Raw genomic sequence first — 55,646 nt, forward strand, 5'->3', positions numbered from 1 at the left:
CTCGGCCCGCAGGTCGGCCAGCTCCTTGCGCAGCTCGTCGAGGCGCGCCTTGCTCGCTCCGTCGGTCTCTTTGGACAGCGCGGCATCTTCGATCTCGAGCCGGGTCACCTTCCGGGTGAGTTCGTCGAGTTCGGCCGGCATCGAATCGATTTCGGTGCGCAACCGAGCGCACGCCTCGTCGACCAGATCGATGGCCTTGTCCGGGAGAAAGCGGTCGGTGATGTAGCGGTGCGAGAGGGTGACGGCAGCGACGAGAGCGCCGTCCTGAATCTTCACGCCGTGAAACACCTCGAGGCGTTCGCGGAGTCCGCGCAGGATCGAGATGGCATCCTCGGCGCTCGGCTCGTCGACGAGGACGGTTTGGAACCGTCGCTCCAATGCCGCATCGGATTCGATGTGCTTGCGATACTCGTCGAGCGTGGTGGCACCGATCATGTGCAGCTCGCCTCGGGCGAGCATCGGCTTGAGCATGTTGCCGGCGTCGAGGGACCCCTCACCGCCTGCTGATCCGGCACCGACCACGGTATGCAACTCGTCGACGAACAACAGAATCCGCCCGTCGGCTGCCTTCACCTCGGCCAGTACCGCCTGCAGACGCTCCTCGAATTCCCCGCGGTACTTCGCACCGGCCACCAGGGAACCCATGTCGAGTGAGAAGATCGTTCTGTCGCGCAGGCCTTCCGGAACGTCGCCGCGGACGATCCGCTGGGCAAGGCCCTCGACGATCGCGGTCTTCCCGACGCCTGGATCGCCGATGAGAACCGGATTGTTCTTGGTCTTGCGGCTCAGGATCTGCGTGACCCTGCGGATTTCGGCGTCTCGTCCGATCACCGGATCGAGTTTGCCGGCCCGCCCCTCGGCGACGAGGTCGCGTCCGTACTTCTCCAGCGCGTCGTACGCACCTTCCGGGCTGGCCGAGGTGACGCGTTGATTGCCGCGCACCTTCGTCAGCGCTGTGAGGAAGGAGTCCCTGGTGATTCCATGACGGGCGAGAACTCGCCCTGCCGCAGTGGCCGAACCCTCTTCGGCGAGGCCCATCAGGAGATGCTCCACCGACACGTAGGAATCCTTGAGCCGCTTCGCCTCTCGCTCGGCGGCGTCGAGGAGCACGGACAAGCGTCGGGTGATCGTCACCTGACCGGTCCCGGCACCGGGGCCGCTGACCTTGGGCCTTCGCGAGAGTTCACCTTCCAGATCGGATTGCAGGGCATCGACCTCGGCACCGGCCTGCTCGAGCAATCGGGGCACCAACCCATCCTGCTGACCGACCAAGGCGAGCAGCAGGTGCTCTCCGTCGACCTCGGTGTGACCCATTCTGGTCGCAAGGCTCTGGGCCTCCTGCAGCGCTTCGCGCGACTTCTCGGTCAGGTTGCTGATGTCCATGTGGTTGTCCTCCTTCTGCGGGAAGATGCTTCGAGTGTCTCGATTCGTTCCAGCAGGTCGAGCACGAGCCCGATTGCCGAGTAGTTCAGGCCGAGACCGGTCCGCAGTCGTCGAATGCGGGCAGCATGGGCCACTTCGGTTGGTGCGAAGAACATTTCGCCACCTACGACGCGGTCGGCGTCGAGCAGACCGAGGGCCACGAGCTTCCGTGCCAGTTCCGGATGCAGCCCGGTACGTTCGGCGAAGGCGTCGGTCGACAGTTCGGTGCGACGAACCAGTACGTACCGGACCACCGGGTTCGGGTCGCTCATGTCTTTGTCCTCGGATCGAAGTTCGATTCTGCGGCCAACTGCTCGAACAGTGCGCGTTCGCGTGTTGTCGGTTTCGACGGCACCATCACCTTGATCTCGGCATACAGGTTGCCGTTGGTGCCACGTGGATTCGGCATTCCTTCGCCGCGCAGGCGCAGCTTCCTTCCAGTCGACGAGCCCGGAGCCACTTTGACTTTCGCCTCGCCACCCGGGGTGGTGACGGCGACGGTCGCCCCGAGAACCGCCTCCCATGGCGATACCGGGAGGTCGACGTGAATGTCTCGGCCCTGTACTCGGAACCGGGAATGTGGCTCGATCCGCACCACGAGGTACAGATCCCCTGGCGGCGCGCCGCCGTTGCTCCGTCCGCCTTGTCCGGCCAACCGAATTCGCTGGCCGTCCACGACCCCGGCCGGAATGTCGACGTCGTACTGCCGTCCGTCCAGCCCGAGCGTGCGTGTGCCGCCCCGATACGCCTCCTCGACCGTCAAGGCCAGTTCCGCTTCCTGATCGGCACCGGGAATCGGCCCGTACCCGCCACCGCCGCCGAACATCTGCCCGAAGAGGTCGTCGAGATCGACGCCGCCGTCGCCACCGGGACCGAAGTGCACGCGTCTGCCCCCGCGGTCGTATCCTCCGCCGCTGTTCCCGCCACCGCCGTACCCACCCGAGTTGGTGCGGGTCCGTTCGTCGTAATCCTCGGGGACACGCCGAAAGTCGGCACCGAACCGGTCGTAGCGTTTCCGGGTGTCCGGGTCGGACAACACCTGGTAGGCCTCGTTCATCTCCTTGAACGTGTCTTCCGCAGTGGGGTCCTTGTTCACGTCGGGGTGATACTTGCGAGCCAGCTTGCGGTAGGCCTGCTGGATCTCGTCGGTGCTCGCACCCCGCGGGACTCCGAGCGATTCGTAGTGGTCACGCGCCATCGGTGCTCACCCCTCGGGGCGGCTGACGACCACCGACGCCGGCCGCAGTTGCCGTCCGTCCTCTCCGTAACCCGGACGGACGACGTCGATCACGGTCCCGGACGGAAGGTCGGGCCGGACCACCACGCTGACCACTTCGTGCAATTGCGGGGAGAACGGAACTCCGACCTCGTCGTGACGCTCGAAACCGAACCGTGACAGCACCTGCACCGCCTGATCGCGGATCGCCTTGACGCCGTCGACAACGGTCTGCGAATCGCTGTCCGCATGTGCCAACGCAAGTTCCAGATTGTCCAGTACCGGCAGCCACGCCGCGGACACCTTCGTCACCTCCGCGGCCCTTTCTCGCTCCAGGTCCTTGGCATACCGCTTGCGCAGGTTGTCCAGATCGGCAAGGGCTCTGCGCCAGCGGTCGTCGAGTCGAGCCGCCTCGGCGCTCGTGTCGGCATGATCCGGTACCGTCTCGGTTCGATCTCCCTCCGTGACGTCGGCCGCTGGTTCGGGTGTCGAATGATCTGCAGCCCTTTCCATCTCGTGCCTCAGCTTCGATCGAATTCGGCGTCGATCACGTCGTCGTCATCGGTCGAGGCCGCGTCCGCGCCACCGACCTGACGTCCGTCACCGCCGTCCTGTACCGGCACGAGCCCGTAGAGGAGCTGTTGGAGCTCGGAGGCGAGTGGTTGTACATCTGCAGGCGAAGCGCCGTCCTTCACGGCCTTTCTGGCATCGGCGATCAGCATCTCGGCCCGTGCCCTGTCGTGCGGTGGCGCGCTGTCGCCGAGTTCGGCGAGTCGCCGTTCCACCTGATACGCAACGGAATCGAGTTCGTTGCGCGCGTCGACAGCTTTGCGCAGCGCCTCGTCATCGCCCCGATTCCGTTCGGCCTCGGCCAGCATGCGTTCGACCTCGCTCGGGTCCAGATTGCTCTGCTCACTGATCGTGATGCTCTGTTCCTTGCCGGTGTCCTTGTCCCTGGCCGTGACATTGAGGATGCCGTTGGCGTCGATATCGAACGTGACCTCGACCTGGGCGTCGCCGCGCGGTGCGGGCCGGATGTCTTCCAGACGGAAACGTCCGAGCGAACGGTTGTCGGCGGCCCGCTCGCGTTCGCCCTGCAGCACAACGACATCCACGGCGGACTGCTCGTCCTCCGCGGTGGAGAACACTTCGCTGCGGCGGGCCGGGATGGTCGTGTTGCGCTCGATGATCTTGGTCATCACCCCGCCCTGTGTCTCGACGCCGAGAGACAACGGGGTGACGTCGAGCAGCAGCACGTCGGAGACCTCGCCCTTGAGTACGCCGGCTTGAACCGCCGCGCCGAGAGCCACGACTTCGTCCGGATTGACGCCCATGTGGGGGTCCTTGCCGCCGGTGAGCCGGCGAACCAGGGCTTGCACCGCCGGGATGCGCGTCGAACCACCGACCAGAATCACTTCGTCTATGTCGTTGGCGGTGACCTTGGCATCACTCATTGCCTGCTTCACCGGGTCGAGGCAGCGCTCCACGAGATCCGCCGTCAGATCCTCGAACTTCGATCGCATGACGGTGGTCGTGAGGTGCTTGGGACCGTCCGAATCGGCGGTGACGAACGGCAGGTTGACCTGGGCCTGGGTCACCGAGGACAACTCGACCTTGGCCTTCTCTGCGGCCTCGAAAAGGCGCTGCAATGCCTGTGCGTCCTTGCGTAGATCGATGTTCTCCACCTGCTGGAAGTCGTCGGCGAGGTAGTCCACCAGGCGTCGATCGAAGTCGTCCCCGCCCAGGTGAGAGTCGCCGGCCGTCGACCGAACCTCGACGACACCCTCGCCGACGTCGAGCAAGCTCACATCGAAGGTGCCGCCGCCGAGGTCGAAGACCAGTACGGTTTCGTGGACCTGCTTGTCCATGCCGTACGCCAGCGCCGCAGCGGTCGGCTCGTTGATGATCCGTAGGACTTCGAGGCCCGCGATGCGGCCGGCGTCCTTGGTGGCGTTGCGCTGTGCGTCGTTGAAGTAGGCCGGAACTGTGATCACCGCTTCCTTGACCTTCTCGCCGAGAAACTTGCTCGCGTCGTCGACGAGCTTGCGCAGGACGAGGGCACTGATCTCCTCCGGCGCATACTTCTTGCCCCGCACATCGATTCGGGCCTCGCCGTTGTCACCGGGCGCGATGTCGAAGCTGACCGCTCTTGCCTCATCGGAGATCTCGTCGTAGTGACGTCCGATGAAGCGTTTCGCCGAGTAGATCGTGCCCTTCGGGTTCAAGATCGCCTGCCGTCGGGCAAGCTGACCCACCAGCCGTTCTCCGCTCTCGGTGAAGGCCACCACCGACGGCGTCGTCCGCGCTCCCTCGATATTGGAGATCACCACCGGCTCGCCGCCTTGCCAGCTGGCGATGACGGAGTTGGTGGTGCCCAGGTCTATACCCACAGCTGTCGCCATGACTCGTTCCTTTCGATAGGTCCGGCCGGTGAGCATGTGGACGGCGTCGTCCGTTACCCCGACATCGGCGAAGACTTGGTAGTGAGGTGGTTGTACTGGCTGGTACGAGTCGAGATCGACTCGCCTGTCGGGCAACGCAGGTCGGGAAGGTAGCCGGCAGGACGCAGCGCCGAAATGACTTCTCGAGAACGAATCAAGTTGATAGACAGCACTATTCGACGCGGCGACTAGGTTCACCGACCTGAACTCCTTGGTCGCGATCGTCGTCGTCGGCGAGTGTCGGTCGTTCGATATTTCTGTATCCGTGCGGAATTCGATCGACCTGTCAGTCGATCGAGTAGATCGTGATCTTCGAGCCGATACGCGGTGTGGGCGGTTCGCAGCAGCACACTGAATTGACCGGTAACCCAAAACGTTGGCACATCAACATGTTTCGCGACGTGACCGAAATTCGGCCGGCGCTGCACCTGGCGTGTCTATTCCCTCTACCGGTCGAGTCTCCTCTCTCGGCTGCGAGATTACTAGGGGCAAAACCAAATTCGTTCTTGCTCGGACTGCAGGCCCTTCCCTTTGCCGGTCCGAGGTGTGATGCTTAGCCGTGTCCACCACCTCGAACAGGAGAATCGTCATGGTCACCAAGGCACTGCTGGTCCGACTCGAAGCCAAGCCCGGCAAGGAAGATGCAGTCGAGGAGTTTCTCCGGTCGGCCCAACCGCTCGTCGAACAGGAGCCCGGCACCCGACCCTGGTTGGCGGTACGGTTCGGCCCATCGACGTTCGGCATCGTCGATGCTTTCCCGGACGACGCCGCCCGTGAAACGCATCTGAACGGACCGGTCGGCCAGGCTCTCGGCGAACGGGCGGACGAACTCTTCGCCTCGCCGCCCGAAATAAGCTACCTCGATGTACTCGCCGAGAAGCTCTGACCTGGACTGCACACTTCGCTCACCTGCGAGCCCGACTGTCGTTGTGAATTGTTGGCCCGCTTCGGTTGTCCGCTCGGGTGTGTGCCGACAACATGTCCACGCTGAGTGAGATCGGTTGTCCCAGTTGCATTCCGGTGATTCTGCGAGGTGCGTATCGTTCGTCGATCGGTTCGCGGACACCGGCGCTGTGACGCGCCGATAGGGGTGGGCACGACCGGGTCTCGGCGCGAGTACCGTCGGCTCAGTCTCGGCGGCCGACCACCGGGTTCAGTTCGGAGGCCGCGAGGCCGCCGGGCTCGACACCGGGGAGGAACTCGCGCCACGTGCCACTGATCAGTGTCGGCGATTCCACGACCCGAGCCCCGTCGGCGAAATAGGTGGTGGCCAGTGCTCGGCGCGGCTGTGTCGTCCGGTTCGGCCCGGCGGTGTGGAAGCACAGCGCGGAGTGGAAGGACACGTCGCCCACTTCGAACGGTTCCGATGCCACCGCCACGCTGCGCTCGACGAAGCGCTGGGCGACGGCCTCGTCGTACGACGTGCCGACCTTGTCGAACTCCAGATCTGCGACCTCGTCGAGCACGTCTGCTCCGCGCGCGAACGACAGCGGACCCATGCGGCCGGGGATGGCCGACATCGGCATCCACGCGGTGACCGCCTGGACGGTCTGCAGTGGGAAATGCTCCGCGTCGTGATGCCAGGGCGTGCGTCCACAGCCGGGCTCCTTGGACAGCGCGTTGTCGTGGTAGAGCCGCACGGCCGGTTCGTCCAGCAAGGCTGCGGCCAGGCCGCCGATCCGGGGCGAGAGTGCCACGGCACGCATCAGGTCGTCGTGGAGCCACATCTGCTCCAGTGCGGTGAACCGACCGGCGACGTTCTCGCCGTGCTCGGCGCGCAGTAGCTCCTCGAGGCGCTCGGCGAGGCGTCGTACCACGGCAGGGGAGAACACGGCGGGCAGCCGCACGAAGGCCTCCCGAGCGAAGGACTCGACCGCGGCCGGGTCGAGGTCGTACGGCTCGGCAAGCTCACGCTCGACCTGCTCGTCCGTGGCCGCGTCGACGTCCGGCAGGCCCGGCCCGTCGACCAACTCGGCGGGTGCATGGTCGTTGGCAGCAAGCGTGACGTACCAGTCCCACCAGTCCTGATCGTCGCCGGCCCAGTCCTGATCGATACCGCCATCGCGATTCTGTTCGGGGAGCCTGTCGTTCGTCAGAGCCACAGCAGGGCCGCCTCGTGCGAGAAGGTGTAGGAACCCGACGCGTCGCGACAGGAGGCAAGGTAGTCGCCCAGCACGGGTGCCGCCTCCATCTCCTCCAGCGACACGGAGTCGTCGAAGGCGCAGCGCTGCAGAAAGCCCTCGGCGACAACACGATCGGATGTCCCGGTGGTGTACGTGACGCGCTGGTCACGCACATCCGCGCCGGCTCGAATCAGCGCGTCGCGCACCTGCTCGGCCGTCGTGTACGGGGTCGCGTCACGCACGCCTGCGCGAAAGGCGTCGTAGAACGCCAGGTAGTGGGAGCTCGCCGTGGCCTGCGCGACCAAACCGAGGCCGCCGGGGGCCAGTGCAGCCACGAATCGTTCTGCCGCGGAGTCCAATTCCGCTGGCGGAAGGGCGTACAGCGCGTGGGTGGCCCACACGATGTCGTACCCGGTCCGATCGGCGGGTAGGTCCTGCAGGGTCATCACCAGGTCGTCTCGAGGCACGAACGGTGTGCCGAGCGCTCCGCGCGCCTCGGCCACCGAGAACGCAGACGGGTCGAGCAGGTCGTAGGCCAACTCTGGCACCGTCGACAGATCGGTGTAGCGGCGTAGAGCGGTGGGGAACTTGCCGCTGCCGCAGGCCACGTCGAGCAGCGACCAGCCGTCGCGGCTGTGCTCGGCGAGCAGGGCGGGCCAGTCGGCGGCCAGTGCCAGTTGGTGGTAGTCCTCGGTGGCCAGGGCGTAGAAGGCCTCCATGCCTGTGCGGCCGGCCTCGCTCCAGTGCTCGAGACTGCGCTCGGCTGTGTCTCCGTTGCTCATGGCACTCCTCTCGGGAAGCCAACCGCAACGCATTCCCGGGTGCGTCGTGGTTCACTCGATGTGGTGTCCAACATAGCTCCGTATCAGTCGAGCGACGCCGCAGCCGGGTTCCTCGACGCGTTACGCGCCCTGCGGCGTGACTCCGGGCCTCTGCCCGGTCTCGCGCCCGACTCCTACGCCCGAGACCACGCCGCTTTCGAGCGACTGTCCGACCAGCGCGGTCTTATCGCCGAGCACTTCGCCGCCCGGCTGGCAGCGATGGGGGATGGACCGATCTCGGTGCTGTCGGTGGGCTGCGGTGACGGGTCGCTGGACGTCCGGCTTGCCGCAGGTCTGGTGCAGCGGCTGTCCGGGGAACCGGTGCGGTACGTGGGCATCGACCCCTGGCCCGGGAGCGTGGAGCTGTTCACCGCCAGGATGGCCGCGCTGACGACCGACGAGCTCAGCGTCGATGCGCACGTCGCGTCCTTCGGTGACGCCCCGGTCGACGAGACTTTCGACGTCGTGTTGTTCGTGCACTCGATGTACTACGTCGCCGACGTGGGGGCGACGCTGCGAAGCGCTCTCGACCTGCTGCGGCCCGGCGGTGAGCTGTGGGTGGCCGTTGCACCGTCGGCCGCGCTCAACGCTCTGGTGGGCGTTCTCGCCCCGCCGCTCGAGGGCCACCGGCAGTGGTTCAGTGCCGACGTCGAGAAAGCCTTCGTCGACGGCGGGATCGCAGTGGACGACGTGGCCACTCTGGACGCGTTGGTCGACCTCGCCTCTGCCAGCGACGAGGTACTCGACTTCGCGGTGCAGGCCCGGCTGACTCCCGAGTTGTACGGCACCGTGCGGGCCTATCTCGACGCGGTCTCGGTGCCGGGCACCGACGGCAGACTTCGGGTGCCGCACCCGGTCGACGTGTTCGCCGCAACCCGTCGTTGACCGGTCGCGCTGAGGATCTGTGCCGGCGATGTGCGGCCCGTCGCCGCGAATGAGCTCCTCGGGGGTCGGACAGACGCCCCTCGTCCTGAGCCACAGCGCGCGAACGGGGTGTGGATTGCCACCGGAGGCGAAAATCTTCGATTACATATTGACACGAAGGCGTTCCTAGTTGCATGGTGAACTGAGAACGGTGCCGTTCCTGTTTGGTGCCGATGACGGAATGTGGAGGAATGTCATGGCGTCGAGCGCGGCACTGATGTCTCGGAAGTGGGTGACCGGGCGAGCGGTCGGTCGCCGGATCGAGGAACTCGACCCGGTTGTCGGCAACGAGGAAGCCACGCATCTGAGCCTCGAAGTCCGTTATGGCGACGCCATTTTCGCTCATGCCGCGTACACCGTGGCTTTCGCTCGGCAGGTGGCGATTCCGTCGATCGCGCGAATTCTGTACCGCACCGGTACCGGCGACATGATGCACGACGTGCGCAGACGCAACGACGACACGCTGCTCTTCTTCGGGGAGATGCTCCATCACGGCCACTCGAGTGAATACGGACGATCGTTCATCGACCGCATGGAGCAGATCCACTCACGATTCGGTATCACCGACGACGACAAGCTGTACACACTGGGATCGCTGGCCTTCGAGCCGGACCGCATCGTCGAACACCTCGGGCTCAGCGTCTTCACCGACAACGAGCGCGAAGCTCGTTTTCACTTCTGGCGTCAGGTCGGAGAGTACATGGGCCTCGATGTTCCGCAGACGCGAGAGCGCTTCTTGCGCTGGACCTTCGACTACGAGTCTCGGTACGCGCACACCGACGGTGCCCGCAAGATCGTCGATCAATTGTTCGTCGATTGGCAGGAGCGATGGTTCCCCGGTCGGACGAGGCGCTTCGCCGACGGCATTCTGCTGTCGGTGTTCACCGAGGACCTGCGTGCGATACATCGATTGCCTGAGCCGTCGCGAGGCCATCGGCTTGTCGTACCGCCGGCGATCGGGGCGTACCTGGCATTTCAAGGCGTTCGCCCGCATCGGCCCCACCGATCCTGGTCCGACCACTTCGGAACGCGGCATCCCAAGCCACTGGACATTCCGACGCTCGGCCACCGCAAGCCCATCGCGCGCACGATTCGTCCGACAGGAGAAAGCCATTGATGGACAACAAAGTCACGAGTACTCCGTGGCGTGCACTCGACGCGACCAAGACGCCTCAGCACCGCTGGGTCCTCGATTCGTCTGAATCCACGTCACATGGCAGTGGACGTAAGACGTTGCGCTGACCGATAGTGGTCTGATGGACACGCTGAATCCCGATGTACCCGACGACGTCTTCGCCGACGTGTTGAAGCAGATTTCGCAGTTCGTGCGCTCGCGTGTCGTCCCGCGCGAACTCGAGATCATGAACACCGATGCCATTCCGGAGGATCTGCGCACGCAGGCTGCGGAGATGGGATTGTTCGGCTACGCGCTTCCGCAGGAGTGGGGTGGGCTGGGTCTGAATCTGATTCAGGATGTCGAGTTCGCCATGGAGCTCGGGTACACCTCTCTGGCGCTGCGATCGATGTTCGGTACCAACAACGGAATCGCCGGGCAGGTGCTGGTGGGGTTCGGCACCGAGGAGCAGAAGGCGACGTGGTTGCCGGGCATGGCGTCCGGTGACATCGTTGCGTCCTTTGCACTGACCGAGGACGGGGCCGGATCCAATCCGGCGGGCCTCAAGACCACTGCGACGGTGGACGGCTCGGGCTGGGTGATCAACGGCAGCAAGCGATACATCACCAATGCGCCGATCGCGAACATGTTCGTCGTCTTCGCGAAACTGGATCCGAAACCGGAGAGTGGCAACGGTATTGCGGTATTCCTGGTTCCCGCCGACGCCGCGGGAATCGAGGTCGGCATCAAGGACGCGAAGATGGGGCAGCAAGGTTCGGGCACGTCCGACGTGAACTTCACCGACGTACGTGTCGAGGCCGACGCGTTGGTGGGCGGCAACAGCGATATCGGCTACAAGGCGGCGATGACGTCGCTGGCGCGGGGGCGGGTGCACATTGCTGCGCTGGCCGTCGGTCAGGCGCAGCGGGCATTGGACGAATCGGTTTCGTATGCCGCGGCGTCCACGCAGGGCGGAGAGCCGATCGGGAACTTCCAACTGGTGCAGGCCATGATCGCCGATCAGCAGGTCGGTGTGATGGCGGGCCGGGCCATGGTCCGTGAGGCTGCGCGGGCGTGGGTGCAGGAGACCGATCGGCGTATCGCACCGTCCGCGGTGAAACTCTTCTGCACCGAGATGGTGGGCAAGGTGGCCGATCTCGCCGTCCAGATCCACGGTGGTGCCGGATACATGCGTGAGGTTCCGGTCGAGCGCATCTATCGGGATGTGCGACTGCTGCGCCTGTACGAGGGCACGAGCGAAATTCAGCGACTGATCGTCGGCGGCGGCCTGATCCGGGCCGAACAGAAGCGTAACTCGTAAGCGCGGTTCGGCTCGATGGAAATGCTCGGAGGGATACTGGTTTCCATGACTGACGCCACGTCCTTCAGAATTCTTCGCTCCGACCATGTCGGATTCTCTGTCGGGTCGCTCGATGACGCCCTTCGATTCTGGACCGACGGTCTCGGAGCAACCCTCGAACGGACGGGGGAGATGGGCGGGGAATTTCTGGGAGAGGTCACCGGAGCACACGGAGCGGCAGTTCGGATGGCGGTGGTCACCGTTGCGGGTCAGACGATCGAGCTGCTGGAGTACCGCGATATTCGCGGAGAGTCTGGGTCGTCTCGACCCTACGATCCGGGTTTCGCCCACCTTGCTTTCGAGGTCGACGACCTCGATGCGGTCCTGACGCGCATAGCGGAGTTCGGGTGGACGGCGCAGGGAACTCCACAACCGATTGCCGGCGGCACCAAGGTGGGCACCCGAGTCATGTACGCAGTGGGCCCGAATGGAGAGGCCATCGAATTCATGGAGCCGCCGCGGTGACGATCAGGCAGGTGCGCGCAGGAAGTCAGGTTCCGCAGAAGGTCCGAAAACCGGCACTGAAGTTCTCGGGCGCAGGCAGGGCGTAATCCGCCCGGTCATCGTGTCGGTCGAACGGCGATGTGACGACCTCGAGAAGACGCTCGAAGGGCCCGAGATCGCCGGTAGTCGCAGCCTGGAGCGCAGCGTCGACCAGGTGGTTGCGGGGAATGTATGCCGGGTTGACGCGGTCCATACCGTCGGCGACGGATAAAAAGTCCTGTCCCCGAGCCGAAACCGCAGTCCGCCAACTCTCGAGCCAACTCCTGGAAGCGTCGGGTGGGACGAGGGAGTCGAACGGTGCCGAATTCCCGCGTAGGTTCTCGGCGAGGGCGCGGAAAGTCATGGTCCAGTCGGCTCGGTGGTCCGTGAGCAACCGGTGCAGGTCGTCGACGAGAGCGCCGTCGACTGCACCCTCGTCCAGGCCGAGTTTCGCGGCCATCGCGGCAGAGTAGTGCCGTCGGTAGCGATCCCCGTAGGTGTCCAGGACCGCGGTCAGGGCGGTGATCGCGAGATCGGGAGTCGAATTCACCAATGGCAGCAGTGTTTCGCCGAATCGCGCCAGATTCCACCCGAGAACGGCGGGTTGGTTGCCGTAGGCGTAGCGTCCACCGTGGTCGATGGAGCTGAACACCGTGGCGGGATCGTAGGCGTCCAGGAAGGCACACGGCCCGTAGTCGATGGTCTCGCCGGAAATCGTCGTGTTGTCGGTGTTCATGACACCGTGCACAAATCCGACCGACATCCATTGTGCGACAAGGGACGCCTGAGCCTCGACGACGGCCTCGAAGAATGCGAGGTAGCGATCCTCGGGTGCTCGCTCGACGAATTCGGGGTAGTGGCGGGCGATCGCGTAGTCCGCGAGGGTCTGCGCGAGTCCTTCTCTTCGGGCGGCGAACTCGAAGGTGCCCACCCGCAGATGGCTCGACGCGACCCTGGCCAGTACCGCGCCGGGCTGCGGACCTCCCTCTCGCACCACCTGTTCTCCGGTCGTGACGACGGCGAGTGAGCGGGTGGTGGGGATGTGCAGCGCATGCATCGCCTCGCTGATCAGGTACTCGCGCAGCATGGCTGCCACCACCGCACGCCCGTCACCACCGCGCGAGAACGGCGTGGCACCGGAACCCTTGAGATGCAGATCGATCCGACGGCCCTGATCGTCGCGAAGCTCACCGAGCAGCAGCGCTCGGCCGTCCCCGAGCAGTGGCTGGAAGTTGCCGAACTGATGACCCGCGTAGGCCATGGCCACGGTGGCGGTCTCGGTCGGAGAAATGGACCCCGACAGCACGCCTGCTCCGTCCGGAGTGCGCAGCGACGCAGGGTCGAGCGCGAGCGACCGGGCCAGGCCGTCGTTGAGCATCAGTACGCGAGGATTCGGTGCGTGGGTGCCCTGCCACGGCAGGGTGACGCCGGGAACCTGGTCGGCCAAGGTCGACTCGAACCCGAATGGGGGCAGGCTCGTGGTCGAAACGCCCGGTCCGAAAGATTCGCTCATGGTTCAGGGGTACCACGAATCGTGGCACCCAATCCCCGGGGCAGTGCAGTCCGATCCCGATCAGCGGCGAGAGACTGCCGTCACGCTGGTGTTCTGCTTCCCTTCGACGGTCTCGTACCCGGCCGCCGCATCGAAACGGATGTGCACCCGTCCGCTCTCGCCGTCCACCGACACCCGCGCCCGCACTCGATACACCTCGGCGATGAGTTCTTCGGTCAGCACGTCCGCAGGTGTTCCGCCTGCGACGACCTTGCCGTCCTGGAGCACGAGCACCTCGTCGCAGAACATCGCGGCCAGATTCAGGTCGTGCAGCGCAACGATGCTGGTGATCGGCAGACGAGCGACGAGGGCCAGCAATTCGAGCTGGTGATGGATGTCGAGGTGGTTGGTCGGCTCGTCCAGCAACATCTCGCGAGGCTGCTGGGCGAGTGCGCGTGCAATGTGCGCCCGCTGCTGCTCACCGCCGGACAGCGTGCGCCACAATCGACCCGCCTTGTCGGTGAGTCCGGTCTGCGCGAGTGCGTCGTCCACTGCGTCGTCGTCGAGGTCGCTTCCGCCGAATGCCCCGCGATGGGGGATCCGTCCCAGACGTACGACATCGCCCACCGTCACGTCGACGTCGGTGTGCGCGTGCTGTCCGACGACCGCGACGGCGCGGGCGATGTGTTTGCGTTTGAGCGAACCGAGCTCGGCACCGTCCAGTTCGACGACGCCGGAGGTGGGCGACGCGGCCCCGGCCAGCAGGTGGAGCAGCGAGGACTTACCGGAACCGTTGGGCCCCAACAATCCCACCGTTCGGCCGGGCGCGGGGTGCAGCGTCACTCCGTCGACCACGAGAGCGCCGCCGCGCTTCCATGAGACGTTCGACGCGTGCAGTGTCATCGAATTCCTCTCTTGCGAGCCATGATTGCGATGAAAGCGGGAACGCCCACCAACGCCGTCCCGACGCCGACCGGCAGTGGGGTCGGGGCGAAGGCGACTCGGGAGACGGCGTCGACCCACACCATGAAGATCGCGCCGATGACGGCAGTGGTGGGCACGAGGCGGCTGTGGTTGGGCCCCACCAACAGTCGCGCCGCGTGCGGAAGAATGAGGCCGACGAAGCCGATGGCACCGGCCACGCTGACGAGTGTCGCGGTGATCAGGGCGGTTCCGACGAGCAGTGCCAGGCGCACCTTCTTGACGTCGAAGCCCAACGAGGACGCCACCGAGTTGCCGAATGCGAACGCGTCGAGCACGTATGCGTAGTAGCAACACACCACTGCGCCGATGCCCGCCACCGTCACGCACAGCACGACGTCGTTCCATCGCACTCCCTCGAACGATCCGAGGAGCCAGAACATCACGCCGCGGGTCTCGTCGGAGTCCGCGAACGCGAAGATCACGAACGAGGTGAGAGCAGAGAACAATTGGGTGGTCGCGACACCGGCGAGGATGACGCGGTCGTTTCCGCTGCCGGACATGCGGGCGAGGAAGAGTACGAGCGCGAACGCGACGAGCGCGCCGATGAACGCGCCGCCCGACAGACCGAGTGCGGCACCGCCGACACCGAGAACGCCGACCACGACGGCTCCCGTCGACGCACCCGAGGACACCCCGAGCACGAACGGATCCGCCAACGGATTGCGCAGGAGCGATTGCATGATGACGCCGCAGATCCCGAGCCCGACGCCACTGGCCGCAGCGACGAGTGCTCGGGGGAGCCGCTCCTCCCAGACGATGGCGTTCTTCGACACCTTCACCGGCACGTCGGTGACGCCGAGATGGTTGAGCACCACATCGCGGACGTTGACCAGAGAAATGTTCGCCGGCCCGAGCGTGATTGCGACGAGAACCGACACCACACACAGCGCGACACCGCCCAGCAGGGCCAACACCCAACGCCACAGGTGGCGGGAGGTCTGCGATCGCTTGGCGGTGCGCTGCGGGGTGATGGTCGCGGTCAGGACGACAGTCCCAGGTCGCGCAGTCCGGCCGACACCTTCTCGACGCCGTCGACGGCCCGGATCGACGGGTTCATCTCCGCACCGTGCAGCGAGATGTAGCGCTTGTCGCGGACGGCCGCCATCGTGCTGGTGACGGGGTCGGACTCGAGGAATGCGATCTTGTCGGCGAGTAGATCACCGGGAAAACGGTTGCGCGCCAGGTCGCCCAGTACGAGGACCGTCGGATCTCGATCCACCATGGTCTCCCAGCCGACGGCAGGCCAGTCGTCGTCGGTGTCGGCGAAGACGTTCGTCATTCCGACCGTCCTGGCGAGCAGGTCGGCCGAGCCGCGTCCGCCTGCGATGTACGGGCTCTTGGTGTCCGCGAACCAGAATGCCACGGAGACATCGGATGTCGCATTGGTCGCGGTGGCGTCGGCCATGCGGGTCTTCAGTTCGTCGACGAATTCGGCACCGCGCTCGTTGACGTCGAAAATCGCCGCGAGTTCGGTGATCTCCTGGTACAGCGACTCCATGGTGAGCGACGTCGTCCGGGTGTTGCCCCCGTTGACGCTACGACCGGCGTCGCAGTCGGTGGGTGAAAGATACGTGGCGGCACCGGTTTCGGTGAAGCGCGAACGCTGCGCGACGCCGCCCTGCTCGAAGTGGCGTCCGAACGATGCGGTGACGAAATCGGGTTCGGTATCGACCACGACCTCGTAGGTGGGAGCATTGTCGGCCAGTCGGGGAACCGAGGCGTTCGCGTCGGCGAGGTTCTCACGAACCGGATCGGTCCAGGACGCCGTGCCCACCATACGATCCTGAACACCTAGCGAGAGAAGGATTTCGGTGGAGTTCTGATCGAGTGACACCACTCGCTGCGGGGCGGAGTCGAAGGTGACCGACTCGCCGCAGTTCTCGATCGTCAGCGGATACGACGTCCCGCCGTCGGTGGCTGCCGCCGCCGCGTCGGGTACCTCCTCGGATGCTCCGCAGGCGACGAGCGATCCGACCAGGGCGGCAGCGGCGGCGAGGGTGCCGACGCGGCGACGAACGTTGAGCACGTGGAATGTCCTTCGGGTTCAGACAGCAACGAGCCGCCGGGGATTACCCGACGGCGCAGCGCGCCCGGGGCGCGCATGAGCACAGGCTAACCTTTGCCCGGCTGTGACGGAAATCGTCGGTTTCGATCACGTCCGAAACGACCTGATGCGCGCCATACTCGACCTATGGCCGACTTCGATCAGATGATCATCGACGAGTTCCGGAGCAACGGCGGACACGTGTCGACGGCAGGATTCGGTGATGCGCTCGTCGTGCTCCACTCCATCGGAGCCAAGAGTGGTGAGGTCCGGTTGAACCCGCTCATGGCGATTCCGGAGCACGACAGCTGGCTGATCGTGGGCTCGGCCGCCGGCTCACCGAAACATCCCGCGTGGGTGCACAATCTGCGTGCACACCCCACCATCGACGTCGAGGTTCCCGGCGACGGTGCCGTCCGGACCATCGCGGTGAACGTTACCGAAATTCCCGACGACGAGTGGGACGCGAACTGGCAGAAGTTCTTGGACGCGTCCGAGGGCTTCGCGAAATACGTCGAGACGGCGGAGGGACGGCGGTTCCCGATCTTTCGGTTGACGCCCGCCTGACCTGGCGTAGGCGCTACATCGTTCCGGTTTCAACGAGCATCGCGCCCCCTGGCAGAATGAGGCCGTCGCCACGGGACTCGGGGTCGGCTCGGTGCAGAAGCGTCGGGTCGTGGTGACGTCACTCTCGTACCCGAAGGCCACATCCACATGCATCTGCTTCGACGATGGTGGTCGTTTCCCGCCGATTTCGCCTGGTCGGCTGCCTATCATCGAATGAGTCCGTTGCTGAGCCGCGTCCACGTCGCGGTGGGCGTCTGGTGCGGATTCTTCGCGGCGTTGTGCGTCGCCGCTACACACACTCCTGCAGGGTTCGACTCCGATTCTGCCGAGAGAGCCGGCTATGCGATCGCCGTGGCGAACATGTTCGTCGGAGCCGCGTGGGTGCGCGGACCGTTTCCGACCGAGAAGGTGTCTCGGTTGTTCGTCGCCTACATCGAGGTGGTGATCGCGGCCGTGTTGTTCCTGTTGGCAGATCCGTTCGTCGCGCTCCCCGGCGCGGCGGCCCTCGGAATCATCGGCAGCTACATAGCGGTCTTTCACAGTCCGAAGATGTTCGTGGCTCATCAGACCTTGTCCGTTGCGGTGATCGGAGCCCTGTTGTTCAGGGCTGTCTTGGAGCCATCGGCCGACGTGGTGCTGGCATACGCCTACGTGATTCTCCTGACCCTGATCTTGTTCTCCGCGCCGATACTGACTCAGGCACTTCTGTTGGTGTTGCGCAGCGACGCGGCCACTGCCTTCTACGATCCTCTGACCGGGCTGAGGAACAGACGAGGGTTGGACGCGGCGATCACTGAGCGAGGCAACGCCCCGGACATACACGGTGGTTCGGCGGCGGTGCTCGTCCTGGATCTGGACGGGTTCAAGCTCGTGAACGACCGGTTCGGTCACGCATACGGTGACGTCGTACTTCGAGTGACTGCGGAAGCGATCGACGCGGCATTCCCGCCGCCCGCCATCACTGCGCGTACCGGCGGCGAAGAATTCGTGATCCTCACCTGGGTCGACACAGACGCGGCAATCGAACAGGTCGCCGAGCTACAGACACGACTGGCAGCAGACCCGGAGGTGGGCGTCACGGTCAGCGTCGGCGGTGCTGACCTCGAGGCCACGTCCGTTGCTCGCGATTTCCGCCGGGCATGGAGCCGAGCGGACGTCGCGATGTACGCCGCGAAGCGGGCGGGCGGAAACTCGGTGTCGTTCGACGGGTGAACGGTCGAGGAGTCAGCCCTTCGGAAGTCAACGACACGCTGGAGAAGTACCCGTCGCTCAATCGACTTCCGAGCCGCGAAAGCTCACGGCCGCGTAATTTTTGCCGACTCGCAGGTGAACAACAGAGAACCGGCTGGCGTGATGGACCTCGACACCGGTTGGCGATCTCGATGCCCGACGCGGCACCGCTCAGCAGATCCGCTGCGGCACATGGTCGGAAGGTTCCGAGTCGTTCGCGATAACCGTGAATTCGCGGGTTTCCGATGTCGGTTCAGGGCTTCCGGCCCGAAAGGTGCCAAACGGGTTCTGTTGGGGCACAATGCTCCTCGAACGGCACAACTCGACGACGGGGACGAGATATGCGAATCTTGGCGCGAACCACCGGTGTTGCCGCAGCAGCGGCTCTTCTGCTACTCGTATCACCTGTCTCTGCGTTGGCTGCCGAATCCGGAGATGTCACTTACTCGTTCATTGCCGTCGGTTCGAGTGTCGAGAACACGATCACCAACAGCTCGGGCAGCGTGATCACCTGCGGGACGTCGCTCGCGCCGGCACCCGACGGAGTGCTTCCCCCGGTCGGTGAAGTGATCGGAAACGGTCAATCTCTCTACACGGGCGGGGAGGTGCCGGCAGGTGCCACCACGCAGGTGGTCACCGACGTGCCGGCCGGCACGTACGTCGCCCTGGCGTCGTGTGGTCTGACCGAGGGCGACTCGACGACAGCGTGGATCTCGGACTATCCAGGTCTCGACGAATTCTTGGCGCAGATCCCCTGGACGTCGTACACGGTGGAACAAGCCTCCGCCATCGTCACCGTCCAGTAACGCACAGGGATTCGACGTGGCCGCAACCTCGGAGCAAGCCTCCTATGTCTTTCGTGAATGGCACAAGCGCATCGAGGAACGCGACGCGCCCGCCTTGTCGGAGCTCTACGCGGCAGATGCAGTTCTCGAAAGCCCCCTTGTCCCAGTGCTGTTCGATCTGAGATCCGGAATAGTCGAGGGAAGAATCGCACTCGACAGCTTCCTGCAGGAAACCACGCGAAAACGATTCGACGAGAATGCATCGCCGTCGCCCCACGGCACGGACATCTTCAGGTTCGACGGGCATCGCCTGGTCTGGGAACACCCACGTCAGACGACGAACGGCGACAAACTCGATCTCGTCGAGATCGTGGAACTGGACGGCCCTCTCATCTCGAGGCACAGAATCTACTGGGATTGGCACGGCGTCGGGCGGATCGATCCCGCCGAGCGGCCTCGAACCACTCGAAGGAAGCCAATCGGCCAGGGCTGAGGGTGTTCCTCGTCGCGGTGGCGGTATCCGATTTCGGGGCAGTTCTCCGTACATCAGAGCCCGTGACTCGGGTGCGCGGTTTCCCACGGCTCCGATCGTGCACGACTCTCTGGCCGATCGTGAGCCGGGTCCGTGAAGTGTGGACACCGCCGCCGACGTATTTGCGGATGTGGTCGACGCGTGGCTGCTGCCGCCCAATCGCACTCTGCTCGTCGCCCGCTACACGCTGATTCTCGAGTCCTCACGATCCGACGAATTGGCACCGTTGTCGACCGCCGCGCGCAGTCGCTTCACCGCATTGGCGGAGTTGCTCTGTGCCGCAGCCGGTGTCGGTTCCGGGGAAGCTTCCATGGACCCGGCGATTCGGCTTGTGGCCTGGGCAGACGGTGGCGGTAAGGAGAAACTACGATCGTAGTGTTCCGTCGATTCGACGGACGGGGGATATTCGGCCGAGGGGTGGACGATGATCGAGGAACAGACGACTTTCACGGTGGACGGTTTCGAAGTAGCCGCAGTGTTGACTTTGCCCGAAGGAGAGAACGCCATGCCGTGCCCGGCGGTGTTCACGGCTCCTGGGTTCGCCGGAGTGAAGGAAATGCTCATACCGAACTACAGCGCAGACCTGGCCACAGGTGGGGTGGCATCGCTCGCATTCGACTACCCGGGGTTCGGCGCAAGCGGAGGCGACGTACGCCAGCACATCGACCTACCTCAGCAGTTGCGGTCCTTCCATGCCGCGCTCGACGTACTGGCGCGCGACCCACGGATCGATTCCGACCGAATTGCCGTGTGGGGAACCAGCATGTCGGGAGGGCATGCCATTGCTGTAGCCGCGGACGATCCGCGAGTGAAAGCGGTCGCCGCGATCATCCCGTTCATCCACCTCACTCCCACCGGCAATCTCGAGCTCGCACCGGTCATCGTTCGGGACGCGCTGCGACGTCTGTTCCGCAGGCCGGGACTGACCATTCCGGCGGCGGGACGGCCGGGTGAGGTGGCGACGATGAATTCGGACGGAGCCTACGAATGGTCACAGGAAATGGCGCGCGGAGCGGAGAACTACCGCAACGAGGTGACCGTCGCTTCGCTACCGGCCATGTTGCGGTGGTCGACGCGCAAGGCGGCAGCCCGACTCACCGTTCCGGTTCTCGCGATACTCGCCGAATCCGACACGATCACTCCGCCCTCGCGAGTGCGCACAGCGTTCGCTGACGTCGACACGGTCGAGTACGTGTCCTACCCCGAATCGCACTTCGAGCTGTTCACCGATCACGCTGACGCAGTTCGTAAGTCGACGGTGGAGTGGTTGGTCGACAAGCTCGGGGAATGACTCGCGGCACGTGACGTGATGGGTCTTTCAGTGCGCGAGGGCCTGCTGTCGGCCGGCTACTCGGGCGGCAATGGCAGAAGCGAGATCGGCGACCTCCGCAGCGAGAGCGTCGCTGGTCTTGGTATCGGTTTCGTGCAGGAAAGTCGTCCATCCGACTGTCGCACCGCAGTATTCGACGATGCCCCGTTCGATCTGCGTCCGAAACGCGTCGTACACGCCGTGGCGATCGAAGCTGTCGGCGTCGTCGCCGGCAAGGGAGACCAAGTGGACGGTGAGTCGATCCAGCTTCTTGACGATGCCGTAGTCCGCAGTGAGGTCGTAGGCCCATCCGCTGACGAAGACGCGATCGATCCACCCTTTGAGCAGGGCGGGCATGGACCACCAGTACATCGGGAAGACCAGAACCAGGTGATCGGCGCGGTCGATTCGTTCCTGTTCGGCCCGCACGTCCGCGGGCGTGTTTCCCTTTCCCCGAAACAGGTCGAGGTCGCCACCGGCGAACCGTGGGTCGAAGTTCTCCGCGGCGAGATCGGCCGTCTCGACGGTGCCACCTGCGGTGCGGATCGCGTCCGATACGGCGCGGGCGACGTGGTGGGTCAGGGAATCGGGGTCGGAATGGGAGACTACGACGAGTGCGGTCATGGCTGATTCCTTCGGGTGAGGTGAAAACGGCTATGTACCAACAGTAGGTTACTATTCGTATATAGCGCAAGGAGGTGCCCGATGGCCCGGACGCGACTGTCTCGCTCCGACCGATACGACCAGTTGGTAGCGGTCTCCTGGGCTCTCGTGCGAGCGGAGGGGGCCGACGCTCTGACACTCGGCCGACTCGCCGAACATGCCGGCGTCGCAAAACCCGTGGTGTACAGCCACTTCGCCTCGCGTGCAGAACTCCTGGCCGCCCTGTTCACCGAATTCGACGACCGGCAAACGGTCATGCTCGAGGAATCCCTCCGCTCCGCGCCCACCTCGTTGAACGGACGCGCACAGGCCATCGCCAACTCGTACGTGGGCTGCGCGTTGGCACAGGGGCGTGAGCTGACGGGTGTGTTGGCGGCACTGGAAGGCTCGCCCGAGCTCGAACAGGTCAAGCGATCGGCCGAACGGGCGTACTCCGATCGATGCCGGTCGATTCTCGAGCCGTACAGCGGCTCCGGCGGGATCTCGGCATCGTCGATCACCGCGATCTTCGGTGCAGCGGAAGCGCTGTCACAGGCGGCGGTTTCGGGCGCAATCGCACCCGAGGAGGCGACCGAAGAATTGACCGAGTTGATCGTCGCCGTCGTCGGCAGGGACTGACCGGTAGTCGACAGGCGGGTGCACCGTCAGCCGGAGGTTCGCGGCGTCATCATGGGGAATCGATTTCTCAGCGCATCCAGCTGGCGATGCAGCTCGTAGAGGTCTTGCTTCTGTGTCTGCACTTCGTCGCTGTGCCACACATGGCTTCTGGAATCGCCGACTCTCAACGCCTTGCGGGCCAGCTGCTCGGACGCCTCGACGCGACTCGACGCGGCCGCGATCTCGGCGGTCAGCATGTCGGCGAACACCCGCGCCTGGGCCGCGTCCGAATTCTCTGCCATGTGCGTCCACTCTCGATCTCGCGGCTCGACCGTTGATGGTTCGAGTACCGATGATCAGGATAACCAACCGTAAAAAGACCGGCGGACCGGCTTTCACGAATGGGTGCATCGGTTCTGCGCCACGACTACTACTGGATGTAGTCGGTAGTAGTATCCCGTTCATGTCTGCGACCACGGATGGATTCGCGCCCCTGCGCGGTGCCTCCGTGGGTGCTCTGTCCGCCCTGGTCACAGCTACCGCACACACCTTCGGCGGCGGGATGTTCCCCTCCGACGCGGCGGTGGTGCTGCTGGTGCTCGTGTGCGCGGCGGTCGGATATGCGACGTCGGTGGCACCCAATACGGCGGCACCGCGAACGCAACTTCTGGTCGTGCTGGCCACGGCGCAGTCGATCGGGCACCTGTTGCTCACGGCCGTCGACGGTCACCATCACGGACCGATGCTCACCCAGCAGATGCTCACCGCGCACGCCGTGGCCGTACTGGTCGGTGCGCTGGCCATCCGAGGAGCCGAGCACGGGATACGGCGCGCGATCACGTCACTTCGTACGGCACTGCCCTTGCTGGCCGCCCTCGTCGTCGACGACGAGCGCATCGCCCCGCCACTGCCGGTGTACCGGATTCCGGGATCACCGCGACTTCTCGACCTTTCGGGCTGCGGAAACCGCGGACCACCGGTCCGAACTGCCTGAGCGCAACCCGCCGTCCCACCCGCCCTGCTCGTCAGGCGTCGGGTAGTGGGTTGTTGCCGCAGTCGATTCCGCACATCGCACTCTCGGTGATTCACGCTGCCTCCGCGCGCCTGGTCCCGCGAGCGATGCCACCTCGCGCTTCCGCGCGCCCACTCATGCCTTCACGAAACGAGTCCTCGTGTCCACACCGGAAATGGAACGCGTCGCCGATCCTTCCCCGCCCACCCGTCCGACAAGCCCCCGCAGCTGGCGTCCGCTGATCCTGCGGCTGCACTTCTACGCGGGCATCCTCATCGCACCGTTCATCCTGATTGCCACCATCAGCGGCGGGCTGTACGCCGTCGCACCGACCATCGAACAACTGATGTATCGGGACTACCTCCATGTCGACCCCACCGGCCCGGCCGTACCGGTGGCGGATCAGATCCGAGCTGCGCAGGCAGAACAACCCGACCTCACCGTCGCCACTGTGCGACCGGCCACCGACCCCGGCGACACCACCCGCGTGATGTTCACCGACCCGTCTCTCGGTGAGTCGAAGCGGCTGGCCGTCTTCGTCGATCCCTCGACCGCGACGTCCGTGGGCGAGTCGACGGTGTACGGATCCTCCGGCGCATTGCCTGTGCGCACCTGGATTTCCGAACTCCACCGCCACCTGCACCTGGGCGAGCCCGGTCGCCTCTACAGCGAACTCGCCGCATCGTGGCTGTGGGTGATCGCGCTCGGCGGGCTCTACCTGTGGGTCGAGCGCTACCGTCGCAACCGCGACAAAGCCAGGCTGTTGACCTTCGACCGAAAGTCCAAAGGTCGCAACAGGTCTCTCGGTTGGCATGGAGTGGCGGGAATCTGGATCGCCGTAGGCCTGGTATTCCTCTCCGCCACCGGACTCACGTGGTCCACCTACGCGGGGGAGAACGTCACCGAGCTGCGTTCGGCATTGAGCTGGACCACACCTGCCATCACCGAAACCATCGGCTCTTCCGACGCGGCGACGACCGATCATTCCGGTCACGGTGGACATTCGATGGAGATGGCGGCCGACGCGTCGACGACCGACAACAATGTCGGACGCATCGATTCGGTCCTCGACATCGCGAAGGCCAACGGTATCGACGGGGCGGTGGAGGCGTCGATCCCAGCGTCGGACGACGCAGCGTTCGTCGTGGCCGAAACCCGTCAGCCCTGGGTGATGTCGAACAACTCCATCTCGATCGACGGCAGCACCGGCACGGTCATCGACACCGTGCTCTTCTCCGACTGGCCTCTCGCGGCCAAGCTGGCTGCCTGGGGTATTCAACTGCACATGGGAACGCTGTTCGGTGTGGCCAATCAGCTTGCCCTGCTTGCCCTTGCAATTGCGCTGGCATCGGTCGTCGTCCGCGGCTACATGATGTGGTGGAAGCGCCGCCCCACCAAGGCAACCGGTCTCACTGCGGGCCGGCCGCCCCTGCGCGGCAGTCTTCGCCGCATCTCGCCGATCTCCGTTGCCGTACTGGCGGTCGTCGCGGTCGCCATCGGCTGGTTCGTCCCACTCCTCGGGCTGAGCCTGGTGGCCTTCCTTGCCGTCGATGTCGTGCTCGGCTCGATCCGTCGCGCGCGGACCAGAGCCGCCGATTCCGCTGCTTCCCACAATGAAAGCGAACTCGCATGAATCTCACCCGTCGCACCTCGACTGTGTTGGCCGCACTGTCGGTCACCGGCCTGATGCTCACCGGATGCTCCAGCACCGAACCGGCCGCCGCGGCGAAGGAGTCCGATTCCGTCGTCGTCCGCGAGCAATGGGTCAAAGCCGCCGACTCCGGTATGACAGCAGCGTTCGCCGAATTGCAGAACACCGGCGACTCCAACGTGCACGTGGTCGGTGCATCGTCACCGGCATCGAGCCGAATGGAACTGCACGAGATGGCAACCGGGGCTGACGGCGCGATGGTGATGCGTCCCAAGGAGGGCGGCTTCGTCATTCCGGCGGGCGGTACGCACGTGCTCGCCGCGGGCGGCGATCACCTGATGCTCATGGATGTCACATCGCCGCTGACTCCCGGAGCCGACGCAGAGTTCACCCTCGAGTTCGAGGATGCGTCGAGCACGACGTTCACAGCCCAGGTCCGGGACTTCTCCGGTGCCCAGGAGAACTACGAGCCCAGCACCACGGACATGGACATGGACATGAACATGGACGGGTCGGCGACCCCTGCGCCGACACACGGTGGCTGAGAACGAGAAGCGGTCCCCACGCTCGCTGAGCCGGCGACGCCTCCTCGGTGGAGGCGTCACCGCGCTCGGTGTCGCGGGTGTGGGAGCAGCGACCGGTTACGGAATCATCGGCAACCGAGCGGCCGAGACGACCACCGGAGCCGACACGGTGCCGTGGCGCGGCATTCATCAAGCCGGAATCGATACCGTTCCGCCGCAGGCACACTCGACGTTCGTCGGGTTGAATCTGCAGGATCGCGTCGGGCGCGACGAGCTGATCGGAATCCTGAAGGTCTGGACCGAGGACATCGGACGGCTCACTGCCGGTGCACCCGCGCTGGCCGATACCGAAGCCGAACTGGCGCTTCGGCCCGCGCGGCTGACGGTGACCGTCGGACTCGGCCCCGGTGTGTTCGATGCGATCGGTCTGCCCGATCAGCGGCCGTCGTGGCTGGCACAGCTTCCTGCCTTCGGAATCGACCGTCTGGAACCGGAATTCACCGGTGGAGATCTGCTGCTGCAGGTGTGCTCGGACGATCCTGTCACCGTCGCACACGCCCTGCGAGTACTCACCAAGAACGTTCGCTCGTTGGTGACGATCGCCTGGATTCAGCGTGGATTCCGGCGTTCGCGGGGTACGGAGGAATCCGGCACCACGATGCGCAACCTGATGGGTCAGGTCGACGGCACGGTCAATCCGGAGGCAGGAAGTACGGACTTCGACGGCCTGGTCTGGGATGACGGTAGCGAGCAGCCCTGGATGCAGAACGGAACGTCGATGGTGTTGCGGCGCATCCGAATCGAGATGGATACCTGGGACGAACTGGACCGACCCGGCCGGGAACTGTCGGTGGGTCGAACTCTCGATACCGGTGCCCCGCTGACCGGAACCTCCGAGTTCGACGAGGCCGACTTCGGTGCGACCGATCGATTCGGCATTCCGGTCATCCCTCCGTCCTCGCACATCGCTCGGGCGCGGCACATGCACGACGGTGAGCGAATCTTCCGGCGGGCCTACAACTACGACGATCCACCGGCCCCGGGAACGCTGTCGAACTCGGGCCTGCTGTTCGCTAGCTATCAGCGGGACGTACTCACCCAGTTCCTCCCGATTCAGCAGCGACTCGACGAATTCGATGCGCTCAACGAATGGACGACACCCATCGGGTCCGCGGTGTTCGCCGTACTGCCGGGAGTGGTCGACGACGGCTATCTGGGCCGGACCCTGCTCGAGTGACCGCCCGACACACGGGTGCGCTCAGAACGAGGTTGCCAGCGCGACGCCCAGCGCGGTCAGGGTGTCGACGAACTCCACTTCGGTGAAGTTCAGATCGCCGCGGAGCCACCGGTCGAGTAGCTCGGTCGTTCCTGCCACCATCAGGACGGTCGCTGCCTCGGCCCGTGGGTTCGCGGGATCGGCGTCGAGCACTGCTCGCATCAGCAGTGGTGTGAACGTGTCGACCATCTGTCGGCGTCGGGCCTCGAGTGCGGAGTTCGCCGACGCCGAGGTGTACAGCAGGGACGCCCGCGGATCGGCGGTGAGCGCGCGCACCAGAACGGCCGCAGTCTGCCCGACGCGGTCTGCGGTCGAGCCCTGTTCCTGGACAATGGCTTCGAGAGCAGTTCCCACGGAGTCGATCACGTCGTCGAGGGCGCTCACCAGAATGGCGTCGCGGTCTCCGAAACTTTCGTAGAAGTATCGCTTGGACAGGCCGGCGCGCGCGCAGATGCCGTCGACCGTGACGGCGGCGACGCCGGACTCCGCAACCACGTCGAGGCAGGCGTCGAGCAGTTTCTCGCGGCGCTCGCGGCGACGTTTGTCTGCGGCGACACCTCGGTAGGGACGAACGACCGGCGGCATGACTACATCTTGACACGGGGGTGTGCCCAGTAGTGCCGCGAGCCGAGCAGTGCGGTGAGCCGAGAACGGGGGTGTCGGCGCTAGACCAGCGTCAGAACGTTGTCCACGTTGGACAACGCCAGACCCATGCTGGTGGTCATGCCGATGCCGGTGGTGACGGTGACGATGTGCACCCGGTCGACGGGTTGTTCCAACAGGAATTCCGAACCCGGTGCCGAGCAATACGTTCCCTGCCATCGCTCGACGACGTCGATGCGGTCGACTCCGAACAGCGTTTTCGCTTCGGCGAGCAACACCTCGAAGCCGTCCTCGCTCTGGAACGGCGACGCGGTGATCTCACGAACGTGTGTGTCGCCCAGCAGGATCGACCCGTCCGGTTGTGGGGTGTACATCTGGTGCAGGTCGAGTTCGACGTAGCCGGGATACTCGGCCTGCAGGCGGGCAGCGACGTCTGCAACGGCGGGCAGGTTCTCGAAGCCCGAGTACCTCAGCAGCGACCAGCCGGTGAACAGTGGCGAAGGAAGCGGTGCACGAAGCGGCAGCATGGCGCGCATCATGTGCAGTCGGCACCGCACCAGTCCGCCGCGTTCGGCGCTCTCGGGAAACAGACGATCGATGTCGTGGTTGACGGTGACGAACGTGGCACCGGCGTGCAGGTCGCCGCGGGAGGTACGAACAATTCCCGGCGCGAACGACGTTGCGGCGGTTCGCCAGTGGAAGTCCACCCCGGAGTCGGCGAGCCAGCGTGCGACGGCAGGAGCGGCGGCGCGTGGGTCCACTTGGACGTCCAGCGGCAGGTACATGCCGCCGACGACATCGGTGTCGGCGAGGGGGAGTCGGTTCAGTACCTCGGTGCGGTCCAGCAGTTGTACCTGATCCTTGCCCCGCAGTTCGGCGAACTGCTCGAGCACCGCGAGCTCGTCCTCGTGCCGGGCGACGCAGTGCGTTCCCGACTCCGCTGCCCAGAAATCTGCTGTGCGGGCGAGATCGAGCCAGTGACTGCGACCGGCTCGGGCGTATTCGAGTGCGGCCCCGGATTGCGCTGTGATGCAGGCGTGCCCGAAGTTCTGAACCGAGGCGCCTGCGACACGATCGGCATGATCGACCACAGCCACGGTGAGTCCGCGCCGATGGGCGTGATATGCGTGTGCGAGACCGACGATGCCGGCCCCGACGACCACGACGTCGTATGTCGATGTCATGTGGAAAGTCTTTCTGCTGAGGTCATGTCAGGCGTCCATGACGGCGGTGAAGGTCATTCGGTCTCCGCGGTAGAGCGACCGTCGGTGTTCGATGGGAACCCCATCCGTGTCGTAGGAGACACGGCCGAGCAGAAACATCGGTGTCCGGGTGTCGACGGTGAGCAGTGCGGCTTCCCTGGCATCGGGGAGGACGGTTTCGATGGTGTCGACAACGCGCCCGAAAGCGACTCCCCGTGAAGCTAATTCGGCATACAGCGACGAACGGTGATCGAAACTGTCCTGCAGCCCCGGAATTCGATACGCGGGGATGCGAGTCGTTTCCAGTCCCACTCGGACGTCGCCGGTGGTGAAGACGCGTTCGAGTTGAACCACTTCCGAACCCACCTCGACTGCGAGTAGATCCGCCAGAACTTCGTCTGCTCGGAACGTCTCCCAGCCGACCAGAATTCGGGTGGCGCTCATACCCTTCTCGCGCGCGGCCTCGGTGTACGAACCGATCGCCAACGGCAGCACCACCTTGGGCTCGGCAACCACCGTCGCCCGGCCCCGTCGTTCGATTCGACCGGCCACCAACAGTTCTCGGATGGCCTGACGCAGTGTCTCGCGGGACACGTCGTGTCGATCGGCGAGATCGCGCTCGGAAGGAAACGCGTCGCCCGCCGACATGCCGTCGAGCATCGCGTCGAGGCTTCTGCGCACGATCTGATGCTTGAGTACGCGAGGTTCGGTGTCCACAACCATGGACCAACCATAGCATCAATTGGTCTAGACCTATTTGTCGTTCGACGTTCACGGTCCGTTCACTCGAGTTCCACGTAATGGTCTATACCAAACGGCAGTCTCTTCCCCATGCCGAACTCCACCAGCCCGAACACCAACACCCCCGTCGAGCTCGTCGTCCTCGACATGGCAGGAACCACTGTCACCGACGACGGTCTGGTACTCGAATCGTTCGATGCCGCAGCCACTGCCGTCGGACTCGCCGACGCCGGACCCGAACGCGACGACGCCCGTCGCTACGTCCTGGACACGATGGGGCAGTCCAAGATCGAGGTGTTCCGGGCACTGTTCGGAACGGAGGACCGCGCCCAGGCAGCCAACCGCGCCTTCGAATCGGCCTACGACGCCCGCATCGACGACGGGGTCTCACCCGTACCCGGTGCGGCCCAGGCGATCACGAAGCTTCGCGAATCCGGAGTCACCGTCGTACTGACGACCGGATTCTCGGCACCCACCCAGAATCGCATCATCGACACGCTCGGCTGGCGGGATCTGCCCGACGCATTCCTTGCACCCGGGAGTGCCGGTCGTGGCCGTCCGCACCCCGATCTCGTGCTCTCGGCCGCCCTGCTCGCCGAGGTGACCGACATTTCCGCGGTCGCCGTCGTCGGTGACACGTCGAGCGACATCCTGTCCGGTCGCCGAGCCGGCGCATCGCTGCTGGTCGGCGTCCTCACCGGAGCTCACTCCGAGACCCAGCTGCTGGAAGCAGGTGCCACCCACGTGCTCGACAGCGTCGCCGACCTTCCCCCCATCGTTCTGCCCTGAACAGCTCTGCCCTGAACATCCACCACACCCCGAACGGACATCACGCCATGATCATCACCTCTCGCCGTCGTGCCGGAACCGCCGCGGCCGTGCTCTCTGCCGCGGCTCTCGTCGCCGCCGGTTGTTCGAGCTCATCCGAGGGAGCCACCACCGAGCAGGGATTCCCCGAAACCATCGCGCTCGCAGCAATTCCCGCCGAGAACTCCACAGACCTGAAAGCCAGCTACGACCCCGTCATCGAGCGGCTGGAGAACGAGACCGGAGCGAGCGTCGAGTTCATCCAGGCCTCGGACTACGCCGGTGTGGTCGAGGGTCTGATCGCAGGCAACGTCGACATCGCGTTCTTCGGCCCCTTCGCGTACGTCGTCGCCGGAATCAACGGTGCAGAGATGACACCGCTGGGTGCCGTCGTTCAGGACGAGGGAACTCCTCCCGGCTACCAGTCGTACGGAATAGCGCGTACGGACAATGCATCGGTGAACGGTCTCGCCGACTACGCAGGCAAGAAGGTCTGCTTCGTCGACCCGAGCTCCACCTCCGGATTCCTCTACCCGACAGCGGGACTCATCGAGGACAACGTCATTCCCTCCGGTTCCGAGGCCGACATCTCCGCCGCGATGACCCCGATCTACGCCGGCGGACACGATGCATCGGCGCTGGCCGTCAAAGCGGGAGACTGCGACGCCGGATTCGCGTTCGACACCATGGTCGACCGGACGATGATCGACAACGGCGAGCTGGCACCCGGTGAGCTCAAGACCGTGTGGAAGTCCGAGATGATCGCCGGATCGCTCTTCGCAGCCAACAACGATCTCGGTACCGACGCCATCGCCAAGCTCGAGGACGTCTTCAGCGAGGGTATGAACTCGGATGCCTTCGTCGCCGACGGCATCTGCGCCGAGGAATGCCGCATCACCGACGAGGACGCCTGGGGCGTCGTCCCCGCCCAGGACAGCGACTACGACGGCGTGCGCCACGTATGCGAGGTCACCGGCTCCGAGAAGTGCCAGGGCTGATGATGTCCGCACCGATGGACCGGGGCGATGTGGTGGTCAGCGTTCGCAACGTCACCAAGACGTTCGGATCCACCACTGCGCTCAAGGACGTGAATCTCGATGTGCATCACAGTGAGATGCTGGTTCTGCTCGGGCTTTCGGGCTCCGGGAAGTCGACGCTGTTGCGGTGCATCAACGGCCTGCATCCCGTCACCTCGGGGAGCGTCACTGCACTCGACATTCGCGTCGATCTGGCGAACCGACGCCGGGTGCGCGAACTGCGCCGAGATGTCGGCTTCATCTTTCAGCACTTCAACCTCGTCGGTCGGTTGAGTTGCCTGGAGAACGTACTCGTGGGAGGCATCGGCCGCCTGTCGATTCCGCGTTACGGCGCAGCCACCTACCCGAAAGCGATGCGAGAGGAAGCCCGGGCGTGCCTCGACCGAGTCGGGTTGGCGGACTTCGCCGAACGGCGGGCCGACACGCTGTCCGGTGGGCAGCAACAACGGGTGGCCATCGCACGCACCCTGATGCAGCGTCCACGGATCGTCCTCGCGGACGAACCCGTCGCCTCGCTCGACCCCGAGAACGCGGGCGTGGTGATGGATCTGTTGCAGCGGGTGTGCAGCGAGGAGAAGCTGACCGTGGTGTGCACCCTGCATCAGGTCGATCTCGCCCTCGGCTGGGCCCATCGCCTCGTGGGTCTGCGAGACGGTCGGGTGGTGCTCGATCGACCCGCAGCCGGTCTCGAGCGTGATGACATCATGCCGATCTATCAACGGATCGCGCCCGACCCCGGGAGCATGACCACGGTGGCACCGACATGACCGTCACCGTCGAACCGAAGCCCACGAACACTGCAGTGCAGAAGGATCCGCAGCGGCGTCGATGGCTGTTCCCGGCACTGGGCGTCGCCGCGCTCGTTCTCACCGTGCTCTCGGCGGGCTACATCGACTTCGCGCCGACGACCTTGATCGACGGTCTCGAGGATGTTGGCAACCTGCTCGAGCGGATGCTGCCGCCGCGCGTCGACGACACCGGCAGGATCGTATCCCTCGCACTCGACACCTTGCTCATGGCAGTACTGGGCACCGTGCTCGCCGCGATCGTCTCGGTACCGTTGGCGTTTCTCGCGGCACGGAACACCTCGCCGCACCCGGTCCTGTACAGCATCGCTCGCGCCGTCATCACGTTCTGCCGGGCGATGCCCGATCTGCTGTTCGCGGTGCTGTTCGTCAGGGCGTTGGGAATCGGTGTGCTGCCCGGCATCCTCGCTCTCGCACTGCATTCCATCGGCATGCTCGGCAAACTGTTCGCCGACGCCATCGAAGAGACCGACGTGGGACCGCGAGAAGCGCTCCGTGCCGCTGGAGCCGGCTACTACCGGGAGATGATCAATGCCGTCGTCCCACAGGTCGTTCCGGCGTGGATCGGAGCCTTCGTCTATCGAATCGACATCAACCTGCGCATGTCGGTGGTCCTCGGCTTCGTAGGGGCAGGCGGTATCGGTTTCGCCCTGCAGGATGCCCTTCGCGGACTGATCTACCCGCGTGCTCTCGGAATCGTGCTGGTGATCCTGGTGATCATCGCCGCAATGGAATTGGCAGCGATGGCTCTGCGCCGCATGCTGCTGGTGCCGTCCGCGGCCGGTCCGCAGCGCGATCGACTGATGCGCCTCGGGGCGTCGGCTGTGCTCTTGTTCGCGATCGTGGCGTCGTTCGTGGTTCTCGAATTGGATCCGCGCTCGCTCCTGACCTGGATCGGGCCGTCGATCGAGGTGTTCGGGCGAATGGTCCCACCGGACTTCTCCGCGCTGGGAGCGGACCTGTTCGACGCCGCCGTACAGACCGTCGCCATCGGAATCGTGGCCACCGCAATCGGTATCGTACTGTCCATTCCCGTCGGAATTCTGGCTGCGCGCAACGCAACTCCGCACCCCGCGGTGTACTGGGTTGCGAGATCCTGGATTCTGCTGGTTCGCGCCGTCCCCGAACTCATCCTCGCCGTCGTGTTCGTCGCAGCGCTCGGACTCGGCCCGGTGGCGGGGACCTGCGCACTGGCCATCGGATCCGTCGGATTCCTCGGCAAACTCGTCGCCGACGCGATCGAGGAGATCGATCCCGGTCCCCTCGAAGCGGTGGCGTCGGTCGGTGGCGGCTGGTGGAACCGGACACTGAGTGCTGTTGTTCCTCAGGCTGTTCCGTCGATGGTCGGTTCGAGCCTGTATCTGCTCGACGTGAACATCCGCACCTCGACCATCCTGGGGATCGTCGGTGCAGGCGGCATCGGCTTCCTGCTCTTCGAGTCGATTCGTACCCTCAACTTCGACGTCGCCGGTGCGATCGTTCTCGTCATCTTCGTCGTCGTGTACATCGTGGAAAGGATATCCGGATGGATCAGATCACTGTTGGTCTGACACAGGCCGCCGTCTGGACGGGAAGCGGAATCGAGATGTGGGACATGAAAATTCCCGCCCTCGAATCGGGAGACCTGCTGGTGCGCGTGGATCTCGCCACGGTGTGCGGGAGCGACCTGCACACGGTGTCCGGTCGACGGCACGGTGCGTGCCCGTCGGTACTCGGGCACGAGGCCGTCGGTCGTGTGGTCGCCGTCGGTGAAGCGACCTCGTCTGCGGAGGTGGGGGATCGGATCGTCTGGTCGGTGACCGTGCCGTGTGGCCGGTGCGCCCGGTGCACGTCCGGCTTCACGGCCAAGTGCTCGTCCGTGCGCAAGGTGGGTCACGAGTCTGCCCAGAGCGCATGGGTTCTCAGCGGGTCCTATGCTCGACACATCGTGCTCCCGCACGGAACCGCAGTCGCCCGGGTTCCCGACACCATGCCCGACGCCGTCGCCGCGCCCGCAGCGTGTGCGACGGCGACGGTGATGGCCGCCCTCGACGCCGCGGGGGCGGTCGGCGGTCGACGGGTACTGATCGTCGGGGCAGGGATGCTGGGGGTGACCGCCGCTGCGGCAGCGTTCGAGCGGGGCGCTTCGGTGTCGGTTCTCGATCGAGACCCGGAGCGGCAGAGGCAATCTCGTGCGTTCGGGGCCGCGGAGGACGACGGCGCACGAACGGATGTGGCGATCGACTTCTCCGGATCGTCCTCGGCCGTGCAGGCGGCGTTGGAGCGACTCGACGTCGGTGGGAGGCTCGTGCTCGCCGGATCCGTTTCACCGGGGTCACCGATCACCGTCGACCCCGAAGCAGTGGTCCGGAACTGGCTGACCATCACCGGCATCCACAACTACGAGCCGCGGCACCTCCATCAGGCCGTTGCCTTCCTACGCGACACCGGTGAGAAGTATCCGTGGGCATCTCTCGTCGAGGCACCGGTGCCCCTGGCCGAACTCGCATCGGTGTTGCGGCCGACGCCCGCGGGAATTCTTCGGTCGTCGGTCGCGCCGTGAAGAGCGGAATTGGATTGCGTTTTCCGTAGCCGGGATACCCCCAAGCATGCCCGAAGGTGACACCGTGTTCGTATTGGCCGCGAGGTTGCGTCGGGCATTGGACGGCGCAACGTTGCGGGCCGGAAGGCTGCAGGTGCCCGCGCACGCAGTGGAGAATATGGCCGGGCGAACCGTCGTCGCCCATCGGACCCACGGCAAGCATCTGCTCACCGATTTCGACGACGACACGACGCTGCACACGCACCTGCGGATGAGCGGATCCTGGACGGTCGTGCGGGCCGGTCGTTCGATTCCGCAGCGTGTGCGCCCCGACGTACGTGTCCGGCTTGCCGCGGTCGACGGGCCCACTGCCTACGGCATTCTGCTGCCGGTCGTCGATTACGGATACACGCCGGACATGAACGCGCTGATCGCGCACCTCGGACCGGATCCGCTGCATTCGACGTTCGACGCCGAGCGTGGTGTTGCCAACGTCACCGCCCAGGGAAAGCGGCCGATCATCGCGACATTGCTGGACCAGCGGGTGATCGCCGGGCCGGGAAATCTGTGGGCCAACGAGCTCTGCTTTCTGCGCGGGCTGTGGCCGTGGACGCCGTCGAATGATGTCGACGCGCGTCGGTTGGTTGCGTTGCTCGAGCGAGCGATGCGTCATTCGGCCACAGTTCCGGGTGCGATGCAGGTGACCACCGGAGACACTCGCCGGGGCCGTGCGCATTGGGTCGCCGGTCGAGCCGGGAAGCCGTGCCTGCGGTGCGGCACGTCGATTCGGGTGGTCGCAGAAGTGCCGGGTGACCCGGACAGTCGTCGGACATGGTGGTGTCCGAGCTGTCAACCGGAGCACTAGCGACGAGCGGTCGATCGCTGTTGTCTCAACGACATAACCGCCCGCGGATATCGCGTGTTACCTGCCGACACCACTGACAGCCATTCCTCGCGAGCAGCGAATCGAAACCCCGTCGTCTCGTCAGAAAGTCGAGTTCGTCGGGTGATCGGTCTCCACCAGATCACGTGACACACGGTGCAGAGGGAGATTCTGTTGCTGTGACAGCTTGGCCAACAGCTCGAACGCTTGCACCGCATCGAGTTCGTAGCGTTCCATGATCATGCCCTTGGCCTGACCGATGATGTCTCGACTGGCCAGACCGGTTCGAAACTGCTCGTGGTCGCGGGCGCTGAGCATCGCGATGGCGGCGTGGGCCGACAGAGCTTCGCCGATGGTCACCGCGTCGGCGTGGAATGCGCCTGTCTCGTCGCTGTAGAGCACGAGCGCACCGATGTCGTCGGCATTGCTGAAGAGCTGGAACGCCGCAAGAGATTTGAATCCCTCTTCGACGGCGGTGGCAGCGAATCGAGGCCACCGATTCTCGTCGGTCAGATCATCGGCGACGACGACGTCGAAGTGATGAACCTCGGTAGGAATGGGGCCTTCCCCCAGTTCGTACTGCAGGCGACACAGCTTCTCGGCAACCGGATCGGTCGAGGCGACCACCGTCCGCTCGCCCTTGTTCACGGTTGTGATGCACCCGGTGACTGCACCCGGGATCATCGTGATGGCCGTGCGCAGAATCGCATCGAGCGTCTGCGGCATCGAGCGCCGAGTCTCACGCAGGGCGCGAGCGAATTCGGCCAGGGTCGAGGCGTCCGCCGGTGCGGCTGTGTTGTCTTCGATAGAAGAGTGCGGCATGCACACGGTCCTCTCGCATGGGACCCCTGCCGCCCTTTCGTCGGAGAGATCCACGATCATGCGCCTTCTGCTGGACGCCCTTACCGGCCGACAACGTCGGCTCCGTGCATTTTATACGTTGTCACCGGGAGGTTGTACGTAGAACCGGCGAGCATCGTCAGCGGCACCCGAAAACGCAGCGAGGGCCGTCGATCCGGAGATCGACGGCCCCTCGTGAGCGCGACTTACTTGAAGGTGTCCTTGATGTTCTCGCCGACCTTCTTCACGCCTGCCGAACCCTGGTCCTTCTTGCCCTCGGCCTCGAGGTCCTTGTTGTTGGTGGCGTCGCCCACAACTTCCTTGGCCTTGCCGATGGCGTCTTCTGCTGCGTTCTTGGCCTTGTCGATGAAGCTCATGTGAGTCCCTTTCTCGTTTCGTGCGGTGTCAGTAGTTGGTCGAAGCCCGCATCGGAAAGCGCACGCCGAACCGTTGAGATCCGGGTCACACCGGGTGCGTCTTCGGTCGACGTTTCGAGCGGCGGCGCGGCGGATACATTCGAGCGATGATGGTCGGCAAGGTGGACAGCTTTCAGCGCAGGCACCCGTCGGCGGGTTTCCCGCTCGCGGTTCTGTACAAGTTCCTCGACGATCGAGGTGGATATCTCGCGGCTCTCATCGCGTACTACTCGTTCCTCTCGTTGTTTCCGTTGCTTCTGCTCTTCACCACCGTGTTGGGAATCGTGCTGGCCGGCGACCCGGAACTGCAGACCCGCATCATCGATTCGGCAATGAGTCAGATACCGGTCATCGGTGACCAACTCGGTCAGCCGGACCGACTCAGCGGCGGAACGACCGCCATCGTCATCGGCGTGGTGGGGTCGCTGTACGGCGGACTCGGAGTGTCACTGGCCGCGCAGTACGCGATGAACACTGCGTGGTCGGTACCGCGAAACGAGCAGCCGGATCCGATCAAGGGTCGGCTGCGCGGGCTGCTGCTGCTCAGTACCGTCGGCACCGCCATCATCGGGTTGACCGTTCTCAACGGCGTCGCGTCCTCCGGCGTGTTCGGATTTGCCGGTGGTGTGTTGGCTCTCGTCGGAGCGGTCGTGGTCAACGCCGTGGTCTTCGTCGCTGCATTCCGCATCGGAACCGCTCGCGCCCTGAGTGTGCGCGAGGTTCTGCCCGGTGCTGCGATCGCTGCGGTGATCTGGCAGGCGCTGCAGTCGTTCGGCGGCATCTACATTCGCTATGTCGTCGGCAACGCCAGCGCCAGCAACGGAATCTTCGCGATCGTCCTCGGCCTGCTCGGTTTTCTCTACGTCGCGTCGGTACTGATCGTGCTGTGCATCGAAATCAATGCCGTACGAGTCGATCACCTGCATCCCCGGGCGCTGTTGACGCCGTTCACCGACAACGTCGAACTCACCGAGGGTGACAAGAACTCCTACACCGGACAGGCAGAAGCGCAGCGCAACAAAGGATTCCAGGACATCACCGTCACATACGAGGAACCGGATTCGGTGACGGGGGAGGATGCGCCGACCAAGTGAGCCGAGTGATCGGTTAGCGCAAACGCGCGCGCATTCGTCAGGTGCGCGCGGATTTGCCGGTGGACTGTTCGCTATTTCGCGCGCGGATGACAAGTGCGCGCGCGTTTGCGGGGATCTGGGGCGGAGCCCGCGCCGCGAATTGGGATCGGTCAGGGGGACGGTTGTGGGGGTCGGCCCGTTCGCTGGTTGATCGGTGGTGCAAACGCGCGCGCATTCGTCAGGTGCGCGTGGATTTGCCGGTGGACTGGTCGCTATTTCGCGCGCGGATGACAAGTGCGCGCGCGTTTGCGGGGACTGGGGGCGGGAACCGGGCGCGGCGACGTCGGCTGGGGTCGGGGAGAACCTGGGCAGCGGGGGGACTGGACTCCGAATTCGAGTGACCCCCGTCACGAACCGGTCAGCCGGTCGGTAGAAAAGACTTCTGGTTTGTTTCCGCGAAAGCGCATGCGCAAGCGCTTGTATGCGCTTTAGGCTCCTGCAATCGAGCGACGCGACCCGCGTGGCTAGGGGACAAGGGAGTCCACATGTTCAATCACCGTCGGAAGTCTGCGCTGACGATCGGCACCGCGCTCATGGCCGGTTCGCTCGTGCTCGGTCTGACCGCCTGCAGCAGTTCGGATTCGGACAGCGTCAAGGTCGGGCTCATCACCAAGACGGATTCCAATCCGTACTTCGTGAAGCTGCGCGAGGCAGCGCAGGCGCAGGCGGATTCCAGCGGAGCCGAGCTGGTGGCTCTGGCCGGCGCATTCGACGGTGACAACGAGGGCCAGGTCGCGGCGATCGAGAACCTGGTCGGCCAGGGTGTGAAGGGAATTCTGATCACCCCGAACTCGTCCACCGGAGTCCTGGACGCGATCAAGAAGGCACGTGACGCCGGCGTCGTCGTCATCGCCCTCGACACCGCAACCGACCCCGAGGACGCGGTCGACGCCACGTTCGCCACCGACAACAAGGCTGCCGGAGTGAGCCAAGGTGCCTGGGTCAAGGGCACGCTCGGCACCACCGCACCCCAGGTCATCATGCTCGACGGCACCGCGGGCGGCACGGTCGACACCTTCCGTCACGACGGGTTCCTCGAGGGCATGGGTCTGACCGACGATTCGCCGGAGATCGTGGGCCAGGAGAACACCAACGGCGATCAGACCAAGGCGCAGACCGCCATGGAGAACCTGTTGCAGCGCGCGCCGGGCGTCAATGCGCTCTACACGATCAACGAGCCCGCAGCAGCGGGTGCGTACCAGGCGATTCAATCCGCAGGCCGCGCCGATCAGATCACCATCGGCTCGATCGACGGCAGCTGCACCGGCATCGCGAACGTCAAGTCCGGCGTCATCGGCGCGACGGTGCTGCAGTTCCCGGCGAAGATGGCCGAGCAGGGCGTCGATGCAGTGGTGAAGTTCGCCGAGGACGGCACCAAGCCCAGCGGCTTCAACGACACCGGCTCGCAGCTCGTCACCGACAAGCCCGTTGCCGGCATCGATTCGCAGGACACCGCATGGGGCGAAGAGAATTGCTGGGGCTGATCGCGAAGTACCGGCGTACACCGGGATCTGATTCGTGAGTACCGATACCGCGGCGCCTCCCAAGGCCCCGAGCCGGTTCAACGTGGGGACCATCCTGCGTGAACCGCTGCTCGGGCCGATGGCCGCGCTCCTCATCGCCGTCATCGTCTTCAGCTCGATCTCGAGCTCGTTTCTCAACCCGCAGAACGTTTCTCTGATTCTTCAGCAGTCGGTGGTCGTCGGCATCCTGGCCGTCGGCCAGACGCTGATCATCCTCACCTCCGGTATCGATCTGTCGATCGGCGCGGTGGCGGTGATGGGTTCCATCGTGATGGCGCAGTCGGCCGGTGCGAACGGTCCGGTGGTCGCGCTGGGTTCCACGCTTGCTGTCTGCGTTGCGTTCGGTGCGATCAACGGCGGATTGGTGACGGTTCTGCGACTGCCACCGTTCATCGTCACGCTCGGCACGTTCACCGCGATCCAGGCTGCGACCCGGTTGCTGGCCGGCTCCGAGACCTACCAGGTCCCGAGCGGACCGCTGACGCTGCTGGGTACCTCGTTCAAGATCGGCAGCTTCTCCACGACGTACGGCGTGGTGGTGATGCTGCTGGTGTACGCCGTGATGTGGTACGCGTTGTCCCAAACCTCCTGGGGCAGGCATATTTACGCGGTCGGTGGTAGCCCGCAGGCCTCGGATCGCTCCGGCATCAAGTCCGGTCGCGTGCTGTTCTCGGTGTACATCGTGACGGGAGTCATCGCGGCGATCGCGGCGTGGGCAGCGCTCGGACGAATTCCCAATGCCGACCCGAACGCCTATCAGAACGCCAACCTCGAGTCGATCACCGCGGTGGTCATCGGCGGAACCAGTCTGTTCGGTGGCCGCGGCACCGTCATCGGCACTCTGGTCGGAACACTGATCGTCGGTGTCCTGCGCAACGGACTCACCCAGGCAGGCGTCGACAGTCTGTACCAGAACATCGCGACCGGCATTCTCGTCATCGTCGCGGTGGCCGTCGATCAATTCGCACGTAGGAGGTCACAGTGAATGCCCCCCTCGCTCTCGAAGCGCGTGGTCTGGTCAAGACCTACGGCAGCGTGACGGCCATCAACGGTGCAGATTTCGAGTTGCGGGCCGGTGAGGTGCTGGCGGTGATCGGCGACAACGGTGCCGGAAAGTCGAGTCTCATCAAAGCTCTGGCCGGCGCTGTCATTCCGGATTCGGGAGAGATCCTGATGAACGGATCGCCCGTATCGTTCAAGAACACGCGCGACGCACGCGCAGCCGGCATCGAGACGGTCTATCAGGACCTGGCCGTCATTCCGGCGCTCGACATCGCGTCGAACGTGTATCTCGGTCGAGAGATCAAGCGCAAGGGACTCAGTGGCAGTCTCTTTCGGCGTCTGGACATGCCGAGAATGCGGGAGGAGTCCTCGAAGCACCTGCAGGACCTGAAGATCGGTATCAAGTCGGTCAACCAGGCGGTCGAGACGCTCTCCGGTGGCCAACGCCAGGGTGTGGCCGTGGCTCGGGCAGCAGCGTTCGGACGCGGAGTGATCATCATGGACGAGCCGACTGCCGCGCTGGGTGTGCGGGAGTCGGGCATGGTGATCGATCTGATCCGCACGATCCGCGACCGAGGCATACCAGTGGTGCTCATCAGCCACGACATGCCACACGTGTTCGACGTCGCCGATCGAATTCACATCCATCGGCTCGGGAAGCGGGCGGGCGTCGTCGATCCGAAGAACCGAACCATGTCCGAGGTCGTCGCGCTCATGACCGGCGCGGAGGAGCCGACCGACGATGAACGCGCCGGACGCTGAACCTACGAGTCCGGTCGGTGTTTTCGTCGGACTGGCGACACTCGACGTCATCCATCGAGTGTCGGCAGCGCCGGCACCCAACCAGAAGATCACCTCGAGCGCGCAGTTCGTCGCGGCGGGAGGTCCTGCTGCCAACGCGGCAGTGACGTTCGCCGCGCTGGGCGGGACGGCTGTGCTCGTGACCGCGCTCGGAGACGATCCGGTGGCAGCGTTGGTCAAGGCCGACCTGTCGGCATTCGGTGTGCGGGTGATCGACGCGGCAGAGGGCTCCACCAGGTCGGTGCCCGTCTCGTCGGTGACGGTGATCGAAGCGACCGGCGACCGATCGGTCGTCTCGGCCGACGCCGTGAACTCCGACGCCTCGCCGCCGGAGGACCTGGAGGCCGTTGTTGCCGGTGCCGACGTCGTTCTGGTCGACGGGCACCACCCCCTGATCGCCTGCGCCGCCGCGGAACATGCGGCGGCGCGGGTTACCACGTTGGTCGTGGACGCCGGTCGCTGGAAACCGGTCATGAGCGAGTTGATCCCGCACGCCACGGACATGGTGTGCTCGGCCGACTTTCGGGCTCCGGGTACCTCGGACACGGCCACGACAGCCGCGGCACTCGTTGCATCCGGCGCACGTACCGTAGTCACCACCCACGGCGGCGAGCCTGTCGAATGGTGGTCCGAAGGATCGTCGGGATCGGTCGATGTGGAGCCGGTAGCAGTGGTGGATACCCTGGGTGCCGGGGATGCGTTCCACGGCGCGTATGCCTACTACTCGACGCAGCCGGGCTCGCTCGCCGAGCGCATCGACAGATCGGCTCACGTTGCCGCACTGCGCTGCTCGATTATCGGCCCCAGAGCGTGGCTACACGAACTTTCCATCCGCGGACTCGAAAGCGACAACGGTGAGCATTGACCAGGACGTACAGGAAGCCACCCTCTCCGAACTCGTGGAGCTGGCGCGAACGCTGGCCGTACCCGGTGAGCGGCGCATACTCGGTCTGACCGGCGCGCCCGGTGCCGGAAAGTCCACTGTGGCACAGCAACTCGTCGATGCGCTCGGGCCGGAACTGGCGGTACTGGTTCCCATGGACGGATTTCACCTCGCCAACGAAGTGTTGATCGAACTGGGCCGGCTCGATCGCAAGGGTGCCCACGACACGTTCGACGACGGTGGCTACGCGCGCCTGGTCGCGGCGATCCACGAGCAGCGACCCGGGGACCCCCTGGTGTACGCGCCGAAGTTTCGGCGTGAGATCGAGGAATCCATAGGCTCGGCCGTTCCTGTTCCGTCGAATGTTCCGCTCGTCATCACCGAGGGCAACTATCTGCTGATGGAGTCCGACGCGTGGCCGGCGGCGCGGGCGATGATCGACGAAGTCTGGTTTCTGGCTCCGGACACGAGGGTTCGGCACGAGCGACTGGTGGCCAGGCACGAGGCCTATGGAAAGTCGCACGAGGACGCGGAGTTCTGGGCCCTGGGATCGGACGAACGCAACGCGGAACTGATCGGGTCGACCGCACGCCGCGCCGATCGAATCCTGCGGCTGACATGACGATTCCACAGAGCCGCGAGGCACGACAGTGCTGGGCCGACTGATATGCCCACGATGGACGATGTCGCACGCCTGGCAGGGGTATCGGTATCGACCGTCTCGCACGTGCTCAACGGAACCCGCAACGTCAATCCCGCCACCCGGGAACGCGTCGACGCGGCGATTCTCGAGATCGGATATCGCCGCAACGTCGTTGCTCGATCGCTCGCGGCAGGTCGGACTCACACCGTGGGGCTGTCCATTGCTGCGCTGACCAACCCGTACTTCGGCAGCCTGGTCCATGCCGTCGAGGAGCGGTTGTCCGAGGCCGGCTACGTGTTGATCCTCGGTGATTCGCACGACGAACCTCGGTCCGAGCGCAGGGTGACGGACTCGTTGCTGGACCGTCAGGTCGACGGCATGATTCTCGCGCCCGCGGCAGGCTCCGAATTCTCCACGATCCCCGAGATCGTGCGCAGCGGAACGCCTCTGGTGCTGATCGACCGGATGCTCGACATCTCCTGCGACCAGGTGGGCCCGGAGAACGACGCCTCGGCGTACGAGCTCACGACCCACCTCCTCGACGCCGGACATCGACGCATCGCGATCGTCCGCGGCATCGAAGGAATCTCCTCCACGACAGAGCGATTCGACGGCTACACCCGCGCACTGGCAGATCGAGGAATCGAACTCGATCCGCGACTGATTCTCGACGGTCGGTCCAACGTCGAGGTGGCCGAGTCTCGGGTGCGCGAGCTCATGTCGGGTCCGGATCGGCCGTCGGCGCTGGTGTCGATGAACAATTCGATGACCATCGGATCACTGAAAGCGGTTCGCGGCCTTGGCTTGTCGATTCCCGCCGACCTCGCCTTCGTCTGCTACGACGACTTCGAGTGGTCGGATCTGTTCGAGCCACGGCTCACAGCGGCGGCTCAGGACGTGCAGACGATCGGCCGAACCGCAGCCGACCTGGTTCTCCGGCGCATCGAGGGGCACGAGGACGCGCCCCGATCGATCCGGGTACCGACCACCTTCACCCATCGAAATTCCTGCGGCTGCACTGCACCTCGAGCCGACGTGCCGGCCGCACCCGAAAGATAGGACAGCTCATGCCGATTGCCAGTCCGGACCAGTACGCCGCCATGCTGGATCGCGCCAAGGAGGGCGGGTTCGCCTACCCGTCGATCAATGTCACCGGTTCGCAGACACTGAACGCAGCTCTGCAGGGATTCGCCGAAGCCGAGAGCGACGGGATCATTCAGGTATCGGTCGGTACCGCGCTCTACCTGTCCGGCAATGCGGTGCAGAACCGCTTCGCCGGCTCGAAGGCACTCGCACAGTACGCCCACGAAGTGGCGCAACACTATTCGATCTCGGTGGCGCTGCACACCGACCACTGCCCCGCCGAGAATCTGGACGACTGGGTGCGTCCCCTGCTCGCCGACGCGATCGAACGACGCGGCCGTGGGCTCGACCCGCTGTACCAATCGCACATGTGGGACGGGTCGGCTGTGCCGCTGGACGAGAACCTGCGCATCGCACGCGAATTGCTCGATCTGTCGATGGAGGCGAACACGATCCTGGAAATCGAGGTCGGCGTCATCGGAGGCGAGGAGGACGGGGTCTCGCACGAGATCAACGAACAGCTGTACTCGACGGTCGACGACGCACGCGCCACGATCGCAGCGCTCGGCGCGGGGGAACGCGGTCGGTACATGACGGCCTTGACCTTCGGCAACGTCCACGGCGTCTACAACCCCGATTCGGTGCATCTACGACCCGAGATCCTCGACGAGATCCAGTCCGTCCTCGGTGCCGAGACCGGCAAGGACAAGCCGTTCGATCTGGTGTTCCACGGCGGGTCGGGATCGAGTGCTGCCGACATCGCCTCGGCCGTCGCCAGCGGGGTGATCAAGATGAACATCGACACCGACACCCAGTACGCCTTCACCAGATCCATCGCCGGTCACATGATCGGCAAGTACGACCAGGTGCTCAAGGTCGACGGTGAGTACGGAAACAAGAAGGCGTACGACCCCCGCTCCTGGGGCAAGCCGGCCGAGACGGCGATGGCGGCTCGGGTGGTCGAGGCGACACAGATGCTGGGCTCGGCAGGGCGCAGGATGCGCTGAGAATCTTCTCCGCCGAACGTGTCGAAATCTGCGGACCGGTTCCGTCCCAGGGGCGAATGCGGCAACAATGGCCGCATCGAACGTCAGGAGACACAATGGCCAAGTACCTCATGCTCAAGCACTACCGCGGCGCTCCGGAACCGATCAACAACGTCCCGATGGACCGGTGGACCCCGGCCGAAGTGCACGACCACATCCAGTTCATGGAAGATTTCGCCGCCGAGCTGGAGAAGACCGGCGAGTTCGTCGACGCCCAGGCGCTGGCCCCCGAGGGAACCTGGGTCAGCTCCGGCGGTGAGGGCAAGCCACCGGTCACCGACGGCCCGTTCGCCGAGACCAAGGATCTCATCGCAGGCTGGATGATCATCGACGTCGATTCGTACGATCGCGCGTTGGAACTGGCCGGACAGTTGTCGGCCGCGCCCGGGGCAGGCGGGAAGCCCATTCACGAGTGGCTCGAGCTGCGTCCGTTCATGGAGGCTCCTCCCACGATCGCCGACTGACGATCGCCGTGGACCCCCGGGTGCTGCGGGCCCTGACGCCCGCCGTGATCGGCGTCCTCGTCCACCGCGGAGCAGACTTCGCGGCGGCCGAGGATGCCGCTGCGGAAGCGATGCTAGAGGCGATCTCGACGTGGGTCGCCGAAGCACCGACCGACCCGAAGGGCTGGCTGGTCACCGTTGCCTGGCGGAAATTTCTCGACTCGCAACGCTCCGAGAAGGCGCGACGAGCCCGTGAGGATCGGGTCGCTGCCCAACCGGATCCCGGCAGTGTGGGCGGCGTCGACGACACCTTGCAATTGTTCTTCCTGTGCGCGCATCCTTCGCTCGGTCCGGCAGCGGCGGTGGCACTGACGCTGCGTGCCGTCGGGGGATTGACGACGCGGCAGATCGCGCAGGCGTACCTGGTGCCGGAGAAGACCATGGCGCAACGCATCAGCCGGGCCAAACGCACGGTGCGCGACGTGCGTTTCGACGCCCCCGGTGACGTGGGGACGGTGCGACGGGTGCTGTATCTCGTCTTCAACGAGGGGTACACCGGGGACGTCGATCTGGCGGCCGAGGCGATTCGATTGACCCGGCAGCTGGCCGAGTTGTCCGACGACGAGGAAACGGCCGGACTGTTGGCGCTGATGCTGCTGCACCACGCACGCCGTTCGGCCAGGACGGGGCCCGACGGTCACGTCGTTCCTCTCGCCGAGCAGGACCGATCTCGTTGGGACACAACGCTGATAGCGGAGGGCGTGTGGATACTGCAGGCTGCGCTCGCCCGGGATCGGTTGGGCGAGTTCCAGGCGCAGGCGGCGATCGCGGCACTGCACGCCGATGCGAGCTGCGTGGAGGAGACCGACTGGCCGCAGATCGTCGAGTGGTACGACGAGTTGCTCGCTTTCGCAGACAGTTCCGTGGTGCGACTCAATCGAGCGGTGGCGATCGGGGAGGCCGACGGTCCGGCGGCGGGACTTGCGGCACTGGGCGAGGTCGATTCGGCCGTCCCGCGGCACACGGCGGCGGCCGCCTACCTGCACGAGAAGTCCGGTGATCTGCAGCGTGCCGCCGAGTTGTACGCGCAGGCGGCGGAGAAGGCGTCCTCGATCCCCGAGCGGCACCATCTGACGATGCGGGCCGCGCGGATCCGCTCTACAGGCCAACCAACGGACCGATCGGTTTCGTAATCCGATCGTTAGCGGTAGAAAGCGGAATTCGTGCGACCCTCGTATGGTGCTGATGTTGCGTGTGGGACAGAAGAGAAAAAAGCGAACTCGATCCGCCGCGGTCGTGACGGCAGTAGCAGTGGCGTCGATGCTGATCACCGGAACGTCGGCGCAGGCGCTGCCGGGGAACTCGGGATCGGCCGACGCGGCTGCGGGAGCCGTCGGCATCCATCAGGTGTCGGCGACTCGAGCTGTGCTGAACGTGTTCTCCCCGTCCATGAATCGCGTCATCTCCAATGAGGTGTTGCATTCCCCCGACGACGGACCGGCACCCACTCTCGTGCTGCTCAACGGAGCGCTCGGCAACGAGGACGGCGTCGGGTGGCTCAACAATTCCGGCGTGGAGAAGTTCTTCCTCGACAAGAAGGTCACCGTCGTGGCACCGATCGGTGGCCGCTTCAGCTTCTACACCGACTGGCAGACAACCGATCCGGTGCTCGGCAGCAACATGTGGCAGACCTACCTCACTCGCGAATTGCCTGCCGCTGTCGACGCAGCCTACGGATCGACCGGCAGGCGCGGCGTGGCAGGACTGTCGATGAGCGGTGGGCCCGCACTCGACCTCGCGATCCAGGCCCCGGACGTGTTCGACGCGGCCGCGTCGTTCAGCGGATGTCCGGCACCGTCCAACCCGCTTGCCACCGCCGGCATTTCGGCGATGATCGCCGGCGGACTCAACAACCCCTTCAATATGTGGGGGCTACCGGGAAGCCAGGGATGGCGCGACCACGACCCGTCGCTCAACGTCGAACGGCTACGCGGAACCGCGGTGTACGTCAGCTCGTCTCGCGGACTCCCCGGACCGGTCGATCGCATTCCCGAGGGCGCGATCCCGCCGTTCGGAGGCATGGCGGTCGAAGCGATGGTGAACTACTGCACGTCGATCTTCGTCGACGCTCTGCGCCGGGCCGACGTGCCCGCGACGGTCTCCATGCGCGACGAGGGTGCACACACCTGGCCGCTGTTCGAGGATCAGCTACGCGAGGCGTGGTTCACCACGCTGGCACCGGCTCTGGGAACCAGGTGATTGCGCGGAGACCCGCGCGGGTACGCGTCGGTGGATATCACCGACGAAGGGACGACCCGAACATGTCGAAAGACGAATTGCACAAGGGCGACAAGGTCGAATGGCAGACCCACGGAACGAAAACCGAGGGCGAGGTGGTCGAGAAGATCACCTCCGAGACCGAAGCTGCAGGCCGAACCGTGAAGGCGTCGAAGGACGACCCGCAGTACCGCGTCGAGAGCGACAAGTCGGGTAAGGACGCGGTGCACAAGCCGGAAGCGCTCGACAAGAAGGACTGACGGCACACGCATCTCCCGATGCGCCCCGAGTCCACGGACTCGGGGCGCATCGGAAGATCTCAGGCCTGAGGCACCGAACGCTCTGCGCCCCAACTCCGTTCGATGTAGCCGCGGATCCGTTCGATGTCCTCGTCCGGGATTCTCTCCGGCTCGCCGTGCTCGAGCGGATCGGTGTGGAAGATGTAGAGCCGTGAGGCGAACTGGTCGAACGGAAGCGAACCTTCTCCTGCGCGTTCGCCGTTGCCCGCCGTACCCACCACGACGCCGTCGCCCCAGTCCTGCCCGCTGTCGTTGTTCGGGTTGAAGAAGTACACCCGCATGACACCGTCGGGGTCTGCGGACACGCGCAGAATCGTGATGGCGTGCCACCCCACATATCGTGCGGCACTGTCGGTTACGGCCACACCGGCAGGCTGTGGATGGATCAACGGCTGGTGTCCGTTGTACTCCGGGTGGTACGCCGCGTAGAACTGCCGCAGGAAGGCGTCCAGGTCCACGAGATTTCCCGTCTCGACATCGACGTCGATGTGGAATTCTCGCGCCGACCACCAGCCGTGAAACTCCGGGTTGACCCAGCGGTGCGGATCACCGGGACGATCGGCACAACGCCGGACCATCTCGGCGTAGATGCGATCGAGGTGCGGAACCAGCAACAACGACGCGGGATCGAGGTCGACCGGATCGGACGTGGCGACGCCGCTGACGCTCTCGGTCGACGAGATCGACTGCCCCTCGAAGTGCATGACGATCTCCTCGTCACGTGCCGCCCACACCACCATCTGCAGCAGGTAGTCGGGATCGTTGTAGGCCCACATCGACAACGCCCGCGCCGACTGACACGTCGGGTTGTCGCCCTGGCCGACGCCGAGGGGCTGGCCGAGCATCGAGAGCAGACCCCCGAGCAAGCGTGACTCCGGCGCGGGGACGGGTCCGAACGTGGTGATCAGTCGTTCCCGCACCGCAGGAGCGAGTTTCAGCGACATCTGCCGCCACAGGGACGGCACGATCGGCGGCTGATGCAGAATTCCGCGATCGAGAAGCAGTGCCAGCCCGTAGAGGCACTGCGCGGTCTCGGGGTACACCGTCTCCTCGATGAGGCGATGAACCAATTCCGGATACCGCGTCAGGCAGGTCCGGCCGGTATCGGACAGACCGAGCGCCTCGGGCAGAACGTACGAGTAATGGTCGACGAGATACTGCGTGAGCGTCGCGTGGTACGGCGAGACCAGACCGGTGTCGTGCATGGCACGCGCGAATCCGCGGGCCTCGAACTGCAACGCCTCGACGTCCATCGCTTCGAGCCGAGACCGGTACACCTCGACGCCCGGGTCCTCGCGGCACGCATCGGTGGTACCGAACAGTGCCGTGATCAACCGGTCCAGGCCCTGGCCGGAATTGCCGAGGTCGACGGTCGGATCGTCACGATAGATCGCGATGCGCGTGACCATCGCCTTGATGGTGTCCACCTGAATCGGACGCTGGCGCAGAATCCGCCAGATCTCCTCGACCAACTCGTCGAGCACGCTGTCGTACCCGATCTGCTGCGCGACGTACCCGAACAGATCACGAATCAGATGTGCGGTGCGGCCCAAGCGAACTCGCTCCGACTCCGACGGCGGCGTGAAGAGCACGTCGAGGTTGAGGGCGAGAACCTGCGAGAGAAACCGCCGCGCCTCCTCGGCAGTCACGGCAGGATGGTCGTACTCACCCGCGACGATCGCGATCATGCGCAGTTCGCTGGTTGCCTCGAGCACCACGGTGTCGTCGTTGCCGCTGCGCAGGCTCGGCCCCACGAACGCCGGGACGAGAATGTCCGGCTGGGCCCAGTCCGTACCTGCGAACAGCCCTGCCTGCTCGAGCATGGCTGCGCGTTCGCGAATTGCATCGCAACCGCCGGGCTGCAACAACACTCGATGCAGGCCGTCGAGAACCCGTCGCACCTTCGTGTTCTTGCTGAACTCCGGTGCCCCGGCCAGCGCCTCTGTGGCGTGGTCCAGCTGGGCCAGCCGTGACACCAGAGCCTTGTCGACCGGTGCAGAGTCGTTCATAGTCTGCGTCGTGGGTTCGTGGTCGTTGCCGAGTTGCTGCTTCACACGTAGAAGTCCAGTTCTTCCTGTTGCTTGAGCAGATCGCGCATTCGGTAGGGATCGTCGCCGAAGAAGTACAGCAGGCCCCAGTGGGTTCCGAATGCCGTTCTCTTGGTGACTGTTTCCTCTACCGGAGCCGACAGGTCGTTGGTCTCGTAGTAGTCGTCGTCTGCGGTGACCTCGGGGATGACGAGATCGCTGACTACGCGTCGACGCGGGTAGACGCCGAAGCATCCGGCGTGACCGGTGGCGTCCACCACCTCCTTCGGGAAGAAGGCGTCGATCTCCTCCTCGGTGGTCTTCGGGTCGAACGCCAATGCGAGGCCTTGATATGCGTTGAATCCGTAGGCCCGCTCGAGCAGCTCGAAGACCTTGAAACCCGGTGGGCGGTAAGCAACTTCACCGAAGTACATCTCGCCGTCGCTGGTGACGAAGTACTCGGGGTGAATGAAACCGAACTCGATGTCGAAGGTCTTGATCAGCTTCTCGATCTGCACCGTGATCTGCTCGCGGTACTTCTCCAGCTCGGGTGTCGCAGGAACGAACACCGAGTATCCGAGGGTGACGTACTCCGAGATGTTGAGGAACTTGATCTTGCCGTTGTGAATCCATGCTTCGACAGCGAACTCCCAGCCGTCGAGGTGCGATTCCATCAGCGCCGGAAATTCCTCGTCGGGAATGGAGTCGACCTCGTCAGGGGTACGAATGACGCGGTGGCCGAGGCAACCGGCCTTGTCGAAGGCCTTGACATGAATCGGGTCGTTGGGATCGCCGTCGAGCTTGAGTAGCGTCTGGTTGACACGTTTGAGGAATCGAGTGACGTCCTCACGGTCGTGGGCTTCTTCGAAGATGCCCACCCGAATGCCGCCGAGCTGAGCACGGCGCTTCATCAAGGACTTGTCGCGCAACAGCATTGCCTGACCGAACAGGCGTGGGTTGCCGAGCAGCACCGAGTTGATGGCACCGGCCCACTCGACCGTCTCCTCGTAGAGCGGTATCGCGACGTCGACGCCCTTTGCCTGCAGGGTCTCGGCGATTTCCAGTGAGCGATCGTTGAGTCGCTCGAAGTTCCACGGGAGGTAAGGAATGTCGTGCTCGGTGCAGTACGCCTCGGCCCACTCGGGGGCGACGACGACGTAGCGCCGATCGAACTTGTCCAGTGCTTCCACTGCGGCCAAACTCCAGCCCAGCAGTGCTACGAAGCCTTTGTTCGGGTCTTTCTCCAGCCTGTCTGGCTGAGCCATGAAGTTCCTTCCCCTAGATGATTCATCGGTCGAGGTCCTTCGCTCCACCGTACAGAGGCACGATCGGACACTCGGCACCCCTGTCGGTGGCGGCGGATCGCGAACCCGCCGTACGCAGGGGTTCAGTATTGTTCACGATCGACAGATTTCCGCCGATCGTGCACGATCGTGAACAACGAGGTGCGGTGCGCGCCCACCGGGAACGAGGAGTGCGGAATGACGGTCGACAAAACCGGTGCCGAGGTCGAGATCTCCCAGCAGGCGGACCGTTTCACCGTCTCGGTGGAGGGTGCGCAGGTCGGTTTCACCGAGTTCGCCGACGACGAGCAGGGCAGACGCATCTTCTTCCACACCGAGGTCGACGCAGCCTACGGCGGACGCGGTCTGGCAACGATTCTCGTGCAGCAGGCGCTCGACGCCACCCGTGCAGATGCCAGGCGAATCGTTCCGATCTGTGAACTGGTGGCGGCCTTCGTGGGTAAGCATCGGGAGTACGACGACATCGTCGAACCGGTCACCGACGAGATTCGGCAATGGCTGGCCGACCGTCAGGGCTGACCGCGGGAATACCGTCCGACAACGATGGGTTGTGGTCGATAGAGTAGTTGCAGAGTCAACTACATTGCCGAAAGGGAGCCCATGCCTGCAGTGACGGTCGACAACATCCTCGCGTTGCCCCGAATCCCCATGCCCGACGCCACCGCCGTGCCTCGGCCGGTCCGGTCCGTCACGACGGCACCGACGGGATACGAAGGGGAAGGCTTTCCGGTCCGCCGGGCGTTCGCCGGACTGGACATGTCGTCCCTCGACCCGTTCATCCACATGGATCAGATGGGCGAGGTGAACTACGCGCCCGGTGAGCCGAAGGGGACGCCGTGGCATCCGCATCGCGGGTTCGAGACGGTGACCTACATGATCGATGGGATCATGGAGCACAAGGACTCTCACGGCGGCGGCGGAATCATCAGCGGCGGCGACACCCAGTGGATGACGGCGGGCGGTGGCATTCTGCACATCGAGGCACCGCCCGAGCATCTGGTGATGTCCGGCGGGCTGTTCCACGGTGTTCAGCTCTGGGTCAATCTGCCGCGCGAGAACAAGATGGCGCACCCGCGTTACCAGGACATCACCGGTAGCAAGGTGGCGTTGGCGTCGAGTCCCGACGGTGGTGCACTGGTGCGCGTCATTGCCGGCGAGATCGCGGGTCTGCAGGGACCTGGCTCGACCTACACTCCGATTGCGCTCTCGCACAGCACGATCGCACCGGGCGCGGCGCTGACGCTGCCGTGGAATCGTGAATTCAACGCACTCGTCTACGTTCTCGCGGGCGAGGGCACGGTGGGCGCGGAGAAGCGTCCGATCCGTATGGGGCAGACGGCTCTGTTCGGCCGCGGCGACACGATCGAGATGTCCGCGTCTGCGGTGGGGGAGTCGCTCGAGGTGTTCGTTCTGGGCGGCAAGCCGATTAGGGAACCCGTCGCGATGGCAGGTCCGTTCGTCATGAACACCAAGTCCGAGGTGCTGCAGGCGTTCGAGGACTACCAGGCCGGTCGGCTCGGCGTACCCGTCGAATGATCTCGCCGGCCGTGCAACGATCTCCTGCATGAGCGACGCAGACTCCCGTATTCGCAGAACACGGCTGTATCGCCGATTGGTCACCCGCGCGGACGGCCCGCTCGAGCCCGCGCGGGCGGCCAGGAGGCTGTCCGCCTACGTCTACGGAAACATCCTGGTCCTCGCGGCGGTCGCAGCATCGACGCCCAGCTCGATATTGCACGGAACGGCTGCTGTTCTGGTGTTGGCCACTGCGGTGACGACATTTCTTGCGCATGTGTTCGCGGATTTCGTCGCAAGCAGTCAGATCCCCGAAGCGCACGGTGATGCCACCGACGAGCAACGCAAGTTCAAGGCCGTCGAGGAACTTCGCGATGCCGTACCCATCCTGAGTTCCGGCACCGTCCCTGCGCTGATGCTGGCCCTCGGCTGGTTGTCGGTGCTCCCGGGGCAGTGGTCGGAACTGCTGGCCGGCGGCGTGATCGTGGTGCGCATCGCCACGATTCAGATGGTCACCCAGCGAATTCGCGGGAATCGATTGACCTTTCGGGCCTTTCTGGGTGGCCTGGCGACCGCTGCGATTGCTGCCTCGATCGTGCTGGCGAAGGTGTTCCTGGGGCACTAGCTCCCGAACTCGGCGTACAACTCCGGCAGGAAGCCCGCCAGATGGTTCATCTCCTGTCCGCAGTGCAGCAGCAGGTCTCGGGCGAGATCGAGCCCCAGAACGAGGTCCGTCGGGTCCACCGACGCCCCACGGCGGACGGCGCACGCGGCCTGCTTCACGTCCGGCACGTGCAGCCCTCGTAGGTTCAGGAAGAAGCGGCTACGCATCTCGGCACCGCCGTCCACGGGGCGCACCTGGTGGGCCAGCCAGCCCAGGTCCACCGGTGCGATGGAGCTGCCCACTCGGCCGAAGACGATCGTCTGATCTGCGGGAACGACGAAGCCGTGCGCAATCGGATCGCGAAAGGCAATTCCCAACTGCTGCAACTTCGGACCGACGTACTCGTCCACGAACGTCGTGTTTCCGACGTACTTGGCCTTGTCGGGAATGTCGAGTGACGTTCGATCCTCGGCGAGGTCTGCGTAGAGATGGGCATCGGGATGCCACAGCTTGTATCGCGCGGCCTCGGTGGAATGCCAGCCGAACCACCAGTCCCACATCGCAGCCGTCACCCGAGGCATCACGGTGCGTACCGCCACGAACGTCACCCCGTCGGCTCGCTGCCCGTATCCGGTCTCGACGCTGGAGTATCCGGTGGGCGCGAGATCGGTTGTGATCGAATCGAATCCGGGAATCGAATCGGGCGCGAGGGCAGGGCCCGCGTAGGCATCCGCGACGACGGCCGGAGCCGGCGTCGTTCGCTGAGCCATGTATCGGGCGTACGGCAGATTTCGATCGGCCTCGCGATAGCCCTGATAACGCTCACCGCACTCGTCGGACGAACCGGTCGGCGGGGCCGCTGCCGCCTTGGCTACCGGGCCGACGACGGCGATGGTGGCCGCGGCCGCCGCTCCGATCATGATCTGGCGTCTCGTAGGCCCCCGGCCCGTGTTCCCCACCCTGCTCAACATCTGTTGAGACTAAGTCGCGGAATCGGCGAATGTCAACGGCCCGGCACTACACTGCGCGGTATGAGGTCGGCACACCCCAAGGACGACGAGTCGAGAGTGCGTCGGCGCGACGAGATCGCCACCGCAGCCATCGAGGTGCTCGCCACCCAAGGCCTTCGCGGCTTGACGCACCGGGCGGTGGACGCCGCAGCAGGACTCGGCCCCGGATCGGTGAACTACCACGCGCCCACTCGGAGTCGGCTGCTTCACCTGGCTCTCGGCCAACTGTTCGTCCGTGACTTCGAGGTGGCCGGAGCGACGTTCGGCAGTCTGGTCGACGTCAAACCGCTCACCGCCGACGTCGTGATATCCCACATCGTCGACTTCATCGACGCCATGACGTCGGGAGATGCCGTCAAACGGGTGATCGCACGTCACATCATGCTCGGCGAGGCGCAGCACGACGACGAAATCCGCGAGTTGTTCGACAGTCAACGCGCAGCATTCGTCACCTACACCCAGTGGATAGTCGCCTCGCTGGACTCCGCGGATCCACCGTCCGACGCCGAAACCCTCGTGGTGATGATCGAAGGTCTGGTGCAGCGGCAAGTGCTGATCGGATCACGACTTTCCCCGACGTTCATCGATCAGATGTTGCGCAAGATCATCGTGGCCTCACCTCTGGTCGAGGACTGACCGCGAGAGGTCGGGTCACCCCAGCAGCGTGCGGCGCTCGGTGTGGGTGAAAGTGAAGATCGTCGCGCCGAAGCTGATCAGGGCGGTGAGGAGCAGTACCTGCGGGCCGGTGATCACGACGCCGATGAAGGCGCCGATCGCACCTCCCAGTGCGAAGGATCCGAGAAGGGCTGTGTAGCACAGCCAGTCGTAGCGCGTTCCTCCGCCGAACAGGTGCCGTTCGATACCCTGGCCGAGTTTGACCATGGTTCCCGTGACGTAGCTCAGAGGAATGTAGGTCTCTTCCTTCTTCGTGAACGCGGTGTTGAGTGCGCCTAGTGCGAAGGCCACCAGCAGAATCGGGTAGAAGTTCACGTTCGCCGACGACCATCCCGAGATGGCGATGTCGATGGCTCCCGCTCCGGCGAGCGCGATCGTGGTCAGCACCGTGGCTCCGTGGGGATGGTTCGACCAGTACCGACGGCGGCAGATCGACGAGATCACCACCCCGGCCAGAAAGGAGCCCATGAGCGCGAGAGCCGCTATCGGTGAGGCACCCGGGGTGACCTCCTTGCCCTCGGGGTGCCCGAAGTGCCCGACGACAGCACGTTCGGTGTTGCCGGTCATGAAGGTCACGAAGTAGCCGGCGGAATGCAGGAACGCCACTGCGCCCACCATCCCTGCCAGTCCGGACAGTATCCAGGACAGACGAGCTTCGGCACCGACGGCTGTTTCGCGGCTGATCGTCAATGGGGAAGTCATGACTCGATTCTCCGGGCTACGGGCGAACCGGCAAATCTTTGAGTTGTCGGTCACATAACCGACGGCGATTCACCATTCGCCACCATTCCGCGATGCATCACCCTGTTTCCCACGACTCCGCTATGGTCGGCTCGATGCATCACACATCGGTTGTCCCACATCACCACATCGCCGGGTGCCCACGCGTGTCGCAGCACATTGCTTTCGCGAGTGGAGTGCTCGAACAGGTGTCGCACGGTCTCGTGCGCCT

The 55,646-nt window shown here is 64.8% G+C and carries 61 protein-coding genes (2 of these 61 only partly in view); 38 read left to right on the forward strand and 23 right to left on the reverse strand.

The window, feature by feature from the left end; genetic code table 11:
- The 5 genes in view from clpB to dnaK are tightly spaced (at most 8 nt apart) and all read right to left on the reverse strand, a layout consistent with a single transcriptional unit that may run on beyond the window.
- Positions 1-1,383: the 5' portion of an ATP-dependent chaperone ClpB gene (gene clpB / locus CH251_RS13175; protein ID WP_094613517.1), read on the reverse strand. The gene continues 1,251 nt to the left of window position 1, outside the view; the window shows 1,383 of its 2,634 coding nt (coding positions 1-1,383); the start codon lies at positions 1,381-1,383; the stop codon falls past the left edge of the window.
- Positions 1,365-1,694: a chaperone modulator CbpM gene (locus CH251_RS13180; protein ID WP_094613518.1), complete on the reverse strand. Its 330-nt coding sequence runs from the start codon at positions 1,692-1,694 to the stop codon at positions 1,365-1,367. The genes clpB and CH251_RS13180 overlap by 19 nt, the downstream gene beginning before the upstream one ends.
- On the reverse strand, positions 1,691-2,620 hold the full coding sequence (locus tag CH251_RS13185) for a DnaJ C-terminal domain-containing protein (RefSeq protein WP_094613519.1): 930 nt from the start codon (positions 2,618-2,620) through the stop codon (positions 1,691-1,693). The genes CH251_RS13180 and CH251_RS13185 overlap by 4 nt, the downstream gene beginning before the upstream one ends.
- A 6-nt stretch (positions 2,621-2,626) precedes the next feature.
- A complete protein-coding gene (locus CH251_RS13190) occupies positions 2,627-3,151 on the reverse strand; it encodes a nucleotide exchange factor GrpE (protein WP_094613520.1) in 525 nt (174 codons plus the stop codon).
- Between the two features lie 8 nt (positions 3,152-3,159).
- A complete protein-coding gene (dnaK, locus tag CH251_RS13195; RefSeq protein WP_094613572.1) occupies positions 3,160-5,040 on the reverse strand; it encodes a molecular chaperone DnaK in 1,881 nt (626 codons plus the stop codon).
- Positions 5,041-5,668: 628 nt separating this feature from the next.
- On the opposite strand from dnaK, the gene CH251_RS13200 reads away from it, so the two are divergent.
- Positions 5,669-5,965: a putative quinol monooxygenase gene (locus tag CH251_RS13200; protein ID WP_032376247.1), complete on the forward strand. Its 297-nt coding sequence runs from the start codon at positions 5,669-5,671 to the stop codon at positions 5,963-5,965.
- A gap of 241 nt (positions 5,966-6,206) precedes the next feature.
- Here the strand turns inward: CH251_RS13200 and CH251_RS13205 are convergent, their stop codons facing one another.
- A complete protein-coding gene (locus tag CH251_RS13205) occupies positions 6,207-7,181 on the reverse strand; it encodes a phytanoyl-CoA dioxygenase family protein (RefSeq protein WP_094613521.1) in 975 nt (324 codons plus the stop codon).
- Positions 7,172-7,984 (reverse strand): bifunctional 2-polyprenyl-6-hydroxyphenol methylase/3-demethylubiquinol 3-O-methyltransferase UbiG, encoded by an 813-nt coding sequence (locus CH251_RS13210; protein WP_179273455.1) that lies wholly within the window; start codon positions 7,982-7,984, stop codon positions 7,172-7,174. The genes CH251_RS13205 and CH251_RS13210 overlap by 10 nt, the downstream gene beginning before the upstream one ends.
- Before the next feature lie 63 nt (positions 7,985-8,047).
- Here CH251_RS13210 and CH251_RS13215 point away from each other — a divergent pair, with 63 nt between their 5' ends.
- From CH251_RS13215 to CH251_RS13230, 4 genes are all read left to right on the forward strand, one after another.
- Positions 8,048-8,908, forward strand: coding sequence for a bifunctional 2-polyprenyl-6-hydroxyphenol methylase/3-demethylubiquinol 3-O-methyltransferase UbiG (locus CH251_RS13215; RefSeq protein ID WP_143537848.1), 861 nt, complete (start codon positions 8,048-8,050; stop codon positions 8,906-8,908).
- 235 nt (positions 8,909-9,143) lie between these two features.
- Positions 9,144-10,064 carry an oxygenase MpaB family protein gene (locus CH251_RS13220; RefSeq protein ID WP_179273456.1) on the forward strand — a complete coding sequence of 307 codons (921 nt, stop codon included), beginning with the start codon at positions 9,144-9,146 and terminating at the stop codon, positions 10,062-10,064.
- 139 nt (positions 10,065-10,203) lie between these two features.
- Positions 10,204-11,382 (forward strand): acyl-CoA dehydrogenase family protein, encoded by a 1,179-nt coding sequence (locus tag CH251_RS13225; RefSeq protein WP_094613525.1) that lies wholly within the window; start codon positions 10,204-10,206, stop codon positions 11,380-11,382.
- Between the two features lie 45 nt (positions 11,383-11,427).
- Positions 11,428-11,886, forward strand: a complete 459-nt coding sequence (locus tag CH251_RS13230) for a VOC family protein (RefSeq protein WP_094613573.1) — start codon at positions 11,428-11,430, stop codon at positions 11,884-11,886.
- Between the two features lie 25 nt (positions 11,887-11,911).
- Here CH251_RS13230 and CH251_RS13235 read toward each other — a convergent pair whose 3' ends face one another.
- From CH251_RS13235 to CH251_RS13250, 4 genes are all read right to left on the reverse strand, one after another.
- Positions 11,912-13,417, reverse strand: coding sequence for a YdiU family protein (locus CH251_RS13235; RefSeq protein ID WP_094613526.1), 1,506 nt, complete (start codon positions 13,415-13,417; stop codon positions 11,912-11,914).
- Positions 13,418-13,477: 60 nt separating this feature from the next.
- The gene (locus CH251_RS13240) at positions 13,478-14,299 is read right to left on the reverse strand and encodes an ABC transporter ATP-binding protein (RefSeq protein ID WP_094613527.1); all 822 of its coding nucleotides are present in this window, start codon (positions 14,297-14,299) and stop codon (positions 13,478-13,480) included.
- A complete protein-coding gene (locus CH251_RS13245) occupies positions 14,296-15,261 on the reverse strand; it encodes an iron ABC transporter permease (RefSeq protein ID WP_094613574.1) in 966 nt (321 codons plus the stop codon). Before CH251_RS13245 ends, CH251_RS13240 begins: the two co-directional genes overlap by 4 nt.
- Before the next feature lie 98 nt (positions 15,262-15,359).
- Positions 15,360-16,406 (reverse strand): ABC transporter substrate-binding protein, encoded by a 1,047-nt coding sequence (locus CH251_RS13250; RefSeq protein ID WP_094613528.1) that lies wholly within the window; start codon positions 16,404-16,406, stop codon positions 15,360-15,362.
- Between the two features lie 165 nt (positions 16,407-16,571).
- Here CH251_RS13250 and CH251_RS13255 point away from each other — a divergent pair, with 165 nt between their 5' ends.
- The 6 genes from CH251_RS13255 (at position 16,572) to CH251_RS13280 (ending at position 20,829) form a co-directional block, all read left to right on the forward strand.
- Positions 16,572-16,991 carry a nitroreductase/quinone reductase family protein gene (locus tag CH251_RS13255; protein WP_094613529.1) on the forward strand — a complete coding sequence of 140 codons (420 nt, stop codon included), beginning with the start codon at positions 16,572-16,574 and terminating at the stop codon, positions 16,989-16,991.
- 213 nt (positions 16,992-17,204) lie between these two features.
- Positions 17,205-18,203, forward strand: coding sequence for a GGDEF domain-containing protein (locus CH251_RS13260; RefSeq protein WP_256979043.1), 999 nt, complete (start codon positions 17,205-17,207; stop codon positions 18,201-18,203).
- A gap of 359 nt (positions 18,204-18,562) precedes the next feature.
- Positions 18,563-19,027, forward strand: a complete 465-nt coding sequence (locus CH251_RS13265) for a hypothetical protein (protein ID WP_094613531.1) — start codon at positions 18,563-18,565, stop codon at positions 19,025-19,027.
- Between the two features lie 16 nt (positions 19,028-19,043).
- Positions 19,044-19,499 (forward strand): nuclear transport factor 2 family protein, encoded by a 456-nt coding sequence (locus CH251_RS13270; RefSeq protein WP_094613532.1) that lies wholly within the window; start codon positions 19,044-19,046, stop codon positions 19,497-19,499.
- Positions 19,500-19,638: 139 nt separating this feature from the next.
- Entirely contained in the window at positions 19,639-19,914 is a 276-nt protein-coding gene (locus CH251_RS13275; RefSeq protein WP_094613533.1) for an ABC-F family ATP-binding cassette domain-containing protein, read from the forward strand.
- A gap of 48 nt (positions 19,915-19,962) precedes the next feature.
- Complete coding sequence (locus CH251_RS13280; RefSeq protein WP_094613534.1) at positions 19,963-20,829, forward strand: alpha/beta hydrolase; 867 nt, start codon at positions 19,963-19,965, stop codon at positions 20,827-20,829.
- Between the two features lie 27 nt (positions 20,830-20,856).
- Here the strand turns inward: CH251_RS13280 and CH251_RS13285 are convergent, their stop codons facing one another.
- Positions 20,857-21,471, reverse strand: a complete 615-nt coding sequence (locus CH251_RS13285; RefSeq protein WP_094613535.1) for an NAD(P)H-dependent oxidoreductase — start codon at positions 21,469-21,471, stop codon at positions 20,857-20,859.
- A gap of 81 nt (positions 21,472-21,552) precedes the next feature.
- Between CH251_RS13285 and CH251_RS13290 the strand changes: the two genes are divergently transcribed.
- Positions 21,553-22,128 (forward strand): TetR/AcrR family transcriptional regulator, encoded by a 576-nt coding sequence (locus CH251_RS13290; protein WP_094613536.1) that lies wholly within the window; start codon positions 21,553-21,555, stop codon positions 22,126-22,128.
- Between the two features lie 26 nt (positions 22,129-22,154).
- On the opposite strand, the gene CH251_RS13295 is transcribed toward CH251_RS13290, so the two are convergent.
- Complete coding sequence (locus tag CH251_RS13295; protein WP_094613537.1) at positions 22,155-22,409, reverse strand: hypothetical protein; 255 nt, start codon at positions 22,407-22,409, stop codon at positions 22,155-22,157.
- Positions 22,410-22,570: 161 nt separating this feature from the next.
- Between CH251_RS13295 and CH251_RS13300 the strand changes: the two genes are divergently transcribed.
- The 4 genes from CH251_RS13300 (at position 22,571) to CH251_RS13315 (ending at position 26,531) form a co-directional block, all read left to right on the forward strand.
- Positions 22,571-23,101 (forward strand): hypothetical protein, encoded by a 531-nt coding sequence (locus CH251_RS13300; RefSeq protein ID WP_094613538.1) that lies wholly within the window; start codon positions 22,571-22,573, stop codon positions 23,099-23,101.
- 178 nt (positions 23,102-23,279) lie between these two features.
- The gene (locus CH251_RS13305; RefSeq protein ID WP_256979044.1) at positions 23,280-24,752 is read left to right on the forward strand and encodes a PepSY domain-containing protein; all 1,473 of its coding nucleotides are present in this window, start codon (positions 23,280-23,282) and stop codon (positions 24,750-24,752) included.
- On the forward strand, positions 24,749-25,315 hold the full coding sequence (locus tag CH251_RS13310; protein WP_094613540.1) for a copper chaperone PCu(A)C: 567 nt from the start codon (positions 24,749-24,751) through the stop codon (positions 25,313-25,315). The genes CH251_RS13305 and CH251_RS13310 overlap by 4 nt, the downstream gene beginning before the upstream one ends.
- Positions 25,308-26,531: a Dyp-type peroxidase gene (locus tag CH251_RS13315; RefSeq protein ID WP_256979045.1), complete on the forward strand. Its 1,224-nt coding sequence runs from the start codon at positions 25,308-25,310 to the stop codon at positions 26,529-26,531. Before CH251_RS13310 ends, CH251_RS13315 begins: the two co-directional genes overlap by 8 nt.
- Positions 26,532-26,552: 21 nt before the next feature.
- Here CH251_RS13315 and CH251_RS13320 read toward each other — a convergent pair whose 3' ends face one another.
- The 3 genes from CH251_RS13320 to CH251_RS13330 form a co-directional block, all read right to left on the reverse strand.
- The gene (locus CH251_RS13320; protein WP_094613541.1) at positions 26,553-27,155 is read right to left on the reverse strand and encodes a TetR/AcrR family transcriptional regulator; all 603 of its coding nucleotides are present in this window, start codon (positions 27,153-27,155) and stop codon (positions 26,553-26,555) included.
- Between the two features lie 80 nt (positions 27,156-27,235).
- A complete protein-coding gene (locus CH251_RS13325) occupies positions 27,236-28,357 on the reverse strand; it encodes a TIGR03364 family FAD-dependent oxidoreductase (RefSeq protein WP_094613542.1) in 1,122 nt (373 codons plus the stop codon).
- Between the two features lie 27 nt (positions 28,358-28,384).
- The gene (locus CH251_RS13330; protein WP_094613543.1) at positions 28,385-29,098 is read right to left on the reverse strand and encodes a GntR family transcriptional regulator; all 714 of its coding nucleotides are present in this window, start codon (positions 29,096-29,098) and stop codon (positions 28,385-28,387) included.
- 108 nt (positions 29,099-29,206) lie between these two features.
- On the opposite strand from CH251_RS13330, the gene CH251_RS13335 reads away from it, so the two are divergent.
- From CH251_RS13335 to CH251_RS13360, 6 genes are read left to right on the forward strand one after another with little or no spacing between them, the layout of a single operon-like run.
- Positions 29,207-29,905, forward strand: coding sequence for a phosphonatase-like hydrolase (locus CH251_RS13335; protein ID WP_179273457.1), 699 nt, complete (start codon positions 29,207-29,209; stop codon positions 29,903-29,905).
- A 47-nt stretch (positions 29,906-29,952) separates the two neighbouring features.
- A complete protein-coding gene (locus CH251_RS13340) occupies positions 29,953-30,921 on the forward strand; it encodes a phosphate/phosphite/phosphonate ABC transporter substrate-binding protein (RefSeq protein ID WP_094613545.1) in 969 nt (322 codons plus the stop codon).
- On the forward strand, positions 30,921-31,727 hold the full coding sequence (gene phnC, locus CH251_RS13345) for a phosphonate ABC transporter ATP-binding protein (RefSeq protein ID WP_179273458.1): 807 nt from the start codon (positions 30,921-30,923) through the stop codon (positions 31,725-31,727). The genes CH251_RS13340 and phnC overlap by 1 nt, the downstream gene beginning before the upstream one ends.
- Positions 31,724-33,316: a phosphonate ABC transporter, permease protein PhnE gene (gene phnE, locus CH251_RS13350; RefSeq protein ID WP_094613546.1), complete on the forward strand. Its 1,593-nt coding sequence runs from the start codon at positions 31,724-31,726 to the stop codon at positions 33,314-33,316. Before phnC ends, phnE begins: the two co-directional genes overlap by 4 nt.
- The gene (locus tag CH251_RS13355) at positions 33,292-34,308 is read left to right on the forward strand and encodes a zinc-binding dehydrogenase (protein WP_094613547.1); all 1,017 of its coding nucleotides are present in this window, start codon (positions 33,292-33,294) and stop codon (positions 34,306-34,308) included. Before phnE ends, CH251_RS13355 begins: the two co-directional genes overlap by 25 nt.
- Positions 34,309-34,354: 46 nt before the next feature.
- Entirely contained in the window at positions 34,355-35,152 is a 798-nt protein-coding gene (locus tag CH251_RS13360) for a DNA-formamidopyrimidine glycosylase family protein (protein WP_094613548.1), read from the forward strand.
- 120 nt (positions 35,153-35,272) lie between these two features.
- On the opposite strand, the gene CH251_RS13365 is transcribed toward CH251_RS13360, so the two are convergent.
- Both CH251_RS13365 and CH251_RS13370 read right to left on the reverse strand, forming a co-directional pair.
- Entirely contained in the window at positions 35,273-35,992 is a 720-nt protein-coding gene (locus CH251_RS13365) for a GAF and ANTAR domain-containing protein (RefSeq protein ID WP_094613577.1), read from the reverse strand.
- Positions 35,993-36,216: 224 nt separating this feature from the next.
- Complete coding sequence (locus CH251_RS13370; protein WP_027495724.1) at positions 36,217-36,387, reverse strand: CsbD family protein; 171 nt, start codon at positions 36,385-36,387, stop codon at positions 36,217-36,219.
- 149 nt (positions 36,388-36,536) lie between these two features.
- Between CH251_RS13370 and CH251_RS13375 the strand changes: the two genes are divergently transcribed.
- The 12 genes from CH251_RS13375 to CH251_RS13430 all read left to right on the forward strand — a co-directional run bounded on the left by CH251_RS13375 (position 36,537) and on the right by CH251_RS13430 (position 47,520).
- Positions 36,537-37,520 carry a YihY/virulence factor BrkB family protein gene (locus tag CH251_RS13375; RefSeq protein WP_094613578.1) on the forward strand — a complete coding sequence of 328 codons (984 nt, stop codon included), beginning with the start codon at positions 36,537-36,539 and terminating at the stop codon, positions 37,518-37,520.
- A 524-nt stretch (positions 37,521-38,044) separates the two neighbouring features.
- Positions 38,045-39,043, forward strand: a complete 999-nt coding sequence (locus tag CH251_RS13380) for a substrate-binding domain-containing protein (RefSeq protein ID WP_094613549.1) — start codon at positions 38,045-38,047, stop codon at positions 39,041-39,043.
- Between the two features lie 34 nt (positions 39,044-39,077).
- On the forward strand, positions 39,078-40,067 hold the full coding sequence (locus CH251_RS13385) for an ABC transporter permease (RefSeq protein WP_256979046.1): 990 nt from the start codon (positions 39,078-39,080) through the stop codon (positions 40,065-40,067).
- A complete protein-coding gene (locus tag CH251_RS13390) occupies positions 40,064-40,846 on the forward strand; it encodes an ATP-binding cassette domain-containing protein (protein ID WP_094613550.1) in 783 nt (260 codons plus the stop codon). Before CH251_RS13385 ends, CH251_RS13390 begins: the two co-directional genes overlap by 4 nt.
- Positions 40,827-41,750: a PfkB family carbohydrate kinase gene (locus tag CH251_RS13395; protein ID WP_094613551.1), complete on the forward strand. Its 924-nt coding sequence runs from the start codon at positions 40,827-40,829 to the stop codon at positions 41,748-41,750. Before CH251_RS13390 ends, CH251_RS13395 begins: the two co-directional genes overlap by 20 nt.
- Positions 41,740-42,390, forward strand: coding sequence for a nucleoside/nucleotide kinase family protein (locus CH251_RS13400; protein WP_094613552.1), 651 nt, complete (start codon positions 41,740-41,742; stop codon positions 42,388-42,390). The genes CH251_RS13395 and CH251_RS13400 overlap by 11 nt, the downstream gene beginning before the upstream one ends.
- A 54-nt stretch (positions 42,391-42,444) precedes the next feature.
- Positions 42,445-43,470, forward strand: a complete 1,026-nt coding sequence (locus tag CH251_RS13405; RefSeq protein ID WP_256979047.1) for a LacI family DNA-binding transcriptional regulator — start codon at positions 42,445-42,447, stop codon at positions 43,468-43,470.
- A gap of 8 nt (positions 43,471-43,478) precedes the next feature.
- Positions 43,479-44,501, forward strand: a complete 1,023-nt coding sequence (gene fbaA, locus CH251_RS13410; protein ID WP_094613554.1) for a class II fructose-bisphosphate aldolase — start codon at positions 43,479-43,481, stop codon at positions 44,499-44,501.
- Between the two features lie 95 nt (positions 44,502-44,596).
- A complete protein-coding gene (locus CH251_RS13415; protein WP_094613555.1) occupies positions 44,597-45,004 on the forward strand; it encodes a YciI family protein in 408 nt (135 codons plus the stop codon).
- Positions 45,005-45,012: 8 nt separating this feature from the next.
- Positions 45,013-46,176 carry an RNA polymerase sigma factor gene (locus CH251_RS13420; RefSeq protein WP_094613556.1) on the forward strand — a complete coding sequence of 388 codons (1,164 nt, stop codon included), beginning with the start codon at positions 45,013-45,015 and terminating at the stop codon, positions 46,174-46,176.
- Between the two features lie 103 nt (positions 46,177-46,279).
- A complete protein-coding gene (locus CH251_RS13425; RefSeq protein WP_256979048.1) occupies positions 46,280-47,242 on the forward strand; it encodes an alpha/beta hydrolase family protein in 963 nt (320 codons plus the stop codon).
- A 62-nt stretch (positions 47,243-47,304) separates the two neighbouring features.
- Positions 47,305-47,520: a DUF2945 domain-containing protein gene (locus CH251_RS13430; protein WP_094613557.1), complete on the forward strand. Its 216-nt coding sequence runs from the start codon at positions 47,305-47,307 to the stop codon at positions 47,518-47,520.
- Between the two features lie 59 nt (positions 47,521-47,579).
- Here the strand turns inward: CH251_RS13430 and CH251_RS13435 are convergent, their stop codons facing one another.
- A complete protein-coding gene (locus CH251_RS13435; RefSeq protein WP_094613581.1) occupies positions 47,580-49,568 on the reverse strand; it encodes a hypothetical protein in 1,989 nt (662 codons plus the stop codon).
- Between the two features lie 41 nt (positions 49,569-49,609).
- On the reverse strand, positions 49,610-50,851 hold the full coding sequence (locus CH251_RS13440; RefSeq protein WP_037194443.1) for an acetyl-CoA carboxylase biotin carboxylase subunit family protein: 1,242 nt from the start codon (positions 50,849-50,851) through the stop codon (positions 49,610-49,612).
- 216 nt (positions 50,852-51,067) lie between these two features.
- On the opposite strand from CH251_RS13440, the gene CH251_RS13445 reads away from it, so the two are divergent.
- From CH251_RS13445 to CH251_RS13455, 3 genes are all read left to right on the forward strand, one after another.
- Entirely contained in the window at positions 51,068-51,409 is a 342-nt protein-coding gene (locus tag CH251_RS13445; protein ID WP_094613582.1) for a GNAT family N-acetyltransferase, read from the forward strand.
- A gap of 81 nt (positions 51,410-51,490) precedes the next feature.
- A complete protein-coding gene (locus CH251_RS13450) occupies positions 51,491-52,426 on the forward strand; it encodes a pirin family protein (RefSeq protein ID WP_094613558.1) in 936 nt (311 codons plus the stop codon).
- Positions 52,427-52,454: 28 nt separating this feature from the next.
- Positions 52,455-53,030, forward strand: coding sequence for a hypothetical protein (locus CH251_RS13455; protein WP_094613559.1), 576 nt, complete (start codon positions 52,455-52,457; stop codon positions 53,028-53,030).
- On the opposite strand, the gene CH251_RS13460 is transcribed toward CH251_RS13455, so the two are convergent.
- Positions 53,027-53,980 carry a DAPG hydrolase family protein gene (locus CH251_RS13460; RefSeq protein WP_256979049.1) on the reverse strand — a complete coding sequence of 318 codons (954 nt, stop codon included), beginning with the start codon at positions 53,978-53,980 and terminating at the stop codon, positions 53,027-53,029. The two genes, CH251_RS13455 and CH251_RS13460, sit on opposite strands and share 4 nt — an antisense overlap.
- Positions 53,981-54,040: 60 nt before the next feature.
- Here CH251_RS13460 and CH251_RS13465 point away from each other — a divergent pair, with 60 nt between their 5' ends.
- Positions 54,041-54,655 (forward strand): TetR/AcrR family transcriptional regulator, encoded by a 615-nt coding sequence (locus CH251_RS13465; RefSeq protein WP_094613560.1) that lies wholly within the window; start codon positions 54,041-54,043, stop codon positions 54,653-54,655.
- Between the two features lie 15 nt (positions 54,656-54,670).
- Here the strand turns inward: CH251_RS13465 and CH251_RS13470 are convergent, their stop codons facing one another.
- Together CH251_RS13470 and CH251_RS13475 are read right to left on the reverse strand one after the other, a co-directional pair.
- Positions 54,671-55,396, reverse strand: a complete 726-nt coding sequence (locus CH251_RS13470; RefSeq protein ID WP_094613561.1) for a YoaK family protein — start codon at positions 55,394-55,396, stop codon at positions 54,671-54,673.
- 50 nt (positions 55,397-55,446) lie between these two features.
- Positions 55,447-55,646, reverse strand: partial view of a TauD/TfdA family dioxygenase gene (locus tag CH251_RS13475; RefSeq protein ID WP_094613562.1) — the final stretch only. The gene runs 553 nt beyond the window's last position; only the last 200 of its 753 coding nucleotides appear in the window; its start codon lies beyond the right edge, outside the window; it ends in the stop codon at positions 55,447-55,449.

This window comes from Rhodococcus sp. 06-462-5 (assembly GCF_002258315.1).
In the GTDB taxonomy this organism is placed as follows: domain Bacteria; phylum Actinomycetota; class Actinomycetes; order Mycobacteriales; family Mycobacteriaceae; genus Rhodococcoides.

Coding starts and splice junctions, on each gene's coding strand:
- CH251_RS13430 (WP_094613557.1), top strand. CDS start 47,305: ATGTCGAAAGACGAATTGCACAAGGGCGACAAGGTCGAATGGCAGACC.
- CH251_RS13180 (WP_094613518.1), bottom strand. CDS start 1,694: ATGAGCGACCCGAACCCGGTGGTCCGGTACGTACTGGTTCGTCGCACC.
- CH251_RS13285 (WP_094613535.1), bottom strand. CDS start 21,471: ATGACCGCACTCGTCGTAGTCTCCCATTCCGACCCCGATTCCCTGACC.
- CH251_RS13330 (WP_094613543.1), bottom strand. CDS start 29,098: ATGGTTGTGGACACCGAACCTCGCGTACTCAAGCATCAGATCGTGCGC.
- CH251_RS13265 (WP_094613531.1), top strand. CDS start 18,563: ATGCGAATCTTGGCGCGAACCACCGGTGTTGCCGCAGCAGCGGCTCTT.
- CH251_RS13365 (WP_094613577.1), bottom strand. CDS start 35,992: ATGCCGCACTCTTCTATCGAAGACAACACAGCCGCACCGGCGGACGCC.
- CH251_RS13405 (WP_256979047.1), top strand. CDS start 42,445: ATGGACGATGTCGCACGCCTGGCAGGGGTATCGGTATCGACCGTCTCG.
- CH251_RS13325 (WP_094613542.1), bottom strand. CDS start 28,357: ATGACATCGACATACGACGTCGTGGTCGTCGGGGCCGGCATCGTCGGT.
- dnaK (WP_094613572.1), bottom strand. CDS start 5,040: ATGGCGACAGCTGTGGGTATAGACCTGGGCACCACCAACTCCGTCATC.
- CH251_RS13290 (WP_094613536.1), top strand. CDS start 21,553: ATGGCCCGGACGCGACTGTCTCGCTCCGACCGATACGACCAGTTGGTA.
- CH251_RS13445 (WP_094613582.1), top strand. CDS start 51,068: ATGACGGTCGACAAAACCGGTGCCGAGGTCGAGATCTCCCAGCAGGCG.
- phnC (WP_179273458.1), top strand. CDS start 30,921: ATGATGTCCGCACCGATGGACCGGGGCGATGTGGTGGTCAGCGTTCGC.
- CH251_RS13470 (WP_094613561.1), bottom strand. CDS start 55,396: ATGACTTCCCCATTGACGATCAGCCGCGAAACAGCCGTCGGTGCCGAA.
- CH251_RS13200 (WP_032376247.1), top strand. CDS start 5,669: ATGGTCACCAAGGCACTGCTGGTCCGACTCGAAGCCAAGCCCGGCAAG.
- CH251_RS13185 (WP_094613519.1), bottom strand. CDS start 2,620: ATGGCGCGTGACCACTACGAATCGCTCGGAGTCCCGCGGGGTGCGAGC.
- CH251_RS13280 (WP_094613534.1), top strand. CDS start 19,963: ATGATCGAGGAACAGACGACTTTCACGGTGGACGGTTTCGAAGTAGCC.
- CH251_RS13295 (WP_094613537.1), bottom strand. CDS start 22,409: ATGGCAGAGAATTCGGACGCGGCCCAGGCGCGGGTGTTCGCCGACATG.
- CH251_RS13225 (WP_094613525.1), top strand. CDS start 10,204: ATGGACACGCTGAATCCCGATGTACCCGACGACGTCTTCGCCGACGTG.
- CH251_RS13375 (WP_094613578.1), top strand. CDS start 36,537: ATGGTCGGCAAGGTGGACAGCTTTCAGCGCAGGCACCCGTCGGCGGGT.
- CH251_RS13300 (WP_094613538.1), top strand. CDS start 22,571: ATGTCTGCGACCACGGATGGATTCGCGCCCCTGCGCGGTGCCTCCGTG.
- CH251_RS13460 (WP_256979049.1), bottom strand. CDS start 53,980: ATGTTGAGCAGGGTGGGGAACACGGGCCGGGGGCCTACGAGACGCCAG.
- fbaA (WP_094613554.1), top strand. CDS start 43,479: ATGCCGATTGCCAGTCCGGACCAGTACGCCGCCATGCTGGATCGCGCC.
- CH251_RS13220 (WP_179273456.1), top strand. CDS start 9,144: ATGGCGTCGAGCGCGGCACTGATGTCTCGGAAGTGGGTGACCGGGCGA.
- CH251_RS13395 (WP_094613551.1), top strand. CDS start 40,827: ATGAACGCGCCGGACGCTGAACCTACGAGTCCGGTCGGTGTTTTCGTC.
- CH251_RS13255 (WP_094613529.1), top strand. CDS start 16,572: ATGGCCGACTTCGATCAGATGATCATCGACGAGTTCCGGAGCAACGGC.
- CH251_RS13370 (WP_027495724.1), bottom strand. CDS start 36,387: ATGAGCTTCATCGACAAGGCCAAGAACGCAGCAGAAGACGCCATCGGC.
- phnE (WP_094613546.1), top strand. CDS start 31,724: ATGACCGTCACCGTCGAACCGAAGCCCACGAACACTGCAGTGCAGAAG.
- CH251_RS13435 (WP_094613581.1), bottom strand. CDS start 49,568: ATGAACGACTCTGCACCGGTCGACAAGGCTCTGGTGTCACGGCTGGCC.
- CH251_RS13455 (WP_094613559.1), top strand. CDS start 52,455: ATGAGCGACGCAGACTCCCGTATTCGCAGAACACGGCTGTATCGCCGA.
- CH251_RS13240 (WP_094613527.1), bottom strand. CDS start 14,299: ATGACACTGCACGCGTCGAACGTCTCATGGAAGCGCGGCGGCGCTCTC.
- CH251_RS13230 (WP_094613573.1), top strand. CDS start 11,428: ATGACTGACGCCACGTCCTTCAGAATTCTTCGCTCCGACCATGTCGGA.
- CH251_RS13260 (WP_256979043.1), top strand. CDS start 17,205: ATGAGTCCGTTGCTGAGCCGCGTCCACGTCGCGGTGGGCGTCTGGTGC.
- CH251_RS13310 (WP_094613540.1), top strand. CDS start 24,749: ATGAATCTCACCCGTCGCACCTCGACTGTGTTGGCCGCACTGTCGGTC.
- CH251_RS13335 (WP_179273457.1), top strand. CDS start 29,207: ATGCCGAACTCCACCAGCCCGAACACCAACACCCCCGTCGAGCTCGTC.
- CH251_RS13320 (WP_094613541.1), bottom strand. CDS start 27,155: ATGCCGCCGGTCGTTCGTCCCTACCGAGGTGTCGCCGCAGACAAACGT.
- CH251_RS13355 (WP_094613547.1), top strand. CDS start 33,292: ATGGATCAGATCACTGTTGGTCTGACACAGGCCGCCGTCTGGACGGGA.
- CH251_RS13235 (WP_094613526.1), bottom strand. CDS start 13,417: ATGAGCGAATCTTTCGGACCGGGCGTTTCGACCACGAGCCTGCCCCCA.
- CH251_RS13415 (WP_094613555.1), top strand. CDS start 44,597: ATGGCCAAGTACCTCATGCTCAAGCACTACCGCGGCGCTCCGGAACCG.
- CH251_RS13340 (WP_094613545.1), top strand. CDS start 29,953: ATGATCATCACCTCTCGCCGTCGTGCCGGAACCGCCGCGGCCGTGCTC.
- CH251_RS13360 (WP_094613548.1), top strand. CDS start 34,355: ATGCCCGAAGGTGACACCGTGTTCGTATTGGCCGCGAGGTTGCGTCGG.
- CH251_RS13190 (WP_094613520.1), bottom strand. CDS start 3,151: ATGGAAAGGGCTGCAGATCATTCGACACCCGAACCAGCGGCCGACGTC.
- CH251_RS13465 (WP_094613560.1), top strand. CDS start 54,041: ATGAGGTCGGCACACCCCAAGGACGACGAGTCGAGAGTGCGTCGGCGC.
- CH251_RS13450 (WP_094613558.1), top strand. CDS start 51,491: ATGCCTGCAGTGACGGTCGACAACATCCTCGCGTTGCCCCGAATCCCC.
- CH251_RS13210 (WP_179273455.1), bottom strand. CDS start 7,984: ATGAGCAACGGAGACACAGCCGAGCGCAGTCTCGAGCACTGGAGCGAG.
- CH251_RS13380 (WP_094613549.1), top strand. CDS start 38,045: ATGTTCAATCACCGTCGGAAGTCTGCGCTGACGATCGGCACCGCGCTC.
- CH251_RS13440 (WP_037194443.1), bottom strand. CDS start 50,851: ATGGCTCAGCCAGACAGGCTGGAGAAAGACCCGAACAAAGGCTTCGTA.